Here is a 51727-nt window from a genome sequence, read left to right on the forward strand (position 1 = left end):
GACGAGAGCGAAAAACCGCTCCACCTGATTGATCCATGAGGCCCCGGTCGGCGTAAAATGAACGTGCCAGCGCGGGCGCCTGGCCAACCAGTCACGGATCAGCTTCGTCTTGTGGGTGGCATAGTTATCCATCACCAGATGGATATCGAGGTCAGTCGGCACATTGGTTTCGATCTGGTCAAGGAATTTGCGGAATTCCGTGGATCGGTGCTTCGGATAACACTTTCCAATGATGGTGCCGGTGGCAATGTCGAGAGCTGCGAACAGTGAGGTCGTACCGTGGCGGGTATAGTCATGTGTCCGCCGCTCGACCTGGCCGGGCCGCATCGGGAGCATGGGCTGGCTGCGATCCAGCGCCTGGATCTGGCTCTTCTCATCCACGCACAGTACCAGCGCACGCTCCGGCGGTGCCATATACAGACCAACGATGTCGCGGACCTTCTCCACGAAGAGGGGGTCGTTCGACAGTTTGAAGGTCTCTGTTCGATGCGGCTGTAACCCGAACGCTTTCCAGATGCGATGGATCGTTGACGGTGCATATCCCACGGCCTGTGCCATCGAGCGCAGCGACCAATGCGTAGCACCGCGCGGGGTTTCTTCCAGTGTCCGGCGGATCGTCTCCGCGATTTCCCCGTCGCCGATCGAGCGTGGTGTCCCCGGCCGGGGTTCATCGTAAAGCCCGTCCAGACGGTCCGTCGCAAAACGCCGGCGCCACTTGCCAACCGTGTTGATGTCCGCGCCCATCAGGTCACGGATCGCCTTGTTCTCATGCCCATCGGCTGCGGCAAGGACAATACGGGCTCGCCGCGCAAGCGCCTGGCCCGTCTTGCGCGCCCTTGCCAGAGATTCCAGTTCCTGACGCTCCAATGCCGTCAGTTCAATCGCAACCGCTACACGTCCCATTCGATTACCCCTGCCATCAGGATAATCATATAAACTTCTCGATCAGGACACTAGGAACGCCGCCTTTTTGGAAAAGGCGGCGCCCGAAAACTTTTATTATTTCCATCTATGACAGCGATGTGCCGGTCAGCCGTTCCGCCACCTGCCACAGCCGCCGTGCGATGGTCAGGTCACGCGCGGCGGGGGGAATGAAGGCTTCGGCCACATGACCCCGCCGTTCGCCCCGGCCGCCGGGTCCGTAATAGCCGCCATCACGGGCTTCCGGCGCCATGGCGGCGAATTCGATGGGCAGCGCACCATGGGCGGCGGACTGTCCCATCAGGCGGAAGGCCCAGATCGCGCCAAAACGGGTCAGGCGTTCCTGCAGGCCCTGCTTTGTATTCAGGCGGCTGGCCGCGATGTCGGTCATGGCCCAGCCGGGATGGGCTGCGATGGAATGCAGCGGCCAGCCATGCGTGCGGGCCTGCCGGTCCAGTTCCAGCGCCAGGATCAGGTCCGCCAGCTTGCTTTGCCTGTAGGCGCGGAACGGGGCATAGCGGCGACGGCCCTGCAGGTCGTCAAATATGATCTGGCCCGTCAGCGCGGCAAGGCTGGCTACCGTGACCACGCGCCCGCCCTGCGGGGCGGCGCACAGCAGGGGACGCAGGCGCGCCGTCAGGGCGAAGGGGCCAAGGAAATTGGTGCCGAACTGCAGTTCGAACCCGTCGCGGGTTTCCAGGCGACGCGGCGTGCCCATGACACCGGCATTGTTGACCAGAATGTCTAGCCTGTCGGTTTCCGCCGCCAGTTCACGGGCAAATGTCGCGATTGAATCAAGGCTTGCCACATCCAGCAGCCGGAAGGTGGCATCCGCCCCCGGCGCATCGTGCTGTAGCCGGGTCAGGGCGGCCAGTCCCTTGTCGGGGTTGCGCCCCGCAAGCATGACCCGCGCCCCGCGTGAAGCCAGGCCCAGCGCCGTCTGGTAGCCAAGGCCACCGGTCGCCCCGGTGACAAGGGCAAGGTGGCCATCCATGCGGGGGGCCTGTTTGATGGTCCAGTGTCTGGTCATGTGTCCGCCTGTTCTCTGGATTGGTACATTTCCTTCCGGGCTTCGGCTTCCACCTGTGCCGTCAGGCGTGCTTCGTGCCGCCGCAGGAAAATAATGGCGCATACCATCATGATTCCGCCCCCGGTTGCGACTGCAATTCCCACGGGCCCGGAAATGCGCATGATCCTGTGGCCCAGGTAATAGGCGGCATAGGCGTATCCACCAGCCCATAATATGCCGCCGATCGCATTATATATCAGAAACCGGGACCACGGCATGCGGCTTGCCCCCGCCAGCAGGGCCACGAATACGCGCAGGATGGCAATGAACCGTCCCGCGCAGACAATGATCCCCCCATACCGCCGGAACAGGAAACGCCCGGTCTGGAGGCGTCGTGGCGTAAGCCCCACCTTTGCCCCATGGCGTTCCAGCAGCGGATAACCAAGCCCGCGCCCGATCAGGTAGCCAAGATTGTCACCCGTGATGGCACCGATGATGGCGGCTGTCGCCACCCATGCAATATCCAGCCGGTGGGTGGTGGCGCAGTAGATCGCGGCCGAAATGACAAGGGTTTCAGCCGGAAGGGGAATGCCCATGCTTTCCAGCATGACAATAACGCCAATCACGCCATAGCCGTAATGCTGGAAAAGATGTTCAAGATGCTGAAGCAGCGGACTACCTGTCACAAATGAAAAGAGTATGTAGGTTACGGACGACAGAACGTAAAACGCGGTGTGTGCAATTCCGATACCATTGGCACGCACAAATGGCAGGAGCAAGAACATGACCCAGTCCGGCACCAGCGGCACGACGGATACCGGAACACGCCCCTATGGCACATGGCCCTCACCCGTCAGTGCGGCGCTTGTGGCGGGAAAGACGGTTGCCCTGTCGGATGTGCGGGTGGATGGGCGTGACATCTACTGGATCGAGGGACGTCCGGCCGAGGGCGGGCGCCGTGTGCTGGTCCGTGCCCGCGCGGGACAGGTGGCCGACGTGACCCCTGCCCCGTTTGATGTCGGCACGCGGGTGCATGAATATGGCGGCGGGGCCTATGCCGTATGCCAGGGGATCATTGCGTTCAGCAACCGCCGCGACGGCAGCCTGTGGCTGGTGGAAGGGGGGCAGTCGCGCTGCCTTTCGACCGGGGCGGGGCTGTGGTATGCCGACCTGACATTCAGCCCCGACGGCCGTTTCCTGTTCTGCGTGCGTGAAGACCACCGCGCGCAAGACGAGGAACCTGCCGCCGCCATCGTGGTGCTGGACTGCACCGCAACGGTGGACCCGGCCTTCAACGGTGGCACGCCGCTGGTCATGGGACCGGATTTCCTGTCATCTCCCCGTCCCTCGCCCGATGGACGGTATCTGGCGTGGATCGAATGGGACCATCCGGCCATGCCATGGGATGCCACCCGCCTGCGTGTCGCCACCCTGCTGCAGGAAGGTGATGACCCACCGCGCCTTGCCGCCCCGTGGAGTGCCGCGGGCGACGATGGGCAGGCGGAATCGGTCATTGAACCGTGCTGGGACACGGCGGGACGGCTTCTGGCGCTGTCCGATCGCAGCGGGTGGTGGAATCTCTACCGGTTCGATACGACGTCCTCCTCTCCCGTGGCGCTGGCCCCCATGGAAGCTGAAATCGGTCAGCCGCACTGGGTGTTCGGGCTGCGCAGTTACGTGCCGCTGCACGATGGCAGCATCCTTGCCATGGTCATCAACGACGGTGATACCCGCATGGTTTCCATCCGTGACGGGGTGGTGATGCCGCTCGACCTTGGTCATCCCTCCGGCTGTCCGGTCCCGGTGGAAGGGGACGGGTTCGCATGGCTGGATGCGCCGCCCGATAACGCGGCCGCCGTGGTCCGCGGCCAGCCGGGACAGGTGCCGCAGGTCCTGCGCCGGGCGACGGAACTGCCGCTGTCGACGGATGATATCGCCCGCCCTGCCCCGATCCATTTCCCCCTGCCCGATGGTGAGGGCACGGGACATGCCTTTTTCTATGCGCCCGCCAATGCCCGTTATCACGGGCCGGAGGGGGAAAAGCCGCCGCTGGTCGTTGTCGCCCATGGCGGGCCTACGGGCCGGGCCAATCCGGCCTTTTCATTCAAGGTGCAATGGTGGACCAGCCGGGGCTTTGCCGTGGTTGATGTCAATTATGGCGGTTCAACCGGGTTTGGCCGCGCCTACCGGCAGCGGCTGGAACGGCAGTGGGGCGTGGTGGATGTGGATGACTGCATCGCCGCATGTCATTACCTTGCCACGACCGGGCAGGTTGACCCGGCCCGCATTGTCATAAGGGGCAGTAGCGCAGGCGGCCTGACGGTGCTGCTGGCGCTGGCGCGTTCGGATCTGTTCGCGGCGGGCACCAGCCTGTATGGCGTGACCGACCTGCGCGCGCTGGCGCAGGATACGCACAAATTTGAGTCACGTTATCTGGACACGCTGGTTGGTCCCTACCCTGCGGATGAGGCGACCTATCTTGCCCGCTCCCCCATAACCCAGGTGGCTGACATCAGGGTGCCGGTCCTGTTCCTGCAGGGGCTGGATGACCGGGTGGTGCCGCCAGCGCAGGCGGAATCGATGGTCGCGGCGCTGCGTGGGCGCGGGGTGCCGTGTGCGTTGTATGAATTTGAAGGCGAGGGCCACGGCTTCCGGCAGGAAGCCACCATACGCAGGGCATGGGAACTCGAACTGGCGTTCTACCAGCAGGTGCTCAGGCTGCCTGTCTCCCCTGCCCTGCATGTGGATCTGACGGCCCGGCAATCCGCAAAAACTGTTTGAACGGAAAAGAAGTTCTTGGTGAAGCTTTTTTCAAAAAGCTTCAAGGAATGCCGTCTTTTTGGAAAAAAGACCGCACCCAAAAAACCTTTATCACTTCAGACCTGACGCAAAACGGGCGTCCCGATCAGGGGACGCCCGTTTTTTAGTGATGCCGACCGTATGCAGCGGCGTCGGATATTATTCTTCTTCCTCGACAATGGCGGTATTGCCGCGTGTCGGGCGGAAGCGGCCCTCGCGCAGGGCTTCCTCGATATCCTCCAGCGAGGCCCCGCGTGTTTCGGGCACCATGAAATAGACGAACAGGACCGACAGCAGGTTCACCCCGGCATAGAACCACATCGTGCCACCCAGCGTAATCTTGGTGACCAGCGTCAGCGCCGTGCTGGTCACCAGCAGGTCACTGCCCCACAGCATGGCGGAATGCAGGCTGGTGGCGTTGCCGCGCATGGAAAGCGGGAACATCTCCGCCCCCAGCAGCCAGCCCACGACCTGGATGCCACCGGCGTTGAACACCATGAACAGCAGCATGAAGACAATGATCAGCCAGCTACCCATGCTGCCCGGCTGCGGGTGCAGCAGGAACATGATGCCAAGCCCGATCAGGCTGACCACGCTGCCCGGTCCCATGACCAGCACCAGCCTGCGGCGGCCGATGCGGTCGACGATGTTCGACCCCAGCACGGTCATGACCAGGTAGATGATCGAAATGCCAATGCTGGCCATCAACGCGGATGAACTGCCAAACCCCGCATCCGACAGGAAGGTCGGGGCATAGTAGATCATCATTTCCAGACCACCCGCCTGCGTGAAGAAGGCGACGCCAAGGGCGGCCACCAGGGCCGGACGCACCCACGGCTGGCGCAGGCCGCGCCAGCCGATGTCGCGTGGATCGGTTTCCTCGTTCGCATTGGCGTGGATACGGCGCATTTCGCGGCGGATATCGCGTTCGGAAGTGCGGATGCGCTGCAGCTGTTCCAGCGCGGAATCCAGGCTTTCATGTTCCGCCGCCCAGCGCGGGCTTTTGGGCAGGAAGAACATGGAAACGAACACGACCGCGGCGGGAATGGCGGCAATGGCCACCATCGGCCGCCAGCCCCACGCGTCACGCGCGGCAAAACCGATGATGTTGGCGGCAAAGATGCCGATGCCGATGGCGATGTTGAACATCGTGACCATGTGCCCGCGCTTGTGCGCGGGCGCCAGTTCCGAGATGTACATGGGCACCACCTGCGTGGACCCGCCAACCGCCAGCCCCAGGAACACGCGCGATAGGATCAGCGTGTACACATCCGGCGAAAAGGCGCAGGCTAGCGCGCCCAGCACGAAAATGGCCGTGACGATCATGATGGATTTGCGGCGTCCGTAATGTTCGGACATCCACCCGGTCAGCAGCGAACCCATCACGGCGCCCGCCAGAATGGCGGAGGCCACCATTTCCTGGTAGAAGCTGCTGAGGTGGAAATCACGCGTGATCAGCAGCAGCGCGCCCGAGACGATCCCGGTATCGTAACCATAGAGGCGGCCACGATGGCTGCGAGCCATAAGGTCTTGCGCGCGTTGGGGGAAATATCGATCTGGGACATGTCAGGCAACGGTTCCGTTGCCTGTGGCGTGGGATGCTGTGCGGGTGGGGTCTGGTTATTCATGCGGGTGCCTGTTCCTTCCTTCTTCTTATAATTCGTCCGTAACGGCCGGGTTCCCCGGGGCGGCATCAACCGTTCCGGGTGCGGTGGACCTGCAGGGCGGCTTTCATGCTGGCAACCTGACGCATGGCATCATGCAGGCGGCACCAGTCATCTGTTGCCGCGATGGGTTGCCAGATGGCTTCCACCGTCTCGACAGACATCAGGCACGCGGCCCCATTGTGGAAATACGGCTGTGACAGGTCGACGCCCCGTGCCGGTTCATGTTGCATGATCCGGTCGTGCAGGGGACGGAAACTGTCCTGCGTATAAAAGTCTCCACGCGGTCCTGTTATGGCACGTTTCTGGCTCTGTTCGCCACCATACCAGTCAAAAAATGGAAATTCAAATCCAATCTGGCTTTCATCCATGAAAGAAAAAAGACATTCGCGCAGATCGGTGGAGGATTTTCTTGAAATCTCCTTCAGTCCAAGCCGATTAAGCACTGAAATATCAAGAAAACGTTCATATCGTTCCCAGAAGTCATCAAAAATACTTTGGATTTTCTCAAGCGTGGAAAGGGAAAGCAGGCATTCCCCCAGACGGGCCACGTTCCACGTCATCGCCTCGGGCTGGCGGCCATAGGCATACAGGCCGGAATGATCGAAATAGGCGGCGGTGAAGGTCGGGTTGAACGTGGGCACGAACCGCCAGGGGCCGTAATCGAAACTCTCGCCGGTAATATTGATGTTATCGGTGTTGAGCACGCCATGCACGAAGCCCGCGGTCATCCACTGCGCGGTCATTTCGGCAATGCGGGTCGTGGCGGCGTCATACAGGGCGGCGGCAGGATCCGCGGCGCCAGCCAGGTCGGGGTAATAGGTTTCGATCACGTATTCCACCAGCCTGGTCAGGCTTGCACGGTCTTCATTGGCGACAAGGCGCTGGAACGTGCCGATGCGGATGTGGGAATGGCTCAGGCGGGCCAGCACGCATGACCGCGTGGGGGACGGTTCGTCCCCGCGATGCAGGCTTTCACCCGTTTCCACCACGCTCAGCGTGCGGGAGGTACGCACGCCTGCCGCATCCAGCCGTTCACTGGCCAGGATTTCGCGTATGCCCCCCTTCAGCGTCAGGCGGCCATCGCCGCCGCGCGACCACGGCGTGGTGCCGCTGCCCTTGGTGCCAATGTCCAGCACGCGGCCGTCCACGCTGTCCTCAAGCTGCGCGAACAGGAAGCCCCGCCCATCGCCAAGGTCGGGGTTGTACGACCGGAACTGATGCCCGTGATAGCGCAGGGCCAGTGGCTGCGGCAGTGATCCGGGCAGGGGGTCGAAATATCCGAAATGGCGTAACCATTCGGCATCGGTCAGCGTGTCCAGACCGATGCGGGGCGACACGTCATCATTACGGTAGCGCAGGATATGGGCGGGGAAGGTGGCGGCCTGCACCACGTCATAGAATTCATCTCCCAGCCGGCTGTGGTGGGTCAGGGGTGTGTAATGGTCGGAAAATGGCATTTGCATATACTTTACGTGTGATAATGAATTATTGCCGATCCGGACTGGCGGTTACCAGACCCAGGGGCTGACAGGCATGGCCATGCAGGCAGGCCGCAATATCATGCGGGCGAACGGCATCGACGCGGTCGGGTATCCAGTGCGGGGCATTATCCTTGTCAATCAGGCGGGCGCGTACGCCCTCGGTAAAATCCGGGCGTTGCAGCAGGTGGCAGACCAGCTGGAATTCCTGCTCCAGCACATGGTCCAGATCCGGCAGGTCGCGGGCGGCATGCCAGGCGGCCAGGGTGAGGCATAGTGAAAACGGGCACGCCCGTCCCATGGCCGTCAGGTCATCGCGCGCCCATGCGGCCGGATGGGCCTGCAGTCTGCGCAGCAGCTCGGGCATGTCCGGTGCATTGTATACAGGGGCAATGGCCGCCGTATCCGGCCCTTTGTCCATGGGGGGGCACGGTGGCAGGCTGTCCATTACCTGTCCTGCGGGCAGGTGGGTCAGGGCATGCCTTATGGCGTCCAGCGTGCCGGAAGGGGCCATCCGGTCGGCAAAGCCCGCGTCGATGGCCTGTGTCGCGTTCATCCGTCCCCCCGTCAGCGCAAGGCGCAGGCCGCTCAGCCCCGGCGCGCGCGACAGCAGGTAGGACCCGCCTGCATCCGGCGTCAGGGCAATGGCGGTTTCCGGCATGGCCAGGATGGCGCGTTCGGTCACGATCCTGTAGCGGACATGCCCGCCCAGCCCGATACCGCCCCCCATGGCGATGCCATCCATGAACGAGACCACCGGCTTGGGATATCCTGCCAGCACGGAGGCAAGGCGGTAGCTGCGCCGGAATGGCATGGCCCCCTCTTCCAGCCCCCCTGTTTCCAGCCGGTCGCGGATGGCGCGGATATCGCCCCCCGCGCAGAAGGCGCGCGGGCTTGCGCTGTCGATCAGCACGGTTTCGATCGCGGGGTCATCGCGCCATGCGTGCAGGCAGGTATCAAGGCATGCCAGCATGTCCATGTTCAGCGCATTGAGTGCTGTCGGCCGGTTGAGCGTGATGCGTCCCAGCCGGCCGGTATGGTTAATATGGATCAGTCCGGTGTCCATGGTGCTTCCCTGTGCTGTTTGCTGTGTTCAACCGGTACAGAATGCGCTACCCCCGCTATCGTCCGGCGTCACGGCTGCGTGCGGACCACAGGCATGCAACAGCTACTGAGGCATAAGCACCATGGGGATTGACGCCCTCACCTTTCGCAACGCCATGGCGCGGCTTGGCGCGGCGGTAAACGTTGTCACGACCGGAACACTTGATGATCCGGCTGGTTTTACGGCATCCGCCGTCTGTTCGGTCACCGATACGCCACCAACTGTGCTGGTCTGCCTGAACCGCAATTCACGGGTGCGCGAGCGTTTTCGTGTCGATGCGGCCATGTGCATCAATGTGCTTGCCGCCGACCAGCAGGACATATCCGGCGTGTTCGCAAGCCCGCTGGAACAGGCGGAACGCTTCCGTTCCGGCCACTGGGACACACTGACCACCGGCGCGCCGGTGCTGGATGAGGCCGTGCTGTCATTGGACTGCCGGATCGAACGCATTGTGGAAGTCGGCACCCACAGCGTCATGTTCGGCGCGGTGGAAAGCCTGCGCAACAGCAGTCCGCGTGGCGGGCTGATCTATTTCAACCGTACCTACCACATGCTGCCCCATGATGACGATAAATAGGCCGCTGGTTCCGGGTTAAGGAAAAATCCAGCCTTTTGCGCCATGACGGACCGGATGGACCGACAGGCGCAAGGAGGCAACGGCATGGACGACACACCCGGCAGGGCAGGCATGCGCACGGACGGGGTTCCTGTCTTGACGCTGCGTGGACTGATCTGGATACATGCTGGCCTTGCCCTTTTCGTGGCGCTTATGGCCATGTGGGCGGATCACCTGCCGGACTGACCCTGCCCGGGCTGAGATCGGGCGCGGAGACCATGCCGGTAACCGGACACAGGAGCACCAGAAGTGGCCCGCACGATACAGACGGCCGTAACCGGTCTGCCCGCCGGGGTGGAAACCCTGCTTGATCAGGCGGCGGCTGTATGTCTGGCGCGCGCCGTCAGGCTGACGGAAATCCGCAGGCTGGTGCTGGGGCTGGTTCTGGCGGCGGACCGGCCACTGGGGGCCTATGACCTGCTGGAACAGATCCGTGCGACCCGTGGCAGGCCCGTGGCGCCGCCTACGGTATACCGGGCGCTGGACTTCCTTATGGAACAGGGGCTGATCCACAAGATCGAACGCCTGTCCGCCTTTGCCGGCTGCCGGCACATGCTGGAATCCGGGCATGCCTGTCACGGGCATGTCCATGCCGCGCAGTTCCTGATCTGTGGTAAATGCGGGCGTGTGACGGAACTGGATGATCCCCATATCCTCAAGGCGCTGCTGAAGGTCACGCGGGCGCGTGGTTTTTCAGTCCGCCAGACCACCATAGAGGCGGAGGGCCTGTGCGCCGCATGCGCATGAAGGACCGGATTGACCACAACAGGCCGTAACGGCCCGTCATGGATGGGGCACGGACATGGTGCAACGCCGAAAGGGCCGTATGGCCGAACTGCCCTTTGCCGCCCCCACCCGCAGCCGGAAGCCCGGCAGGGCGCCGCGACGCACGACCGATGCACCGACCGCCCCGTCGGCTACGGACCAGCCCGACCTGTTTGCCGTACCCATGCCCGGCATACGGCATGTGCTGACCTACCTTGATATCGCGGCGATTGGCCTGGCCAGAGTGGATGTCCGCCAGTTACGGGCGGGGGAGGGGGCGGATGCATATCTGTACCATGTAACGACGCAGGCGGATCTGGAAACGATCCAGGCCCGGGGCACCATCGTGTTTTCACCGCGCGCGCCACTGGTGCTGACGGAACGCCCCGGGGTGCCACTATGGCTTGCAAATATGATGGAAGTCATGGAACCGGACGATATGGCAGGGCATATAGCAGAAATTCCGGTCGTTTTTATGGTAAAACGATTTGTAATGGATGAATTGCTGGAACATGATCCTGACCGGACGCGAAAATATGGTGTATCGTTCTTTCTACTGACCGGCCTTAACCGGCAGGAATAATCTGATCACCGGCAACAAAAAAAAGATCAAAGGACCGGCCTTAATGGAAAAACAGCCTGCAGCTAACGGATTTGACACGGCGCGTCTGCGTAATCTCATCATTGGCTGCCTTGCGGCGCTTGCCGGCCTTATGGCCGGGCTGGATATCGGAGTCATATCCGGTGCGCTGGACCTGTTGGCCCAGACATTCCATGCCAGCACGATGCAGCAGGAATGGATTGTCAGCGCCATGATGGGCGGCGCGGCCGTAGGTTCCCTGTGCGGTGGCTGGATGTCACACCAGATCGGGCGCAAGCATGCGCTGCTGGTGGGGGCGGCGGTGTTTGTGGTCGGGTCGCTGGCCTGTGCGCTGGCCTGGTCGATCCCGTCCATGATCGTGGGGCGGCTGATCATGGGGCTGGCGATCGGGGTAGCGGCGTTCACCGCCCCCCTCTACCTGTCCGAAATCGCCAGCGAACAGGCTCGTGGCGCCATGATCTCGACGTATCAGCTCATGATTACGGCGGGGATTTTCATCGCGTTCCTCAGCAACACCATGTTCAGCTATTCCGGTAACTGGCGCGGCATGTTCGCCGTTGCCGCCGTGCCGGGCGTGCTGTTCCTGATCGGTGTGCTGTTCCTGCCCTACAGCCCGCGCTGGCTCATGATGCGTGGCCGACGCAAGGAAGCGCTGGAAGTGCTGGTGGATTTGCGTGACGACCGTAGCGCCGCCATGCAGGAAATCCAGAATATCAGCCGCCAGCTTCAGCAGAAGCAGCGCGGCTGGAGCCTGCTGCGCAACAACCGTAATTTCCGTCGCTCCATCTTCCTGGGCATGACGCTGCAGGTCATGCAGCAGCTCGCGGGTGTGAACGTGGTGATGTACTACGCCCCCAAGATCTTCGCGCTGGCCGGTTACGTCGGCCCCGCGCAGCTGTGGTGCACCGCCATGGTGGGGCTGGTGAACATGCTGGCCACCTTCATCGCCATTGGTCTGGTGGACCGGTGGGGGCGCAAGCCCATCCTGTATACCGGCTTCATCATCATGGCCGTGGGCATGGGCTGCCTTGGTTTCATGCTGAACCGGCCCAACCTGGGGCAGACGGAACAGATCATTTCGGTCTTCATGCTGCTGATCTATATTTCCGGCTTTGCCATGTCCGCCGGTCCCCTGATCTGGGTTCTGTGTTCGGAGGTTCAGCCGCTGCAGGGACGTGACCTTGGTATTTCCATCTCCACGCTGACCAACTGGATCGCCAACATGATCGTGGGGGCGAGCTTCCTGTCGATGCTGCAATGGATGGGTAACGGGCCGACCTTCTGGCTGTTTGCCGTGTTCAACCTGTTTTTCGTGCTGGTGACATGGCGGTTCATCCCGGAAACGCGCGACATGTCGCTGGAAAAGATCGAGCAGCGTCTCATGGCGGGCCTGCCGCTGCGCGAAATCGGGCAGGGCAGGCCGCTGCCTGACAGCAGGTAGGCAGCAGGCCGCATGGCATCCGCACCGTGGTCGGCATGGTGAACGGGTGCAGCCTTTACGGCTGCACCCGTTTTTTATTGTCTGTCTGTCCCGGCGCAGTGGCCTGTCGTGCTGCAAGGGTACAGACCATTGGAAATGATTTCAGAATAAAGGTTTTTTGGGTGCCGCCTTTTTCCAAAAAGGCGGCTTTCTTCGAAGTTTTTGAAAAAAGCGTCACCAGAAACTTCTTTATGTTTTGGTGAATCTTTTGTGGTCGGTCCGTCCGACATCAACCCGCAGGCAGATACCTTTTTCAACACGGTTTCTATTGCGGGACATCTGCGCCTGTGGGGCTTGTGCGTCAGTCAGGCTGCCAGCCATCAAGCTGCAGGGCGACACCGGCCAGATACAGGCTGCCACATATGATGACGCGGGCGGGTGGGGCATCCGGTTCCGCTGTGGCCGCCAGATGCGTCAGGGCGGCGTGCAGGGTGGGACCAGCCGTGGCCCGGCCACCAGCCGCCGCAATGATGTCCGCCACGGGCTGCGCCAGATGCTGGTCCTTTTCCGCTACGGCCTGGATGGAGGCCGCATGCGGCAGCAGGGGCGACAGGAAGCCGGTGGCGTCCTTGGTCTGCTTCATGCCGATGACCAGATGGGTGGGACGATCCGCCCATTCCGCCATCACCTGTGCCAGTACCTCGCCCGCACCGGGATTGTGACCGCCATCAAGCCATAATTCCCAGTCCAGGGGCATCAGGGCCGCCAGGTGGCCGGACAGGCGCTGCATCCGCGCGGGCCAGCGTGCCTGGGCAATCCCCGCCCATGCCTGTTGCGGCAGGGGCAGGCCACTGGCGCGCAGGGTGGCGATGGCAAGACCCGCATTGTCGACCTGGTGCGCGCCACGCAGGCCGGGCAGGGGCAGGTCCAGCGCACCATGACGGTCATGGTAGCGCAGGCTTGTGCCATCTGGCGCGGGGGTGATGGACCATTCATGGTCCCGCCGCCACAGGGGGCTGCCGTGCGCGTGTGCCGTGCGGACAAGGACGTCCATGACCTCGGCTTGCTGGCGGCCGGTGGTTACGGGAACGCCGGGTTTGATGATGCCTGCCTTCTCGGTCGCGATTGCCCCCGGCGTATCGCCAAGGAAGGCCTCATGATCCATCGAGATGGCCGTGATCGCGCATGCTGCCGGGCGTTCAAGCACATTGGTGGCGTCATGGCGGCCGCCCAGCCCGACCTCGACAATCGCAAGATCGGCAGGGTGGCGCGCACACAGCATGAAACCCGCCGCCGTCAGGACTTCGAACACCGTAATGGGTGCGCCGGCATTGACCTGTTCGATGTCTTCCAGAACGCCCGCCAGTTCGCGTTCCGTCACGATCTGGCCCGCGATGCGGAAACGTTCGGTCACGTGGACCAGATGCGGCGATGTCAGCACATGCACCCGCCACCCCGCCGCTTCAGCCACGGCGCGCATCAGGGCGCAGGTGCTGCCTTTCCCGTTCGTGCCCGCCACGTGCACGACGGGCGGCAGGTGGCGTTCGGGGTGGCCAAGGCGCGCCAGCAGCGTTTCCAGCCGGGCCAGTGACAGGTCGATCAGGGCCGGATACAGCCGGTTCAGCCGTTCAAGTATCTGCCCTGTCCGGCCAACGAATTCCGGCCCGAGCGTGGGGGTATTCATGGGGAGCGCCCTTGTTCGGGGTCAGGCCGCGGGCCGCGGCGCGATGTGGCGGTAGTTGAGCTGCCCGATCAGCTGCCCGAGGGTTACGGGCAGGTCGCCGCGTTTGACCACCATGTCCAGCATGCCGTGTTCCAGCAGGTATTCCGCGCGCTGGAAGCCTTCGGGCAGCTTTTCGCGCACCGTATCCTCGATCACGCGCTGTCCGGCAAAGCCGATCAGGGCATTGGGCTCGGCAATCTGCACGTCACCCAGCATGGCGAAGGATGCGGAAACCCCCCCCGTGGTCGGATTGGTCAGCACGACGAAATAGGGCAGCCCCGCTTCCTTGAGCATCTGCACCCCCACCGTGGTGCGGGGCATCTGCATGAGGCTGATCATGCCTTCCTGCATGCGCGCGCCACCGGATGCGGTAAAGACGATCAGCGGCGACTGCTGCAGGATGGCAAGGCGGGCGGCGGCAAGGAAGGCCTCACCCAATGCCGCACCCATCGTGCCCGCGATGAATTCGAACGCCATGACGGCGACAACCGCGTTATGCCCGCCGATCTGCCCATGGGCCACGGCCATGGATTCATCAAGCTGGGATTTGGCGCGTTCATCCTTCAGCCGGTCCGTGTAGCGCTTGCGGTCACGGAAGGAGAGGGGGTCAACCGGCACCCTGGGCAGTTCGATGCGGGTATATTCCCCGTTGTCAAACGTCCATTCCAGCCGTTCGGGCACGGTGGCGCGCATGTGGTAGCCGCAATGCGGGCACACATTCATCGCCTTGCGCAGGTCCTTGGTCAGGATCATCTGCTCGCACGATTCGCAGTTGGTCCACAGGTTGTCCGGCACTTCCCGCTTGAGCAGGCTGCGGATCTTGGGACGGACATATTCGGTCAGCCAGCTCATGTTGCCTCTCCCTTAAGCTTTCTGGAGGCCTGTTCCATACAGGCAGATGAACGATTGGGCCAGATTGTCATTGCGGGGGCCATTGCGGAAAATCGCCTGTGAAATGTCCCGCAAACCGTAAGAAAGTTTTTGGTGAAGCTTTTTTCAAAAAGCCTCAGAAGGCGCCGCCTTTTTGAAAAAAGGCGGCACCCAAAAACTTTTGTTTTTTATCAATGTATTATTTTGAGACAGTTTTGCTTACGGCATGCACGGCATCCGCCAGCCCGCGCAGCTGTTCCAGCACCGCGGGCACGGTGCGGGCCGTTGCCCGGCCATCCGCATTCAGCGTGCCCTCAAGCGTGTTGAGCAGGGCGGACGCCACGACGGCGGCATCGGCCGCGCGTACGGCGTTTGCCGCCAGTTCCGGCGTGCGGATGCCAAAGCCGATGGCGATGGGCAGGTCGGTGGCACGGCGCAGGCGGGGCAGGGCATGGGCCAGTTCATCGGTGCTGGCGGTGCGTGTGCCCGTCACCCCGGTGATGCTGACATAATAGACAAAGCCCGATGCGCCGTTGAACACGACCGGCAGCCGGTCGTCCGGCGTTGTGGGGGCGACAAGGCGGATGATGTCCAGCCCGGCGGCAGCAGCCGGGCCTGCCAGCAGGTCGGCTTCTTCCGGTGGCATGTCGACGACGATCAGGCCATCCACGCCCGCTGCTTTCGCATCCACGCAGAAGCGTTCGGGACCATAGGCCTCGATGGGGTTGGTGTAGCCCATCAGGATGATTGGTGTCTCGTCATCGCCGTCGCGGAAGGCCGTGACCATTTCCAGCACGCGCTTCATGGTCGAATCACCCTTCAGCCCGCGTAGCGCGGCCTTCTGGATGGTCGGGCCATCGGCCGACGGGTCGGAAAAGGGCACCCCCACCTCGATCAGGTCGGCGCCCGCACCGGGCATGCCGCGCAGGATGGCAAGCGACGTGTCGTAATCCGGGTCGCAGGCTTCGACATAGGGGATCAGGGCGCCACGGCCCTGCTGGCGCAGGGTGGCGAAGCGGCGGGCGATGCGGCTCACAGTTTCACTCCCAGATGTTCGGCGACGGTGAAGATATCCTTGTCCCCCCGGCCGGAAATGTTGATGACAATGATCTGGTCCTTGCCCATACCGGGCGCGATCTTCGCGGCATAGGCGATGGCGTGGGCGCTTTCCAGCGCGGGAATGATGCCCTCGGTGCGGGTGCATAGCTGGAAGGCGTCCAGCGCCTCCTGGTCGGTCGCCCCAACATATTCGGCGCGCCCGATGTCACTGAGCCATGAATGTTCGGGACCAACACCGGGATAGTCGAGGCCGGCGCTGATGGAATGGGCTTCGGTGATCTGTCCGTCCGCATCCTGCAGCAGGTAGGTGCGGTTGCCGTGCAGCACGCCGGGCTTGCCACGCTCGATGGAGGCGGCGGTACGTCCGCTGTCCAGCCCGCAGCCCGCGGCCTCGACGCCGATCAGCCTGACTTCGGGGTCATCAAGGAAGGGATGGAAGATGCCCATGGCATTCGACCCGCCACCGATCGCCGCCACGATCGCATCAGGCAGGCGGCCTTCGGCGGCCACGATCTGTTCCTTGGTTTCCACGCCGATTATGGACTGGAAATCACGCACCATCTGCGGATAGGGGTGCGGCCCCGCCACCGTGCCGACAAGGAAGTAGGTGTCATGCACGTTGGTCACCCAGTCGCGCATGGCTTCGTTCATCGCGTCCTTCAGCGTGCCCGCGCCTGCGGTAACGGGCACGACTTCGGCCCCCAGCAGGCGCATGCGGAACACGTTGGGCTTCTGGCGCTCGACATCGGTGGCGCCCATGTAGATCGCGCATTTCATGCCGAACAGCGCGCACACGGTCGCGGTGGCCACGCCGTGCTGGCCTGCGCCGGTTTCGGCCACGATGCGGGTGCGGCCCATGCGGCGGGCCAGCAGGATCTGCCCCATGACGTTGTTGAGCTTGTGGGAACCGGTATGGTTCAGTTCCTCGCGCTTCATGTAGATTTTCGCGCCGCCAAGCTGTTCGGTCATGCGGCGCGCAAACCACAGCGGACTGGGACGACCGACATAATCCTGGAGATAATAATCCAGTTCACGCCGGAATTCGGGGTCCGCCTGCGCCGCCCTGTAGGCGTCGTCCAGCTCCAGCAGGAGCGGCATCAGGGTTTCGGCGACAAAACGGCCACCAAAAATTCCAAAACGGCCGCGACCGTCCGGCCCGCTGCGCAGGCTGTTGGCGCCTGCCTGTGTATCTGTTGCGCTCAACTTCGCTACTCCGCAAGAAATAGGTGCGTGGCTCAATGGTATCATCATGCAGCCGTCCCGGGCCGCGTATCAGGCGGTTCTGGACCGGATGGCGGTAAAATACCAGCCCCCTGCCGTATCGTGGAGCGTGTCATGATTTGACATGTTTGCTGTCGCATGATGGATGAACAACGACCCGAACCACAGAAAGACCGCCCATGTTTCTAGCCCATCGTCCCGGTGCCCCGGCCCGGACCGTTACGACTGCGGAGGATGCGGCCGGTGCGGCATGGCTGGACCTGCTCAGTCCCACCGAGGAGGAAGAAGCCCTTGCCGCCGAGGTGACGGGCCTGCGTGTGCCCACCCGCGCCCAGCTGGATGAAATCGAAAGTTCATCACGTCTCTTCATGGAAGGGATCGGCGTCTATCTTTCCACGCCACTGGTGCGCAAAACGCCGGATGACTTTTTCGTCTCCCCCGTGGGCTTCGTACTCATGCCCGGCCGGCTCCTGACCATCCGTTATACCGGGTTCAGCGCGTTTGACGTGGTTGCGCGGGAAGTGGCGGGACAGGCGGAGCCCCTGGCCGCCAACGAGGCGGGGATCATGCTGCTGGAAGCCATCGTGGACCGGCTGGCCGATATCCTGGAACATCTGGGGCAGGCGCTTGATGGCATGTCCAAGGACGTATTCCAGTCCGAGGAACCAAGCCAGGCGCAGGCGGGCGCGCTGCTGCGCAACATGCTGCGCCGGGTTGGCCGGTCGGGCGACCTGAGTTCATCCGTGCGCGACAGCCTGCTAGGGCTGGAACGGATTTCCATCTTCCTGGGGGAAAACAAGCGCCACGACCTGTCTGAACGGCTGCAGTCACGGCTGGCCACGGTGGGGCGCGATATCCGTTCGCTGAACGACTTCGTATCCCAGACGGCCAACAAGGTGCAGTTCCTGCTGGATGCGACGCTGGGATTCATCAGCATCGAACAGAATAATGGCATGAAGATACTGACCGTGGTCAGCTTTATTGGCGTGGCTCCCACGCTGGTAGCGGGCATCTATGGCATGAACTTCCATGATATACCCGAACTGAACTGGAAATACGGCTACTGGTATTCCCTTGTCCTCATGGCGGCGACGGTGGTGCTGCCGCTGATCTGGTTCTGGCGGCGTGGATGGCTGGGAAAATAGTTGTCATTGCCTGACATATCGCCTTCATGATTATTATATTATCGAATCATTTCAATGATTTAGGTTTCAATAACAAGGGAAACGAAATAAAAGAAAATTCATGAATGCCGGAGCGCGCGCGGATAATCGGCGCCTGCCCGGGTCTGCCGATGCCGGGGAGGAATAAAGGCCGTCATGAAACCGAACCGTACGCTGGGATGTTGTCTGGTCCTTGCCGGCCTGCTGGGTGGACTGCCTACCGTGGCGCGTGCGCAGGTTCATGTCTTTTCCGGCCTGCGGCATGACAGCAGCACGGGCCTTGCCCGGTGGCTGGGTTACATTACCCTGAGCGCACAGATCGAAGGCGGGATCATGGCCAATCCCGCACGCCCCCAGCCCGGTTACAATTATGGCGACTTCCTGGCCGACCATGCCAACCAGGTTCAGCTGAACCAGGCTGAATTCACGCTGAACAAGGCGATCGACCCGCACCGGAACACCTACCAGGTCGGTTTTACGCTGGAGGGCATGTACGGGTCGGATGCACGCTATTATCAGGTCCTGGGCATCAGTGACCGGGAATGGAACGCACGCTACCAGCTGATCCCCGCGCAGGCGCATATGGATGTCCACCTGCCGTGGCTGACGCGTGGCGGGCTGGACATGCAGGCGGGTATCCTGCAGGCCCCGATGGGGGTGGAGGGGCTGGATCCGACATCCCGGCCCTTTTACACGCTGGCCTATACATCCGAATATTCCGTGCCGTTCGAACATGTGGGCGCGATGTTCAACTGGCATGTGACACCCATGGTGGACGTGACATTCGGCATTGATACCGGCAACCAGACATCATTCGGGCATGCGGACAATAACAGCGCGCCAGCCGGGTATTTCGGTTTCAACCTGAATAACCTCGCTCATGGCAAGCTGCGCATTGTGGAACTGAGCCGTGTCGGGCCGGAAAATTCGTGGCGCGCCATCGGCCATTACGAAGCCGATCATACCCAGCGGTTCTGGAATGATATCAGCGCCTACTACCAGGTGAATGACCGGTTGAGCCTGACGGCGGAATTCAATTACCTGCATGACGAGGGCACGCGCGGCATTGGCGCGCGCGGGCAGTTTGCAGGCGTGGATGCGGAAAGTTTCGTAAGTTTCCTCAGCTACCGCATCAACCGCGACCTGACCTTCAATTACCGTGGCGAAATATACCGCGACAACAACAACGCCATGGTCGCGACATTCCGCGGGAACAATTCCTACATGGAAGCGCTGGCCGGAACGGGTGGGGCGGTCGTGCCCGGGCCGTCGGCCTCCAGCCATGGCACGACATATGGCGAAATGACGCTGGGTGTCAGTTACCGTCCCCAGCTTGGCCATCATATCGGGGTTTTCATGCTGCGCCCCGAAATACGGTTTGACCGTGCGCTGAATGGCACCATGCCGTTCAATGGCGGACGCAATAACGGCATGTTCACCTTTGGCGGGGATGCGGTCATCGGGTTCTGAACATGCGCGCTTCAGGCTGCGTCGTGAACGCATGCATCCATCAGTGCAGACGCGGCCAGCGCCGGTAGGGCGCGCGCGAATATTTTGTCATCATGACGCGTTACACGGGCGACGACAGTATAATCATCGCGATGAGGCCAGGGGGGCATGGCATAGGGATGTGTGTATGCTTGACGCCACGCGATTAAAGGCATATGGTCCGCATATTCCAGCGCATGCCATTTCGTGGCGGACCTGGGATTCCCACCTCTCAGTTAAGCTGCATCAAACCGCTTCATCAGAATATGGTCAGAGGCCCCTTATCGGCGCGCCTTCTCAAACTGATTGCTGGCTTCTCTTTTCCTTTCGTGAACTGCCCACTTATAGGCATATCCTGCATGCAACTCGCCGAACTCAAGGCCAAATCCCCAGCAGACCTTCTGGCTTATGCTGAAAGTCTGAACATTGAAAACGCATCTTCTCTTCGCAAGCAGGAGTTGATGTTCACGATCCTCAAGACGCTGGCTGACAACGATCAGGCCATCTATGGGGACGGTACGCTTGAAATCCTGTCTGACGGGTTTGGCTTCCTCCGCTCACCGGAAGCCAATTACCTGCCGGGACCCGATGATATCTATATCTCCCCCAGTCAGGTCCGCCGCTTTGGCCTGCGTACCGGTGACACGGTCGAAGGCCAGATCCGCGCCCCGCGCGACGGGGAACGGTATTTTGCCCTGCTGAAGGTCAACGCGATCAATTTCGAACCGCCCGAGGCGGTGCGCCAGCGGATCAATTTCGATAACCTGACGCCGCTCTACCCTGAACGCCGCCTGAAGATGGAAGTCGAGAATTCGGCCGTGGGGGGTGCTGCGGATGCACCAGCCAATGGCAAGGGGAAGGGCAAGACCCCGAACCGTGATTTCACGTCCCGCGTGATCGACCTGGTCTCCCCCATCGGCATGGGGCAGCGCGCGCTGATCGTCGCCCCCCCGCGTACCGGCAAGACCGTGATGCTGCAGAGCATCGCCTCCTCCATTTCCGCGAACCATCCCGAAGTGTTCCTGATCGTGCTGCTGATCGACGAGCGGCCGGAAGAAGTGACGGACATGGCGCGTTCGGTGCGGGGTGAGGTCGTGTCCTCCACCTTTGACGAACCGGCGACCCGGCATGTGCAGGTCACCGAAATGGTACTGGAAAAGGCCAAGCGCCTGGTCGAGCACAAGCGTGATGTGGTGATCCTGCTGGATTCCATCACGCGTCTGGCCCGTGCCTACAACACCGTTGTCCCGTCATCGGGCAAGGTGCTGACCGGTGGTGTGGATGCCAACGCGCTGCAGCGTCCCAAGCGCTTCTTCGGTGCGGCCCGTAATATCGAGGAAGGCGGTTCGCTGACCATCATCGCGACCGCGCTGATCGATACCGGCAGCCGGATGGATGAAGTCATCTTTGAAGAGTTCAAGGGCACGGGTAACTCCGAACTGATCCTTGACCGCAAGCTGGCGGACAAGCGTACGTTCCCTGCCATCGACATCACCAAGAGCGGCACGCGTAAGGAAGAACTGCTGGTCGATCGGGCCGATCTGGCCAAGATGTGGGTTCTGCGTCGTATCCTTGCCCCGATGGGTACTATGGATGCGATGGACTTCCTGCTGGACAAGCTGAAATACAGCAAGACCAACCACGATTTCTTTGATGCGATGAATACCTGATCGGGTTGCTATGTCGTGCATGACTGAAAAAACCCCGGCTGGAAGGCCGGGGTTTTTTGTTTTGAAAGGAAGAAATTTTTTGGTGAAGCTTTTTTCAAGTGGCTTCAGGAGACAGTGCCTTTTTGAAAAAAGGCGACACCCAAAAACTTTTATTATTTCTGAAACGCTTTGCTTATCTGGTGTGGATCAGGGGAGCAGGATCGTGCTGCCCGTGGTCCTGCGCGATTCAAGGGCAATATGGGCCTGTGCGGCCTCGGTCAGGGGGAAGGACTGACCGATACGTGGCTTGATGATGCCCTGCCGCACCAGTTCGAACAGTTCGTTGGCGGCATGCAATAGTGCGGGGCGTTGCGCGATATAGGTCGTAAGGGCCGGACGCGTCAGGTACAGGCTGCCATGGGCCGCCAGCGTGCCGACATTCACGCCCGTCACCGCCCCCGATGCATTGCCATAGCTGACCATAAGACCGCGTGGGGCAAGGCAGGACAGGCTGGTTTCAAAGGTATCGTGGCCAATGCTGTCATAGACGACCGGCAGCATGCGCCCGTTGGTCAGGTCGCTGACCTGTTTCTTTATCCGGTCCATGCCGATGATGACATCCGCCGCCCCGTTGGCGCGGGCCAGTTCCGCTTTTTCTGTCGTTGAGACGACGCCAATGACGCGTGCGCCCAGATGACGCGCCCACTGGCACATCAGCAGCCCCACGCCACCGGCGGCGGCATAGACCAGAATATCCTCGCCGGGCTGGACGCGATGGACCTCGCGCAGCAGCATGTGCGTGCTCAGGCCACGCAACATGATGGCGGCAGCGGTCGTGGCGGAGATGTCATCGGGCAATACCACCAGCCTGTCGGCGGCAATGGTGCGGAACGTGGCATAGCCGCCCGGGGTTGTGACATAGGCCACCCGCATGCCGGGCTGAATGCCTTCCACATCGGGACCGATGGCGGTTACGGTTCCTGCCCCCTCCATGCCCGGCACGGCGGGCAGGGCAGGGAATTTGTACAGTCCGGTGCGGAAATAGGTATCAATGAAATTGACCCCGATTGCTTCCTGGCGCAGCACCACTTCGCCTGCCGCCGGGGTGGGAACCGGAAGCGTTTCGGTGCGGAGGACATCAGGCCCCCCATATTCATGGATGCGGATGACGGTATTCATGTCCTGTAATCCCTGTTGGTGGGTAAGGGGTTATGGCAGCGGTGTTGCGGAGAAGGTTTCCAGGTCACGCAGGAACTGCCGGTCGCGCGCGCCTTCATCCCCAGGGTAGGTTTCGGGATCGTACCGGGGGCAGTCAGTGAAATCGATGCGGTGGCAGGGGATCAGGATGGGAATGGGATTTTCCGAACAGGCGCTGATGATGGTGTCAGTTGAAACATTGGCCAGACGTGCCGCATCCTGCCATGAAACCTGCTGCCCTACGGGAATGGTCTGCATGAACTGCCATGCGCGTAGCTGCTCGGGTGTGCCATAAGGGGCAAGGGGCAGGCGGCACAGGGTGACTTCCCCATCAAAATAGGCGTCCAGCCAGGCGCGGGATTCCAGCAGCAGCGGCGTTTCCTCCTGATCGCGGCCCCAGCCCCAGTCCAGCGCCACGATCTTTCCATCTTCGACGGAGACGGTCAGGGGCGCGAGTGGCGAATGCATCGAAAGTTGTGGCATGAGTCACCTTGATCAGGACAAAGAGGTGAACGATAACGCCGTTCCCGGGACTGACAAAATGATGATGACCACCATGGAGATGTTTGTGCAGGAAAGTGATCGTCATCCCCCCGTCATTTTCGCACTGGCCAGCGGCCTGTCCCGCGCCGCCATTGCCGTCATGCGGTTGAGTGGCCCGGGTACCGGCAGGATTGTTGAAAGCCTGTGCGGTCGTCTGCCAGCACCGCGTCGTGCTTCGCTGCGGGGATTGTGGCGACGGGATGGGGATGTGCCGGTCCTGCTGGATCGTGCGCTGGTGCTGTGGTTTCCAGGGCCGGAAAGTTACACGGGCGAAGATAGCGCGGAACTGCACCTGCATGCGGGACCGGCGGTCATCAGTGCCGTGGCCGATACGCTGGTGGCGCTGGGCGCACGGCCTGCCGAACCGGGGGAGTTCAGTCGCCGCGCCTTTACGCACGGGCGTCTTGATCTCATGCAGGCGGAAGGCATTGCCGATCTGATCGATGCCGAGACCGAGGCCCAGCGGCGACAGGCGCTGGCGCAGGTCGATGGGGCACAGAGCCGCCTGTACCAGCAATGGGCCGACAGGCTGCGCGTGCTGCTGGCGCATCAGGAAGCATTGATCGACTTCCCTGACGAAGAACTGCCCCCGGAAGTGGAGCAGGAACTGGTGAACGGCCTGCGTGTATTGCATGCGACCATGCAGGATTACCTGGCTATGGGCGAGGGGGCGGAACGCCTGCGCCGGGGGCTGGTCTTCGCCATTGTGGGGGAACCGAATGTTGGCAAGTCCAGCCTGCTGAATGCACTGGCGGGACGGGATGCCGCCATTGTATCCACCCGGGCGGGTACAACGCGTGATGCGATTGAAATCCGGGTTGTGATGGGCGATGTGCCGGTCACGCTGGTTGATACCGCAGGCCTGCGTGAAACCGATGATGAAATTGAAGCCGAAGGCGTGCGGCGTTCACTGTTTCACGTGAAACAAGCGGATTGCGTGGTGCATGTGTTTGCAGGTAATCCTCCATCATCCCGGCTGGAAGGGGATGGTGTACTGGTATGTAACAAGACCGACCTGTCACCCGCGCCTGATGGCGTAATAGGGATCAGCGTGCTCACGGGGGCGGGCATGGATGTGCTAAGGGATGTTCTGGCCGACAGGGCGCGTGCCCTGACCGCCGATCGCGCCAGCGCGCCGTTTACCCGCGCCCGGCATCGTGCCGCGATAGAGGAAACGGTACACCATATCGGTCGGGCACAGGCGATGGCATGGCCGGAAATGCGCGGGGAGGAAATGCGCCTGGCCATGCGTGCCCTTGGGCGCCTGACGGGGACGGTGGATGTGGAAGCCTTGCTGGATACGGTGTTTGGCCAGTTCTGCATTGGCAAATAGGGGAAGTGCCGGAATGAGTCGCGTATATGATGTGATTGTCGTGGGTGGCGGTCATGCGGGGTGCGAAGCCGCATCTGCCGCCACGCGCATGGGCGCGCGGACGATGCTGCTGACACATCGCCTGGATACCGTCGGCATCATGTCCTGCAATCCGGCCATTGGCGGAATTGGCAAGGGACACCTTGTGCGTGAAATCGATGCGCTTGACGGCCTGATGGGGATTGCGGCCGATCGGGCTGGGATTCATTTCAAGCTGTTGAACCGCTCCAAGGGGCCAGCGGTGCATGGACCGCGCGCGCAGGCGGATCGTTCGCTCTATCGTCAGGCCATACAGGACCTGCTGGCGCAGACCGAAGGGCTGGATATCGTCGAAGGTGCGGCAGGCGACCTGCTGGTCAGTCAGCAGGGCCGGGTGGACGGTATTGCCTGCGAAGATGGCCGCACCTTTGCCTGCGGTGCCGTGGTGCTTGCCACGGGCACGTTTCTGCGCGGGACGATCCATGTCGGGCATGACAGCCAGCCAGCAGGAAGGGTAGGGGACCGACCCGCGAATGCGCTGGGTGAACGTCTGGCTGGACTGGGGCTGCGCATGGGGCGGCTGAAGACCGGCACACCGGCCCGCATCGCGCGCGACAGCATCAACTGGGACGTCCTGGCGGAAGACCGGGGCGACGCCGTGCCGGAACCGTTCAGCCGCATGACGGATGCCATTACAAACCCCATGGTATCGTGCCGTATCACGGCCACCACGCCGCGCACGCATGAGATCATACGCGAAAACCTTCAGCTCTCCGCCCTGTATGGCGGGGCGATATCGGGGCGGGGGCCGCGCTACTGCCCGTCGATCGAGGATAAGGTCGTGCGGTTCGCGCAGCGTGAGTCCCATCAGATATTCCTTGAACCCGAAGGTCTGCCCGGCACGCCCGATGGGGAACTGGTCTACCCCAATGGCATTTCCACCAGCCTGCCTGAAAACGTGCAGGTGGAAATGCTGCGCAGCATCCCCGGGCTGGAACAGTGTCGGATCGTCAGGCCGGGTTACGCGGTGGAATATGATTACGTGGATCCGCGCGAACTCGCGCCCACGCTGGAACTGAAAAACATGCCAGGTCTGTTTCTTGCCGGTCAGATCAACGGTACGACCGGGTACGAGGAAGCCGGGGCGCAGGGCCTGCTGGCTGGTGTCAACGCCGCCCGCTGTGCTGCGGGGCAGGAAGGTGTGACCCTTGACCGTGGGGATGCCTATATCGGTGTCATGATCGATGACCTGACCACGCAGGGCGTGTCCGAACCCTATCGCATGTTTACGTCCCGCGCCGAGTACCGTCTGACCCTGCGGGCGGATAATGCCGACCTGCGGCTGACCCAGCGTGGACTGGAATGGGGCTGCGTAGGGAGCGCGCGTGCACAAAAATACCGTATGGACCGCGCCGCGATCGAGGCCGCAACTGAACGTGCCCGCAACGAAACCTATAACCCGGATACCCTGCGCAGGGCCGGGGTGAATGTTTCGGCTGATGGGCGCGCGCGCTCGCTTTTGGATGTGCTGGCAACGGATGCATCGTCCGAAACACTCGCCCGGATCGCACCATGGTTTACTGACCTGCCACCCCGCGTGGCCCAGCATCTGGCGACCGAGGCCCGTTACAGTGGCTATATTTCCCGGCAGGATCGTGAAATCCGCCAGCTTGCCAGCGAGGGGCGCATGGCCCTGCCGGTGGATCTGGATTATGCCCGGGTTGGTGGCCTGAGCACGGAAATGCAGGAACGGCTGTCACGCGTCCGGCCCGTGACGTTTGGCGCGGCACAGCGTATTCCCGGCATGACGCCATCGGCGCTGGTCGCCCTGCTGGCGCATGTGCGGCAAAGGCAGGTCGCGGTATGACGGACATGCCCGATGTTTCACGTGAAACACATGACAGGCTGGAACGCTATGCCGATATCCTGCTGCGGTGGAACCAGCGGATCAATCTTGTCTCGCCCCATGATCTGCCACATTTATGGTCGCGTCATATTGCCGATAGCCTGCAACTGGCGCGGCTGATTCCATCTGGTTCCACAAGTCTGGTGGACATGGGATCCGGTGGCGGGTTTCCCGGCTTGGTTATTGCATGCGCCACGGATGCACGGGTGACATTGATCGAATCGGATCAGCGCAAGGCTGCCTTCCTGCGCGAAGCCGCACGGGTGGCGGGTGTGCAGGTCCGTGTCTGCGCGCAGCGACTGGAGGTTGCCGACGTGCCGCCCGCACAGGTCGTGACGGCGCGTGCGCTGGCGCCCCTGTCGCGCCTGCTGGAATGGGGTACGCGCTTCCTGCAGCCCGATGGCTTCTGCCTGTTTCTGAAAGGACGGAATGCGGAAGATGAACTGACAACAGCCAGCGCCGACTGGCACATGGCGACAACCCGGATTCCAAGCCGTACAAATACGGATGGTGTGATTCTAGAATTGAGCGATATCAGGCGTGTCAGAGACCACAACAATGAATGATACGGGAAGCGGGCTTGCATCTTCCCCCCGCATTATTGCGCTGGCCAACCAGAAGGGCGGTGTGGGCAAGACAACCACGGCCATCAATCTGGCGGCGGCTCTGGCGACATCGGGGCTGAAGGTCCTGCTTGTCGATATGGACCCGCAGGGCAATGCTTCGACCGGACTGGGCGTGGGTTATGATGCCCGCCGCAGCGGTACCTACGCCATGCTGGAAGATGGCGAACGGGCTGCCGCCGTGGTGCAGCCTAGCGCCGTGCCCGGCCTGTCGCTGATCGCGGCGGATACGGAACTGGCCGGGGCGGAACTGGAACTGGTCATGTCCGACCGGCGTGAATACCGACTGCATGAGGCACTGGCGCAGGTCGGGGCGGACTATGATGTCATCCTGATCGATTGCCCCCCCAGCCTCGGCCTGTTGACTCTCAACGCCCTTGTGGCGGCGCAATCCGTAATCGTGCCGTTGCAGTGTGAATTCTTCGCGCTGGAAGGCATCAGCCAGCTGGTGCGGACCGTCAACAGCGTGCGGCAGTCACTCAATCCGGCGCTGAAACTCGATGGCATCGTGCTGACCATGTACGATCGGCGTAACAACCTGTCGGAACTGGTGGCGGAGGATGCCCGCAGCTTTTTCGGGGACAGGGTGATGGAAACCCTCATTCCCCGCAATATCCGGATTTCCGAGGCGCAGAGCCATGGGCAGCCGGTAATGAATTACGACCAGCGTTCGTCCGGCAGCCTGGCCTATCAGGCCCTCGCCACCGAAGTCACGGACCGTCTGGGGCTGCATGCCGTAACGAAAGGGAAGGCGCGCTGATGAAAACCAAGAAGGATGCCGGTCGCCCCCGTCTCGGTCGCGGACTGGCTGCCCTGCTGGGTGAACAGGTCAACATGCTGCCTGCCGCACCGGCGGTGGAAGCACGCAAAACGCCCGAAACCATTTCCAGCCTGCCGGTTGATGTAATGGAGCCAGGTCCCTTCCAGCCACGCCAGCAGATGGAGCCCGGCGCACTGGATGAACTGGCCAGTTCCATTCGCGTGCGTGGCATCCTGCAGCCCATCCTTGTGCGGCCGCATCCGGGGCGTAAGGGGGTATACCAGATCATTGCGGGGGAACGCCGCTGGCGTGCCGCGCAGATTGCGGGCCTGCATGACGTGCCCGTTCATATCCGCCCGCTGGAGGATGGGGACGCCATGGCGGCGGCACTGGTGGAAAATCTCCAGCGTGCCGACCTCAATGCCATTGAGGAAGCCGAGGGCCTGCAACGCCTGCTGGATGATTATGACCTGACGCAGGATGAACTGGCCAGTGCAATTGGCAAGTCCCGTCCACACGTGGCCAACATGGTGCGCCTGTTGCAGTTGCCGCCGCCCGTGCGTGATGCCGTGCGTCATCAAAGCCTGTCGGCGGGACATGCCCGTGCCCTGCTGGCACATGACGATCCCGTTGCGGCGCTGAAGGTCGTGCTGGCGCAGGGCCTGAATGTCCGGCAGACGGAAGCCTTGGCCAGGCAGCAGGAGCGCAAGGCTGCTGCTGCGCGTGACAAGGCGGAAAAAACAGCCCGCAATCCCGAAATTGCTGCGCTGGAACGTGACCTTGCCACCAGGCTGGGGCTGAAGGTGCAGATTGCCTTTGACGGCAAGGGCGGCAGCATCCGGATTGATTACCGTTCGCTGGAACAGTTTGATGGCCTGCTGCGGCTGCTGCAGCAGTAGGAATTTCAAAAAAGTCAAAAATTCCCCTTGTCAGACAATCAGGTGACTGCTAGAAGCCCTCTCACCCGAGCGGGTAACCCTGTGGGCGCATAGCTCAGTTGGTAGAGCAGCTGACTCTTAATCAGCGGGTCCAAGGTTCGAGCCCTTGTGCGCCCACCATAGGGTTTAACAGGATTACAGAAATCCCCATCATGGCATCGCCGGTGGGGATTTTTTGTATTATGACCCCGGCGAGCCATCGGGCAATGGCACATAGTAACGTCGTCATTCCTTTTGACCGGAGATTTCTTTAAGGGCTGTTTCAAAATAACCCGTCGATAAAAAGTAATGAAAGTTTTCGGGTACGTTCCTTCTTCAGCAGGACGGCGTTCCCAGAAGCTTTTTGAAAACAGCTTCATCAAAAACTTTCTTGCTGACCTGCGGGATATTGCGTGAGCAGACTTTTGAAACAGTTTCCGGGGCAGGCGGCATGACATCCCATTTACCCCTGATCGGGGTCACGCTGGACAGCGAACCGCCCGCAACAGATGACAGGGCCGGGTATTCCCGCTTCCCATGGTACGCGATCCGCCAGAACTACATGGACATGATTGCGGCCTGTGGTGGTTTGCCGGTCGCGCTGGGCCATGACGCGCGGCAGGCGGCGGACATGGTCGCGCGGCTGGACGCCCTGGTGGTGACCGGTGGCGCGTTTGATGTGCCGCCCGATCTGTACGGCGCATCCGGCCAGCATGCCAGCGTGCAGACCAAGCCCCGGCGTACGGCGGCGGAAACGGCCCTGGTCCATGCCGCCATGATACGTGGCATTCCTGTTCTGGGCATATGTGGCGGCATGCAGCTTCTGGCTGTCGTGCTGGGGGGACGGCTGGTACAGCATATTCCCGATACCTATCCGGCAGCCCTTGCGCATGAGCAGCCCAATCCGCGTGATGAACCGGGGCATGAGGTGGACGTGGTGGCGGGCACGCATCTGGCGCGGCTGGTGGGCCGGAGCCGGCTGGCGGTGAATTCGTCCCATCATCAGGCGGTAGGGGATGCAGGACGGGCGGTAATCTGTGCTACAGCGCCTGATGGGGTTGTCGAGGCCATTGAACTGCCCGGCCATCCATTTTGCATCGGGGTGCAGTGGCATCCGGAATTTGGCATATCGGCAGGGGACCGTCTCCTGTTCGAAGGGTTGATCGACGCTGCGAGGCAGACACGAACATGACACAGGACCATTCCCCCCCGTCTACCCAGGAACGGGGTGACCGTATTGCCAAATGGCTGGCCCGGTCCGGCGTTGCCAGCAGGCGAGATGCGGAACGCATGATTGCCGAAGGCCGGGTCAGGCTGAATAGCGCGGTCGTCACTCATCCGGCCACGTTCGTTGATGCGGGCGATATCGTTCAGGTGGACAACACTGTGGTCAGCGCGCCAGACCGCACGCGGCTGTGGCGGTACCACAAGCCCGATGGTCTGGTGACAACCCACCGCGACCCCGAAGATCGTCCGACCGTGTTTGATTCCCTGCCACCGGGACTGCCGCGCGTCATCAGCGTGGGGCGGCTTGACCTGAACAGCGAGGGCCTGCTGCTGCTGACCAATGATGGCGAACTGGCCCGCAGGCTGGAACTGCCCAGCAATGGCTGGATACGCCGTTACCGCGTGCGTGTATTCGGGGTGGTGGACGAACGGATGCTGGCCTCCCTTGCCCATGGCAGTGAATTCGAGGGCGTGCGCTATGGCCCGATCGAGGCACAGCTGGACTCCGCCAAGGGGGACAATGCGTGGCTGACCGTCTCCCTGCGCGAAGGCAAGAACCGCGAGGTCCGCAAGGTCATGCGGGGGCTGAACCTGCACGTCAGCCGCCTGATTCGCACCTCATATGGTCCGTTCCAGCTTGGTACGCTCCAGCGTGGTGAACTTGAGGAAGTGACCGGCAAGGTCATTCGTGAACAGGTGCCCGGCCTTATGCCAGCCAAGTCACAGCGCAGGGCGTAATGCGTATCATCGCGGGTGAATGTCGCGGCCGCATCCTGCATGCGCCACCGGGACAGGCCACACGCCCCACGGCGGACCGTGTGCGGCAGGCGCTGTTTGACACGCTGGCCCATGCTCCATGGGCGGGGATGGACCTTCTGCGCGGCGCACGCGTTCTGGACGGATTCGCAGGGACCGGGGCGCTGGGGCTGGAAGCCCTGTCACGTGGCGCCGCCACTGCCGTGTTCGTGGAACAGAACCGCGCTGCCCTGCGGGTCCTGCGTGAAAATGTCACGGCCTGCGGCATGGATGGTCGCGCCATGATCCGTGCGATGGACATGCTGCGCCTGCCTGCGCGTGGCGCATCTGGTCCGGTGGATCTGATTTTTCTGGATCCACCCTATAACCAGGACCTGCCCGCCCGCGCGCTGGCGGTGCTGGAACGCGGCGGCTGGCTGCATCCCGCGACCCTGGTGGTGGTTGAGACGGCGGCGGCGGAACCGCCCCCGGTTGCCGCTGACCGGCTTCTGCTCGAACGCAGGCATGGGGCCGCGTGCCTGTACGCATGGCGACATGGCCCGGACGACGCGGCATAATTGATTGCCGTATTTTCGCCAGCGGCCTTCTGTCTATGGGGTGGACGGGGTTATAGTGGTGCCGTTTGACGGAAATGACGGATGTAAAGTGCGATGGTCATTTCCCTTGTGCGTTCGGTCCCTGCGGGCATGCCCATGCCGGGGCCTATGATCAGGATATGGATTTTTGGCGATTTTCAGCCGTTTTGTCCCTGACTCGCTGTCCTCTGGCCCGGTGCGGTCGCGCCTGCGCGACCGGTTGACCGAAGCGGGAGGACTGGGGTTGTGGAGTCTGGCGCTGTGTCTTGCCATCGCCTTATGGAGCTATGATCCCCGCGACCCGTCGGCCAATACATCCAGCGCACAGCCGCCGGACAACCTGCTTGGCCGGCCGGGCGCGTACATGGCTGATTTCATGCTCCAGAATTTCGGGATCGTGGATGTCCTGGCCATTTTCTGCCTGCTGGCATGGGGATGGCGGCTGATCCGGCACCATGGGCTGGCATCGGCCCTGCTGCGCATCATCGCACTGGTCTGCGCGCTGCCGGTCATCGCGGCGGACATCGCGGCCGTGCCCCTGCTGCTGCCCACGCTTCAGGCCCCGCTATGGCCAACGCAGGCCGGGCCGGGTGGGGCGGTCGGCCTGTCGGTGGCGCATATGTCCATTCAGGCCGCCACCGTTTTCGTCGGGCGGGGCGGGCCGCTTGTTGTCTGGCTGCTGGGGCTGGTGCTGGGGGGGCTGCTGCTGCTGCTGGCCCTTGCCCTGTCCCTGTCGGAATGGCGGGGCATTGGTCGCGGGATCAGGGTCCTGCTGCGCCAGCCCATGGCCCTGGCCATATGGCTGCGTCGGGTAACGGGGGAAAGGACGCAGGCCCGGACCGTGGCGGATACGGCCCCGTATTCCGGTGGGGGAAGGGTAGTGCGGGATCCGTCTCCCTTCCACGCGCCACTCATGGATACGGGCCATGAAACGGGGGCGGACCCGGTACCGGCCACGGGGCATGCGGCGTCCGGCACGGCCATGATGCCCGTGGCCGAGCCGCAGGCGGTCAGGCCGTCGGGACAGAAGAACATGCCCGCGCCCACCACAAAGCCGGAAACAAAGCGGCCAGCACTGGGTGGACGCAAGGCGGAGGGGGGCAAGCCCGCACAGGTTTCGCTGCAGACCAGCTGGATGCACCCGCCAGGCATGGATGAGGAAATTACCCAGCCCCTGCTCATGGATGGCCCCGCGCCGGTATCGGACCAGGTGCCGTGGCATGAGGATACCGACGCACACGATACCCGGCCCGTCATTGCCGTCCCCCATGATGACGGTCTGCCAGTAGCGGCAAAGGAACCCGCGCGCCCGACGCTGCTGTCGCGCTTTTTCTCCGGCGCGGGGCGGACGGGGACGGCAGAGGAACCGGTGGCCAGCACGTCGGATTATGTCCCCGCTGCGCCCGTCGCCCCCCCGGCAGATACCTATACGCCCCCGCCACAGCCGGAATGGCAGTTCCCGCCGCTGTCGCTGCTCAAGCCCCCGCCATCGAACGAGGCCACCAAGCCGACCGAGGAACTGCTGCATGCCAATGCCACGCAGCTTGTCACCGTGCTGTCGGAATACGGGGTGCAGGGGGAAATCGTCGCCTATCACGCGGGCCCGGTCGTAACCTTGTATGAACTCCAGCCCGCCCCCGGCATCCGGGCCGCCCGCGTGATTGGCCTGGCCGATGACGTGGCGCGGTCCCTGTCGGTGCTCAGCGTGCGTATCGCCACCGTGCCCGGTCGCAACGTGATCGGGATCGAGGTACCCAATACAAGGCGCGAGACGGTCTATTTTTCCGAACTGCTCATGGATCCGCAATGGGCGCATTCCCGTGCGCGCCTCAACCTTGCGCTGGGCAAGGATATTGCGGGCGAGTCGGTTTACAGTGACCTCGCCGCCATGCCGCACCTGCTGATCGCGGGCACCACCGGGTCGGGCAAGTCGGTGGGCGTGAATTCCATGATCCTGTCACTGCTCTATCGTCTTTCGCCCGAGCAGTGCCGCCTGATCCTGATTGACCCCAAGATCCTTGAACTCTCGATCTACGAAGGCATTCCCCACCTCATGACGCCCGTGGTGACGGAACCGGCCAAGGCGGTCGCGGCACTCAAATGGGCCGTGCGGGAAATGGATCGCCGTTATCGTGGCATGGCGCACCTGCAGGTGCGTAATATTGCCAGCTACAACGAACGCGTGGCCGAAGCGCGTGCGCGCGGGGAAATCGTGACCCGGCGTGTACAGACCGGCTATGACCCCGAAACCGGCAAGCCCACGTTCGAGGAACAGCAGCTTGCCCTCGATTCCCTGCCATATCTCGTCATCGTGGTGGACGAGATGGCCGACCTCATGATCGTGGCGGGCAAGGAAATTGAAGCCCTGCTGCAGCGTCTGGCGCAGAAGGCGCGTGCTGCGGGCATTCACCTGATCCTTGCGACCCAGCGCCCGTCGGTGGACGTGATTACCGGCACCATCAAGGCGAACTTTCCCACCCGTATCTCTTTTCAGGTCATCAGCAAGTTCGACAGCCGCACCATCCTGGGCGAGCAGGGGGCCGAACAGCTGCTGGGGCGCGGGGATATGCTGTTCATGCAGGCAGGCGGACGGATCACACGTGTCCATGGCCCGTTCGTGGATGATGGCGAGGTCGAGGCCGTCGTTGCCTTCCTGCGCACGCAGGGGGAACCGATCTATGATGACGACGTCATTTCCCCGCAGGAAGAAGACAGTTCCGGCAAACCCTTCGCCGCCCCCGCCGGCGGGGCGGAGGAAGACGGCCTGTTCGCGCAGGCGGTCGAGGTCGTGGCGCGTGAAGGCAAGGCATCAACGTCCTTCATCCAGCGCCATCTGTCGATCGGCTATAACCGTGCGGCCAAGATCATCGAGCAGATGGAAAAGGAGGGCCTGGTCAGCGAGGCCAACCATGTCGGCCGCCGTGAAGTCCTGATGCGCCGTAATACGGAAGACGAATGAAACCCCACGCCATGCAGCGCGGGGCAGGGCAGGCACCTGTTGCCCTGCCATTCACGGTCCTGTACCGCGATAACCGGCTTGTGGTGCTGGACAAGCCGCCGGGCCTGCCGGTCCATCCCGGTCGCGCCGGTGGCGTCAGTGTCGAGGACTGGTTTCCCGCCCTGTCGCGGCACCGGAACGGTCCATGGCTTGCGCACCGCCTGGATCAGGATACATCGGGCTGTCTGGTGATCGCCCTGCGCAAGCAGGCACTGGTGGCGGTACAGGCATGTTTCGCGGCGGGACAGGCGCGCAAGACCTACTGGGCCATCGTGCAGGGTACGCCCGGGACGGCGCAGGGCGTGATCGATACGCCGCTTGCGCGGGTGGAACAGGGCAGGCAGTGGCGGATGCAGCCGGTAAAGACCGGTGGTCAGCCCGCCCGGACGCGCTGGCGTGTGCGGGGGACGGGGCATGATGGCGCGGGCCAGCCCATAACCTGGCTGGAACTGGTTCTGGAAACCGGGCGTACCCATCAGGCCCGTGCGCATTGCGCTGCGATCGGGTGTCCCATACGTGGTGACACGCGCTATGGCGCACGCGACGCGGGGGCGCTACACCTTATGAGCCGGAGCATCCATCTGCCACTGGATGTGCCCGTGCACGCCACGGCCATGCCACCGGAGCATATGCGCCGTATCATGGATCAGGCTGGCTGGACCGTGCCACCTGACAGCGTGGAAAAGGAAGTGACACGGTGTTCGCCCACACATTGACGCAGGAACTGCTGCGTGTTCTGGAACGACCGGACCTGCGGGTGATTGCGGGCGAACGGCAGATCATGCTGGATCCCACGCTGGACCTGCCCTTTCGTGTCCAGCCCGGCGGGGCCATCGTGCTGGGGCTGCCCGCGCAGGGACAGCAGGAAGAAACGGCCTTTTTCCTGCGGCACGCGCTGGAACTGGCCCCGCTGCTGGAAATCGCGCCGCACAGGGCCCTGTGCGCAGCCTTCTGTGCCGCGCGTACGGCAGCCCTGTTCTGGTATCTTGATACCGGCCGCTCGGATGCCGATGCACCGGCGGCATGGGTACCGCAGATGGCAGCGGCGCAGGTGCCCTCCGCCACGATCCTGCAACAGATATGGTCTGCCCTCGCGCCCTTGCAGCCCGCCCTGTCGTTGCCGGACGGATCGGGGCCCTTTGGCGCGCTGCATGACGCCCTGTGTGCCCTGTGGCCCATCCTTGGCCCGACCGAAAGCCTGATGGCCACGGGCGGCGACGCCCGTCTGGCCGTGGACCCCGCGACGGGGCTGAACCATTACGGCTGTTCGCACCGGCCCCGGCCATGGGCCATCACCTTTGCTTCCTCCACCGCGTCATCGCTGTCCGAACGGGGCTTTGCCGGGGCGGAAACGGCGCGTCTGTCCCTGCTGGCCGGTGCATTGCACGGGCGGGGCGAGAACGCCGCGCGGACGCTGGATGGAGATATACAGGCCCGTATTGCCGCACATTTCGGCCTGGAAGCAGATGAAGGGGTCGTTCTGGCCCCATCGGGCACGGATTGTGAACTGTACGCGCTGGCGCTGGCCGCCCTTGCACCCGGTGGCCGACCCGTCAGCAATATCCTGCTTGCGCCGGAGGAAACCGGCAGCGGCGTGCCGCTGGCCGCCATGGGATGTCATTTCGCCAATGATACCGCCCTTGGCCATTCCGTGACACGGGGTGCGCCCATCGCCGGTTTTCCCACCGATACGCTGGTGGTAAACGTGCCGATGCGCGATGCGGCGGGCCATGTGCGCCCGGCGGCGGATGTCGATGCCGAGACCTGTCGCCTGACCCATGAAATGCGCGCGGCGGATCGGCATGTGCTGCTGCATCGGCTGGACCTGTCCAAGACGGGGCTGCTGGCGCCGGGACTGGCCGCACTGGAACAGGCCTGCGCACCGGTTGGTAGGTCAGAAGATTGCCCCGACGTGGTGGTGGATGCCTGTCAGGCCCGGCTGGACCCGCTGCGGGTGCGGGATTATCTGGATCGGGGCTGGATGGTCATGGTCACCGGGTCCAAATTCTTTACCGGCCCGCCTTTCTGCGGGGCGCTGCTGTTGCCCGCGGGGGTGCGGCGCAGGCTGGATGGCCCGCATCCCGTGCCCGTAGGGCTGGGGGGTTACAGCTACCGCCATGCATGGCCGCAGGGCAGGGCGGTGGCCAGGCTTCCTGCGGGGCATAATATCGGGCTGATCCTGCGCTGGTGCGCGGCACTGGCGGAAATGACCGCGATCAGCCGCATTCCCCGCGCGGTGATCCATGACCGGTTGCATGGTTTCCTGTCTGCCGTCACCAGCCGCATCATGACGGATCCTGTGCTGGAAATCCTGCCCCCGGTGCGTCCCGACCGTGCCCCCATGGATAATGCATGGGATACCCTGCCGACCATTATCTGTTTTTTCGTGCGGGCGCCGGGTCGTGACGCGGAGACCTTCCACCCGCTGGCCCTGCCGGACGCGCGGCGGCTGTATGCATGGCTCAATACCGACCTGTCCGGCCTGATCCCGCCCGATGATCCCGATGCGGCCCTTGCCAGCGTCCTGTGCCATGTGGGCCAGCCCGTGCCGCTGGCGCATCCCGGCCGCCCCGGTGTGATCGTGGGGGCGCTGCGTATTTCCGCGGGCGCCCGGCTGGTCGTGGGGGAGCCGTCACATGAGGGCATGGACCCGACCGAGCGCCTGCGGCGCGAAGTGCGTAACGTCGGGCGGATTCTCGACAAGATCAGCCTGATCCTGCGGCACTGGTCGCAGCTCAGCACGGCAGCGCCGGTACAGACCTACCTGCCGCATGGCTGGCAGGCGCGGGCCATTCTGCCTGCATGAATTTCATGACCTACCCGTTCAATGGATATCCAGCGTGAGCATACAGACCAACCACGGCAATTTCCTTGATACCCCCCAGTTGCAGAAAGGGGTGACCCGATTCTGGCTGATCCGTCACGCACTGGTGGAACAGAACGCCCGCATGCGGCTGTATGGCGCGATGGATGTGCCCCTGTGCCCGGACAGCCTCGTGGCCCAGCGCTGGATGTATGAAGCCCTGGCGCGTCGCCTGCCACGCCCGGCGTTGTGGTTCACATCCCCCCTGTCACGCACACAGCAGACGGCGCGCGCCATCCAGCAGGCGGGCTATGGCCCGCATGAATGGCAGGTGGAACCCGACCTGACCGAACAGTCCATGGGCGAATGGCACGGCATTACGCATGATACCCTGCCGGAGAGGCTGAGCCTGCCCGCGCACCCCTTCTGGTCCGTCAGTGCGACCGAACTGCCGCCGGATGGCGAAAGCATGGTGCAGGTCTGTGCCCGTGTTGGCGCGTGCCTTGACCGTCTGGCGGCCCGGCATGCAGGTCAGGACATGGTGGTGGTCAGCCACGGGGGCGCCATTCGTGCGGCACTGGCCCATGCATTGCGCATCCATGCGGAAACGGCCTTGCATTTTTCCATCCAGAACCTGGCGCTGAGTGTCATCGAACGCCTGCCGGAGGGATGGCGTATCGTGACTGTCAACGAACTGCCCATGCCTGTACCCGCTTCGTCCGACAGGGTGGGCAAGACCCCGGCATGGGCCGGGCAGGACGCGGAACAGCCTGCAATGGTGGCGCCTGATTTCAGGAATTGTTGAGATCGTGGTGCGCGAAGGTGGCACGACGACAGCCTTTACCCGGCATGATCTGTTGATCAGTCACGAAGCCTGGAAAACACGGCCTTTTTGAAAAAAAGCGGTACCCAGGGGCTTTTGTTATTTTCCATGCAGGGGGAAATCCATGCCGGACCGGTTTCCGGCATGGAAAAGCGGGTTGTCAGCGTGGGGCTGATCGCAGCAGGCAGGTCAGGACACAGGTCTCGTTGGCCTGCGGTGCGCGGCGCAGGTCGTCTGACGCGGCCATCCCCGCCACGATGGCGGCAGTGGCAAGAACAAGCGTGAGCGTATGCATCACCTTACTCCCAGTAAGGTCATCCACACCCGGATGGGCGTATGATCCGGGACGGGATCGGCCTGTTGCAATCTGCCATGGTGCCGGCAGGGTTTCATTCCCCACCATGCCTGTGTGAAACGATACTGTCAGGTTGTAGTTGTGCCAATCCATAAAAAAATGGCCGGTCATGGACAATTGTACGGTGCGGTCGGCTGGCCTTGCGGGTAAAGGGGGGGGGGGCTATCGTATGGGCATGACACGTCCCGCGCCTGCGTATTTCATGGATATCGCGATGGCGGAAGCCCGTGCGGCCGCCGGGCGTGGCGAGGTCCCGGTGGGCGCCGCCCTGTCGGGGCCGGACGGGATGCTGCTGGCGCGCGCGGGCAACCGGGTGGAGGAATGGGGCGATCCGTCCGCCCATGCGGAAATGCAGGTCATGCGCGCGGCAAGCGTGCAGCGTGGCGGACAGCGTCTGGCGGACTGCACGCTGTATGTCACGCTGGAACCGTGCCCGATGTGCGCGGCCGCGGCCACGCATTTCCGGGTAGGGAAGATCGTGTTCGGGGCCTATGACCAGAAGGGCGGTGGTGTTGAACATGGCCCGCGCCTGTTCGCGCAGCCACGCTGCCTGCATCGCCCCGAAACCGTGGGCGGCGTGCGCGAACGTGAGGCGGGTCGGCTGCTACGGGATTTTTTCCAGCGCCTGCGTGCCTAACCTATTTGTCATGCAACGGTATAACACGGGTCGGCTGTCTTGCGGCACAATGCAGGCAATGGGACTGTAAGCCCCGGCGGTCGGTCCCGTCCGTCGTTTCGAGATTTCAGCAGGACAACCATGTTCAGGGATGCCATGTCAGACGTATTGCGGTCGAACACCCTTTCCTCCCGCCGGTACCGTAGCCGGCTGCTGGCGGCGCTTGTGGCCAGTACTGTAGCGGGGGGCTGCCTGCTCTCGGCGCCTCTTGCGCGGGCGGAAGACAGCGGGGTGATCCACCCTGACACCCAGATCCAGCAGCTGCCGAATTTCGTCAACCTCGTCAAACAGGTCAAACCCGCCGTTGTGTCCATCACGGCGCGGATCAAGGACGCGGATACCGGCGAGGACGGCGGCCAGGGCGGCATGCCCGGCGGCTTCCCGTTTCCCTTTCCCTTCCAGATGATGCCGCAGCAGGCCCATCATACCGTTGAAGCCCGTGGGTCGGGCTTTGTCATCTCGCCCGACGGGTATGTCGTGACCAACAACCATGTGGTGAAGGGTGCGACCAAGGTTACCGTGACGCTGGATGACGGCACGGCGCTGCCCGCCAAGATCGTGGGTCGTGATTCCAAGACGGATATAGCCCTTCTCAAGGTCTCGCCATCGGGCAAGCTGCGTTTCATCGAACTGGGGGATTCGGACAAGGTCGAACCGGGTGAATGGGTCGTCGCCGTGGGCAATCCCTACGGTCTTGGCGGGACGGTGACGGCCGGCATCGTCTCGGCCCGTGGGCGTGACATCGGCGATGGTCCGTATGATTCCTTCATCCAGGTGGATGCCCCGATCAACCGCGGCAATTCCGGCGGCCCGCTGTTCACGCAGGATGGCAAGGTGGTGGGCGTGAATACCGCCATCCTGTCGCCCTCTGGCGGGTCGATCGGGATCGGATTCGCCATCCCGTCCGATACCGTGAAGAATATTGTCGACCAGCTTGAAAAGACCGGTCACGTCACCCGTGGTTATCTGGGTGTCACGGCGCAGGCGATCACGCCGTCCATGGCCAGTGCGCTGGGCATGAAGCCGTCGCCTTCCGGCGCACCGGCGACTGGCGCGCTGGTGGCCAGTGTCAGTTCTGGCAGCCAGGCGGAAAAGGCGGGGCTGAAGGCAGGGGATGTCGTGACCACCCTGAATGGCCAGCCCATCGACACGCCGCATACGCTTGCGGTCAAGGTGGCGAGCATCGTGCCCGGCACCAAGGCCACGATTGCCTACCTGCGCAACAACAAGCCGCAGACCGCCAGTGTCCAGATTTCCAGCCTGGGCAAGGGGGGCACGGCCGATGGCACGGTTGGCGACACCACCCATGATGCGGACAAGGGACCGAAGCTGGGTGTGACGCTGGCGCCCCTGACGCCTGACCTGCGCCAGCAGCTTGGGCTGGAGGAAAACGTGCGTGGCGTGGTGGTCAGTGACGTGCAGGCCGGTTCAGCCGCCGAGCAGGCCGGGATCCATGCGGGCGACGTCATCCAGTCCGTGGGCGAGGTGCCGGTGGAAAACCCGCGCGCCACGGTTTCCGCCATCCGTCAGGCCCTGCAGGCCAATCATTCCGTCCTGCTGCGGGTCGTGCGTAACGGGCAGAGCGTCTTTGTGGCGGTCAGCCCCAACAGCGATGATTCCGATACGACCAGCACCGACGAAGACGACCAGTAACATCATCCCCCATCATTCGATGGCGGCGCGGGCCGGGGCAGTAATGTCCCGGTCTTTTTCGTGCGCGAAAGGCGAAAAAGCCGGTTTTTTTACCGCATGAGCCAGAAAAACGGCGGGTGATGATTGTCGCGCCATGGTTTCTTGCCTTATCTGCTGCCATCGCCATGTTCGTTTCCGGAGGGATGATGACCGGTCCAGCAGTATCCGATACGCAGGAACCCCATGCCGCGCGCCTGATTGACGGCAAGGGCTTCGCGGCCCGCATGACGCAGGATATCGCGGCCGATGTCAGCGCCTTTTATGACCGGCATCACATTACCCCCGGCCTTGCGGTGGTGCTGGTAGGCAATGATCCCGCCAGCGAGGTGTACGTGCGCAACAAGGCGCTGCAGACCCATCGCGCGGGCATGCGGTCGTTCATGCACATGCTGCCCGCCACGACATCGCAGAAGGAACTGCTGGGCCTGATCGAACGGCTGAATGTCGATCCCGAAATCCATGGGATCCTGGTGCAGCTGCCGCTGCCCAACGGGCTGGACCCGGTGGCGGTCACCAACGCGATCATTCCCGAAAAGGACGTGGACGGCCTGGGCGTGGTCAATGCCGGACGGCTGGCGCTGGGGCTGCCGGGCATCGTGCCCTGCACACCGCTGGGCTGCCTGCTGCTGCTGCGTCATTATGTGGGCGACATGCGTGGCAAGGACGCGCTGGTGATCGGGGCGTCCAACCTTGTCGGCCGTCCCATGGCGGAACTGCTGCTGCGTGAGGGCTGTACCGTGACCGTGGCCCATATCGACACGCGTGATACCGCATCCCTTGCCCGGCAGGCCGATATCGTGGTGGTGGCGACGGGTGTGCGCGAACTGGTGCGTGGCGACTGGATCAAGCCGGGGGCCACGGTGATCGATGTCGGCATTTCCCGTGTCGCGCTGCCCAGTGGCAAGACGCGGCTGGTGGGGGATGTGAAGTTTGATGAAGCCGTAAAACGCGCGGGCCTGATTACGCCCGTGCCCGGCGGGGTCGGTCCCATGACGATTGCCTGCCTGCTGCGCAACACCCTTGATGCGGCCCGGACACTGGTGGAAGGACGGGCGGGCTGAACGCCCCGCCGCAGACAGGAGAAAACACATGACGCTGATTTCCGTTGAACTGATCCCGCGTGACCGGGAAACGCTGCTGCGCGATGCGGGGGATGTCAGCCGGCTGTTTCCTGATGCGCAGATGATCAATATTCCCGACCTGCTGCGCTTTCCCCTGCGCAGCTGGGAGGCGGCTGCCCTGATCCGCCCGGTTTTCCCCCGCGTTGTTCCCCATATCCGCGCCATCGACATTGCGCCGGACGCGCCACTGCCGGGTGTGAATGACCCGGACCTGCATGAGGTACTGGTGGTCAAGGGCGATCCGCCATCGGACCTGAAGCACCGCACCTATCCCAATACCAGCGAGAGTGTGATCGCCCGCTACCGGCGTGAGGCGCCGCATCTTACGGTCTATGCCGCGTTCGATCCGTACCGCCGTGCACCGTACAAGGAAATGGAGTCCATCGCGCGCAAGAAGGAAGCCGGCGCGGCGGGGTTCTTCACCCAGCCCATTTTTGATATGCGCATGCTGGACCTGTGCATGAACTGGCTGCATGGGGAAAACGTGTTCTGGGGTATTTCCCCCGTGATTGGCCCCAAGTCACGTTCATACTGGGAAACGACGAATCACGTCATTTTCCCCCATGATTTCGATCCGACACTGGACGCCAACATTGCCTTTGCACGCCAGATGATGGACACGGTGGCGCAGGCGGGGGGCAATACCTATCTCATGCCGCTGCGCGTCAATCTGGAACGTTATCTGGCGCCACTGCGCCGCGCCTGACGGGCGCGGCGGTGGCGTTGCGGCCGGTCAGATCCAGCCCTGCGCGCGGATCAGGCCGAATGCCGCGATCGTGACCATGCAGGTGATGCGCCCGTCCACGATCATGGCTTCCATTTCCTTCAGCGTGACGATGTGGGTGGTGATGTCCTCCTCCGTTTCCTCACGCTCGTGCGGGCCCTGCTGCAGGCCGGTGGCCAGGTAGGCCCGGCCTTTCTGGGTGGTGTAGCCCGCCCCCTGATACAGCAGGCCCGCATTGCGCATCCGTCCGGCGATCAGGCCGGTTTCCTCACGCAGTTCCCCCCGCGCCACTTCTTCAGGCGTCGCATCGGGACGGTGTTCCCACATGCCCATGGGCAGTTCCCACATCCGTTTGCCGATGGGATAGCGGTACTGGCGGATCAGTGTGACGCGGGGACCGCCCGGGTCGTCCCATAGCGGCAGGATCACGACAAAATCCCCCCGTTCCACCACGCCATACAGCCCCTGCCTGCCGCCGGGACGGATGATGATGTCCTCGCGCACGCGGGTCCATGGGTTTTCATAGGCGGTGCGGGTGGAAACGGTTGTATAGCCACCAGCATCCGGTTTGGGGGGCTGTGTCATGGGGTCCTGAATCCTTCCAGATCATGCCTGCATGCATCCCGCACAGGGCAGTCGTGCGGGAACGAATGGCCATGGGTTGGTTTTTTCAGGTTTTTCCATAAGCCCTATGGTGCATTTGCTCCACAATGATTTTGTGGGGCGGACGGTATTGCTGGTATCCGCGTTTGATCGGGGCGCTTGTTTTTCATTACGGAGTTTATGCGTATCATGACCGGGCCGCAGGCTGCATCGGGGTCTCCTACACGGCGGATACTGCCCGTCGTGCTGTTCAACCTTCTGTGTTACATTGATATTGGCCTGCCGATGGCGGTCATCCCGGTCTTTGTGCATCAGGTACTTGGATACAACACGGTGCTTGCAGGGCTTGCGGTGTCCGTGCAGTACCTTGCCACCTTTGCTTCCCGCGCGGGTGCCGGGCGGCAGGCGGATCGCCGTGGGGCGAAGCCCACGGTGGTGGTTGGCCTTGCGGTCTGCACCCTGTCCGGGGCGGCGCTCATGCTGTCAGGGCTTCTGCTGCATTTCGCGGTCCTGTCCGTGGTCCTGCTGATTGCCAGCCGTATCCTGCTGGGGGTCGGGGAAAGCTGGACGGCGACCGGCGCCATCATGTGGAACATCGGGCGCGTCGGGGCAGGGCGCACGGCGCAGGTCATATCGTGGAATGGTGTGACGTCGTACGGCGGCATAGCCCTTGGTGCGCCCATCGGGCAGATCCTGTCGGGGCTGCCGCTGCCATATGGGGGCCTTACGGTTGTGGGACTGCTGTCGGCGGGGCTGACCCTGTTCGGGTTCGTGCTGGCGCGGCAGTATGCCCCCGTGCCGCCCGTACCCAGCAAGGCGCCGCCCATGCCGTTCCATGCCGTCTTCAGGCGCGTGCTGCCCCATGGGATGGTGCTGGCCTGCGGGTCCGTGGGGTTCGGGACGATTTCAGCCTGTCTTGCGCTGTTCTATGCCCATAACAACTGGAGCGGGGCCGCAACTGCGCTGACCGGATTCGGCCTGACATTCGTGCTCATGCGGTTCCTGTTCGCTCGGCAGATCGACCGGCGGGGCGGGCTGGTTGTCACATTCGTGTCGCTGCTGGTGGAAACGCTGGGCTTGTGCGTATTGTGGCAGTGTTCCACGGTCGGGGGCGCGGCATTGGGTGCAGCATTGACGGGGGCGGGGTTCTCGCTCGTGTTTCCGGCCATGGGCGTGCTGGCGGTGGCCCGCGTGGGGCCGGAAAACCGGGGGGCAGCACTCGGGGCGTTTTCCGTGTTCCTGGATATTGCCGTGGGCCTGTCCGGTCCGCTGCTGGGGCTGGTGATCCAGACAATGGGGTATGGGGCACTGTTTCTGGTGTCCGCCCTGTTCACGCTGGCGGGTGTGGGTGTAACCATTGTGTTGAAATTCCTGCCGCGCTGAACGGCGTGGCGGGCCGATAGTCCTGTGGGGAGCTGAGCTGGATAGATGCAGATTTCATCTGTTGCCGTTTTTTGTGGATCACGTTTCGGCTCCCGGCCGGAATACGCGGCGCAGTCACGCGCGCTGGGTACGTCGCTGGGGCAGGCCGGAATCAGGCTGGTCTATGGCGGGGGGCATGTGGGCCTGATGGGCACCGTGGCGGATGCTGTTCTGGCCGCGGGCGGGGCGGTGACGGGAATCATTCCCGCCTTCCTGCATTCGCGTGAGATCATGCACGAAGGTGTGACCGACCTGACCGTGACCGACAGCATGCATGACCGCAAGGCGCGCATGTTCGCGCTGTCCGATGTCTTTGTGGTGATGCCCGGTGGCCTTGGCACCTTTGACGAGACGATCGAGATCATGACATGGCGGCAGCTGCGCCAGCATGACAAGCCGATCTATATCGTCAACGTGGCGGGCTGGGCCGATCCGCTGCTGGCCATGGTGGATGCCTGTATCGCGGATGGATTTGCCTCTCCCTCCGCGCGGAACCTGTTCGCGGTGGTACCCGATGTCGCGACATTGATGACGGCGCTGGCGGCCCTGCCGGTGCAGGCGGATGCACGCGACAGGGTGAGCACGCTGTAAATCTTTCACCTATCCCCTTGCCTTAAATGCAGCGGCCCTGTATAGCCGCCTGCAACGGAGTGTAGCTCAGCCTGGTAGAGCACTGTGTTCGGGACGCAGGGGCCGGAGGTTCGAATCCTCTCACTCCGACCAGATTTGGACAGGCCGGTTGTCAGATGGTAACCGGCCTGTTTCTGTTTGTACCATGCAGGGTGGCGATATTGCAGCGATAGACTAAATGTTCTATCCCATCATTCCACTTCGTGCCGCGGCCCGTCTGGCCGTATCTGAATCCCCCCATGAACTTCGGGATGCTTCATTGATTATGCCAGTGACTTCCAAGACCGTGTTGAAGCCTGTAAATGATACCGCCATGCTTCGACCTGGTCCCGTGCTGAGCATTATCATTCCCTGCTATAATGAACGCGACAATGTAGAACCATTGTACAAGGCGGTTGTCGCCGCGGTGACCCATTATGATTGGGAACTGATTTTTGTTGATGATAACTCGCCCGATGGCACCATAGACGTAGTATGGCAGCTTGCGCAGACTGACAGCCGGGTGCGGGGTATCCTGCGTGTCGGGCGGCGGGGACTGTCCTCGGCGGTAATCGAAGGTGTGCTTGCATCCTCTGCTACCGTAGTGGCCGTGATGGATGGCGACATGCAGCATGACGAGCGGCTGTTGGAACCGATGATGGATACCATAGTCCGCGAGGGATATGATGTGGCGGTCGGCAGCCGGCATGTTGAAGGGGGCGATAACAGTGGCCTTGCCAGCCGCTGGCGGCTGTTCCTGTCCAATGCCGGTATTCGGCTGGCGCAGTTCTGCCTGCCGGTGCGTGTCACCGACCCGATGAGCGGCTTTTTTGCTGTAAGGCGTGATCTGTTTGTCAGATCCGTAGGTGACCTGTCAGGGACGGGGTTCAAAATCCTGCTTGATATGCTGCTGGTCCAGCAGGCTACGCCACGTGTGGCTGAATTGCCTTTTGTCTTTCGTACGCGCCATGTCGGTGAAAGCAAGATGGATCGGAAGATCCTGTTTCAGTTCATGCATATGATTGTCCGCCATATGCTTAAGCGGAAGAAACGGGTTCTTTCACCTACTGTTTCTCCGTAAAAATGGGGCGCTGTCCGTCTTTATCTGCCTGCTACCCGTTTGCGACGTGGGATATGGAATCTGAAGTCCCGGCCGCCCAGAGGCCTTTTGTCAGGACAGGTTGCCGTCAGCGTAGATCAGGAAGGACCATGGCGCATGTCGCCTGATGCGTTGTGATGGGGGAATGTCTTTTTCTCATGCCGTTCCGGAGGGCATGAAAATGATGAAAACGGCCGCGCGCCCGTCATTTTTTGTACCGGCCGTTCTTGTCATCGCGTTTTTGTACCGGCTGGCCATCCCATATTTCTATCCTGCCGCCCTGCGGGCAGATGAAATCTTTCAGGCGCTCGAGCCTGCCCATCGCCTGCTGACGGGTCATGGTGTGACGACATGGGAGTGGCAGGTAGGTATCCGGAACTGGGCCTTTCCTGATCTGATTGCAGGCATATGGTCTGTAACCGATGTCCTTGGACTGGGCCACTCACCGTTATGGATACAGGGCCTGATCTGCGCCCTTTCCCTTGGGGTTGTCGTCGCCTTCATGGGGCTGGGTCGCATTGCGGCTGGACGGTTCGGCCTGGTTGCCTGTGCCTTGATGGGAGCGTTGTGGCCTGACCTGGTGCTGGGTGCATCCCGCACAACGACTGAAGTGCTGGGGGGCAACCTGTTGGCGCTGGCATGGATGACATGGTGGTGCAAGCGTACGCCAGGCAGGGTCGTATTCATGGCCCTGGGTTTTGCTCTGCCTGTCCTGGGTTATGGCTTGGTTGACCTCAGGACCTCCGGTATGTTGTTCAGGTCGGTTTTGCGGAACGTGCATGCCAATATAGGACAGAATATTGCCGCTACTTATGGGACGGCGCCATTCTATTTCTATATTGTTGACCTTATGCTCCGCTGGCAGGTCGGCTTTCTGGTTGTTGCGGCCTTTTTCGTATATGGGTGCAGACAGTTCCCTATGCCGAGCATGGTAGCGGTTACGGTCATCCTGTCTCATTCCCTGATCGGGCATAAGGAACCGTCCTTCATTTACGGTGCCATTCCGTTGGTAATGGTGGTGGCGACGGTTGCGTTCAGCAGGTGGGTCAATCAGGACCCGCTTCCCTGGCCTGGGCGCAGGATGATGCTTGGGGCTGTGATGATACCGCTGCTGGGCTTTGTGCAGGTCCAGTCCCTTACCCATATGCGTACCAGCAATGCCCTGATCCATCTGCAGCAGATTGCGGCAGGGCAGGCTGATATCTGCGGGCTGGCATTACCTATCCGGGGGGAATGGTCCCACACGGGGGGGTATTCATATTTCAGCCGTCATGATGTGCCCCTTTATTTTGCCAATGACGTGGCTTCCCTGGCGGCGCTGGATGGTCGGTACAACTATCTTGTCACATATGGCAAAACATGGTCCGCGCCACCCGAGGATACGGCTATCACCTGCCGACGGGAGTTCTGCCTGTTTCGTATAAGGCCCCAATGCAGCATGCCACCGGATTATGCGCAGTTCGCACAGGCTGTGAACCGGTATGAAGCACGTACCCATGCGGCCCATGATTAGAGGCTGGCATGCCGTTACGGCGGTTCCCGTTGTTGAGGAACGGGATGTCCGGAAAGAAGGTCTTAAAATATTTCGTTTATTCGATAATGTTAAAAGCATTTCAAAACAGGCACGATAAATATGCGCATGGGCGGAAAATATATTTCTCTTGTACTGATATTCTTTTTGTCGTTGTTGGGCAGCGTCCTGTGTTATCATTTTGGTCTGCGATTTTTGCCGGACTCGGATCAGGCCAATGCCCTGTTTGAAGCGCAGGATATGGTCCGGGGAAACATCCTTCTCAAAGGATGGGTTAATTCTCCCGATAACTTCTGGCTGATCGACCTGCTGGGCATGGCGGTCCTGCTCACGGTCATACCTGCTCCCGTGACGGTGCTGCATGTTCTGCCAGCCTTGTGGTGGGGTGGCATTGTGGCTGTCGCATGTTGCCTGGCAAAGGGAGGAACGCGCAGCCAGTCTTGGTTATGCCTGCTGCCGGTCATGGCCTTTATTGCCGTCGTGCCGCTATATGAACAGGCAGCGCTCGCGTTTATTACCTATACGCCCTATCACATTGGCACGATGTTCGTAGCGCTTCTGGGCATTATGGCAGCAGGGCGGGTACTGGACGGGACAGGCGGAAAAGGCGCGCAATCCTGCCTGTTTGGGCTTGCTGGCATAATTTTTATCAGTGATCCGTTCGCTGTATGCTGTTTTGTCATGCCCGCGTGTCTTGTCAGCCTATGGCGGGTCTGGACAGGGAGTAATCCCGCAGGTGGAGTGCGCTGTTTCGTGCTGCTGGTGCTGGCCGGTGTGGTCGCCATGGCGATCAAGGCAGGTATCCGCATGGAAGGGGGGTTTCATTCCCTTCATGCCCTGGCGCATTTCCAGCCGTTACCGGACTTGCCCCAGCACCTGCTGTTTTCCCTCATGTCCGTTCTTGATCTGTTTGGCGTCAATTTCTGGGGCAGAACGATTGCGGGACACGCCAATCATAACGCCCTGACGGATATGGTACGTCTACTGCCGTTTGCGTTCATCACCGTCTATGTTTGGCGCTATGCCCGCACCCGACTGGGTGAAATACGGCAGAGCAGGTCTTTTTCCGGGGATGATCCGGTTTCGGATATTCTGGTTCTTGGGTTGATCATGGACGCCGTCGCGGCGTCCACACTGAATTTCTATATCCCTGGTGAAGACATTATCCGCTATTTCCTGCCGGTCCTGTTGTTCATGCCCATCGTCTACGCCCGTTCGGGAAAGGTGAAGGGGACAAGCGGTGTTTTTCTGGGTGCGATCGTATGTTCATTACTGGCCTGTCTACTGACATGGTATCCCCGGCCGGATCAGGAGGATATTGATCCGTACCAGGTCGGCCATCAGCTTGATGTCCGGCCACTGGTGGCGATCCTGCGCCAGCAGCACCTTACACAGGGGTACACGGATTACTGGCATGGCTTGCTCACGACTTTCGTCAGTGGCGGGGCGGTAAGGCTGCGTGCCATCACGGTCAATACGGATGTGTCTTCCCTGCCGCCGGGAACCTGTGCCCTGGAGGTCCGTCCCTGGCTGAGCCAGCGGGATTGGTACCTTCCCCGGAGCCTGCAGGGCAGCGAACGGATATTCTTTCTGGCTTATCTTCAATCTCCCCAGAATGACGAGCATCTCAGTCAGGCCAGCGTCATAAAAAACCTGGGAACGCCCGATCAGGTCGTGCCGGTAGATGAGGAATTATCGCTTCTTGTATATAACCGGCAAAGAGTTCTGCCGTGTAATGCCCTGTTTGAATGGGAAAAGAAGAAATAAAAAGCTTTTGTCCCTGAAACCCGGGCATTGATACGTAATTCCGGTTGCCTGTTTATGGCGGCCTTTCCCTTCCGTTATTTTGGCATGGCGGACGATTTAACCGAGATATAGATGAAAATCAGGTTATGGGCATTTCTTCTCTTCGTGCATGTTGCTGTCCTGGGCTGCATGGCCTGGCTTGCACGTTCTTATGGCGGGATAGCTGTTGCCTCATGCCGGTGGGATTGTGCTGATGCTTATATGCGTATTGTGGCCCATGGGTATGATTCTGTCCCGTCTCTTGCCCCGTGGTGGCTGGGGCAGGCAAACTGGGCTTTCTTTCCGGTTTTTCCCCTCGCCCTGCTTGCCTTGCGGGATCTGACAGGGTTTTCCGCACCCGATGTCGGCATTGCGTTGAACGCCGTCCTGCTGCCGGTTCTGGCATGGCTGTGCTACCTGTACCAGAACAGAAAATGGGGACCGGTCAGTTACAGACTATATTTTCTGTTTTTCTTTACGTTTCCGGCTACGCTGTGGTTCAGGATACAATACACCGAATGTATATTCGGCCTTTTCCTTGTGGGTATGGCATGGGCGATTCTAAATAACCGTTTTTACACGGCATCCTTATGCGCGCTACTTTTGTGCCTGACCCGACCGACCGGCATATTATGCGTTCTGATATGTGCTGTATTCTATTTGTTCACATCCTGGCAACGATTGGCGGGTCGCGGGACGAGGGCGCGCCTGCAGGGATTGGTTGCTCCGGCCATGAACGGCGCTTTGCTGGTCATGGCCGGGGGAAGCGGCATATCGCTGTTTATGATTTATCTGTATCACCTGATAGGGGATGGCCTGGCATTTTCCCACATACAGATAGCCTGGCACCGGGCGTTTCATATTCCGGGTTACTGGATATGGTACAGTTTGGAACACAGGAAACATGTCAATCTGGTTGTGGCGACAGTCTTTGACATGATCGTGATTTACGAAGGATTTAAAAGAAAGTTCTATCTTGAAGCAACGGTTCTGCTGACCACGTTCATGGTGGCCTTTTCTTCAAGCATTTTGTCCATCCATCGTATCATCATGGCCAATCCCTTTTTTTTCATGATTGTATATGCATGTATGATGGATATGCGGCCAATGGCGCGCAATGCGTTGATTGCATTTTTTGCCGTTGTCCTGCTGGCGATGACCATTCTATGGTTTCGCGACAGCAACCTGCTTTTTTAGGCTGAAATGAATTATGCCCTGCATACGATACGGCAGAACTGGTTACGTCTGCTGCTGATTGCGCTGTTGGGTGGGGTGAACCTGTTTGCGTTCAATCTGTGCCTACATCCGCATGTAAGCGAAAATTATCGTAATTTTTACATTCGACATAGCATAACCCTTGGGGAATACGAGGCTAACGAGATCCGTGGCATCTATATCAGCCATGAGGATCGATGGAGTCGATAGGAACCAGGTGATGTCGTGGCATGGATCCGATGATTGTTTGCCATGAGCGGATTGCGTATCTGGCATTAAATTAAAAGCAGATCTGATACATTTTGGAATAAATGGAACGTTTTTTTTGTAATGACAGTATGTTAGAATGCTAACTGTACTAAGTTGTTTTCCTTCCTTAGAGCCTGATCCGAAAGTTTTTGAACAATACCAGCCTGTTGTGATTCATCCGTCTTTACGAAGAGATGGAGTGAATGGTGACATGGACTGGTATTGCCCGACGTGAACATAGCCGGGAAGGACTGCGATATCCATCGGATATGATGGACGGGGAATGGGCTTTGATCATGCCATTTGTGCCCCCTGCGAAACGGGGCGGTCGCCCTCGCACGACGGATATGCGCGAGGTGGTCAATGCGATGCTCTACATAGCCTCGGCCGGGTGCGCGTGGCGCCTGCTGCCGAAATGCTTTCCGCCGGTCTCGACTGTCAGGCGCTATTTCTACGCCTGGCGTGATACTGGGCTGTTCGAGGTCATGAATACGGTGCTGGTCATGAGCCTGCGCGAGATCGAGGGGCGTGAAGCCTCCCCGAGCGCGGGCGTGATTGACAGCCAGTCGGTGAAAACTACGGAAAGCGGCGGGCTTTCGGGCTATGACGCGGG

General features: G+C 61.7%; 45 protein-coding genes, 2 tRNA genes and 2 pseudogenes. 34 read left to right on the forward strand and 15 right to left on the reverse strand.

Features of this window, described 5'->3' with window-relative positions:
• The 3 genes from GEU01_RS07680 to GEU01_RS07690 all read right to left on the reverse strand — a co-directional run.
• Positions 1-903 (reverse strand): IS630 family transposase (locus GEU01_RS07680; RefSeq protein ID WP_019085604.1); only part of this gene is annotated, 903 nt, incomplete at its 3' end.
• 106 nt (positions 904-1009) lie between these two features.
• Positions 1010-1951: an SDR family oxidoreductase gene (locus tag GEU01_RS07685; RefSeq protein ID WP_019085605.1), complete on the reverse strand. Its 942-nt coding sequence runs from the start codon at positions 1949-1951 to the stop codon at positions 1010-1012.
• On the reverse strand, positions 1948-2715 hold the full coding sequence (locus GEU01_RS07690; protein WP_019085606.1) for a DedA family protein: 768 nt from the start codon (positions 2713-2715) through the stop codon (positions 1948-1950). The genes GEU01_RS07685 and GEU01_RS07690 overlap by 4 nt, the downstream gene beginning before the upstream one ends.
• On the opposite strand from GEU01_RS07690, the gene GEU01_RS07695 reads away from it, so the two are divergent.
• Positions 2714-4711 carry a S9 family peptidase gene (locus GEU01_RS07695; RefSeq protein WP_019085607.1) on the forward strand — a complete coding sequence of 666 codons (1998 nt, stop codon included), beginning with the start codon at positions 2714-2716 and terminating at the stop codon, positions 4709-4711. The genes GEU01_RS07690 and GEU01_RS07695 overlap by 2 nt on opposite strands.
• 177 nt (positions 4712-4888) lie before the next feature.
• Here GEU01_RS07695 and GEU01_RS22470 read toward each other — a convergent pair.
• The 3 genes and pseudogenes from GEU01_RS22470 to GEU01_RS07710 form a co-directional block, all read right to left on the reverse strand.
• A pseudogene (locus GEU01_RS22470) lies at positions 4889-6357 on the reverse strand (sugar porter family MFS transporter).
• 65 nt (positions 6358-6422) lie between these two features.
• Positions 6423-7853 carry a protein adenylyltransferase SelO family protein gene (locus GEU01_RS07705; RefSeq protein ID WP_026018581.1) on the reverse strand — a complete coding sequence of 477 codons (1431 nt, stop codon included), beginning with the start codon at positions 7851-7853 and terminating at the stop codon, positions 6423-6425.
• A gap of 28 nt (positions 7854-7881) precedes the next feature.
• Positions 7882-8940, reverse strand: a complete 1059-nt coding sequence (locus GEU01_RS07710) for an enoyl-CoA hydratase/isomerase family protein (RefSeq protein ID WP_019085610.1) — start codon at positions 8938-8940, stop codon at positions 7882-7884.
• Between the two features lie 121 nt (positions 8941-9061).
• On the opposite strand from GEU01_RS07710, the gene GEU01_RS07715 reads away from it, so the two are divergent.
• The 5 genes from GEU01_RS07715 to GEU01_RS07735 all read left to right on the forward strand — a co-directional run bounded on the left by GEU01_RS07715 (position 9062) and on the right by GEU01_RS07735 (position 12402).
• Positions 9062-9556, forward strand: a complete 495-nt coding sequence (locus tag GEU01_RS07715; RefSeq protein WP_019085611.1) for a flavin reductase — start codon at positions 9062-9064, stop codon at positions 9554-9556.
• 84 nt (positions 9557-9640) lie between these two features.
• Positions 9641-9781: a hypothetical protein gene (locus GEU01_RS07720; RefSeq protein ID WP_231289899.1), complete on the forward strand. Its 141-nt coding sequence runs from the start codon at positions 9641-9643 to the stop codon at positions 9779-9781.
• 63 nt (positions 9782-9844) lie between these two features.
• On the forward strand, positions 9845-10342 hold the full coding sequence (locus GEU01_RS07725) for a transcriptional repressor (RefSeq protein WP_019085612.1): 498 nt from the start codon (positions 9845-9847) through the stop codon (positions 10340-10342).
• Positions 10343-10421: 79 nt separating this feature from the next.
• On the forward strand, positions 10422-10943 hold the full coding sequence (locus GEU01_RS07730; protein WP_019085613.1) for a hypothetical protein: 522 nt from the start codon (positions 10422-10424) through the stop codon (positions 10941-10943).
• Positions 10944-10986: 43 nt separating this feature from the next.
• Positions 10987-12402 (forward strand): sugar porter family MFS transporter, encoded by a 1416-nt coding sequence (locus GEU01_RS07735; protein ID WP_010508590.1) that lies wholly within the window; start codon positions 10987-10989, stop codon positions 12400-12402.
• A gap of 55 nt (positions 12403-12457) precedes the next feature.
• Here the strand turns inward: GEU01_RS07735 and GEU01_RS26735 are convergent, their stop codons facing one another.
• The 5 genes from GEU01_RS26735 to trpB all read right to left on the reverse strand — a co-directional run bounded on the left by GEU01_RS26735 (position 12458) and on the right by trpB (position 17236).
• Positions 12458-12619: a hypothetical protein gene (locus tag GEU01_RS26735; protein WP_232272451.1), complete on the reverse strand. Its 162-nt coding sequence runs from the start codon at positions 12617-12619 to the stop codon at positions 12458-12460.
• Between the two features lie 123 nt (positions 12620-12742).
• A complete protein-coding gene (locus GEU01_RS07740; RefSeq protein ID WP_019085614.1) occupies positions 12743-14065 on the reverse strand; it encodes a bifunctional folylpolyglutamate synthase/dihydrofolate synthase in 1323 nt (440 codons plus the stop codon).
• Between the two features lie 21 nt (positions 14066-14086).
• Entirely contained in the window at positions 14087-14956 is an 870-nt protein-coding gene (accD, locus tag GEU01_RS07745) for an acetyl-CoA carboxylase, carboxyltransferase subunit beta (RefSeq protein ID WP_019085615.1), read from the reverse strand.
• Positions 14957-15173: 217 nt separating this feature from the next.
• The gene (gene trpA / locus GEU01_RS07750) at positions 15174-16010 is read right to left on the reverse strand and encodes a tryptophan synthase subunit alpha (RefSeq protein ID WP_019085616.1); all 837 of its coding nucleotides are present in this window, start codon (positions 16008-16010) and stop codon (positions 15174-15176) included.
• Positions 16007-17236, reverse strand: coding sequence for a tryptophan synthase subunit beta (gene trpB / locus GEU01_RS07755; RefSeq protein ID WP_019085617.1), 1230 nt, complete (start codon positions 17234-17236; stop codon positions 16007-16009). Before trpB ends, trpA begins: the two co-directional genes overlap by 4 nt.
• A gap of 197 nt (positions 17237-17433) precedes the next feature.
• Here trpB and GEU01_RS07760 point away from each other — a divergent pair, with 197 nt between their 5' ends.
• From GEU01_RS07760 to rho, 3 genes are all read left to right on the forward strand, one after another.
• Complete coding sequence (locus GEU01_RS07760; protein WP_019085618.1) at positions 17434-18399, forward strand: magnesium transporter CorA family protein; 966 nt, start codon at positions 17434-17436, stop codon at positions 18397-18399.
• Positions 18400-18573: 174 nt separating this feature from the next.
• On the forward strand, positions 18574-19887 hold the full coding sequence (locus GEU01_RS07765) for an outer membrane beta-barrel protein (RefSeq protein ID WP_019085619.1): 1314 nt from the start codon (positions 18574-18576) through the stop codon (positions 19885-19887).
• Between the two features lie 377 nt (positions 19888-20264).
• Positions 20265-21575, forward strand: a complete 1311-nt coding sequence (rho, locus tag GEU01_RS07770; RefSeq protein ID WP_026018583.1) for a transcription termination factor Rho — start codon at positions 20265-20267, stop codon at positions 21573-21575.
• A 186-nt stretch (positions 21576-21761) separates the two neighbouring features.
• Here rho and GEU01_RS07775 read toward each other — a convergent pair whose 3' ends face one another.
• Positions 21762-22733: a quinone oxidoreductase family protein gene (locus GEU01_RS07775; RefSeq protein ID WP_019085621.1), complete on the reverse strand. Its 972-nt coding sequence runs from the start codon at positions 22731-22733 to the stop codon at positions 21762-21764.
• Positions 22734-22763: 30 nt separating this feature from the next.
• Positions 22764-23219 carry a methylated-DNA--[protein]-cysteine S-methyltransferase gene (locus GEU01_RS07780; protein WP_019085622.1) on the reverse strand — a complete coding sequence of 152 codons (456 nt, stop codon included), beginning with the start codon at positions 23217-23219 and terminating at the stop codon, positions 22764-22766.
• A gap of 73 nt (positions 23220-23292) precedes the next feature.
• On the opposite strand from GEU01_RS07780, the gene mnmE reads away from it, so the two are divergent.
• From mnmE to GEU01_RS07845, 13 genes are all read left to right on the forward strand, one after another.
• Positions 23293-24627 (forward strand): tRNA uridine-5-carboxymethylaminomethyl(34) synthesis GTPase MnmE, encoded by a 1335-nt coding sequence (mnmE, locus tag GEU01_RS07785; protein ID WP_042710808.1) that lies wholly within the window; start codon positions 23293-23295, stop codon positions 24625-24627.
• A 13-nt stretch (positions 24628-24640) separates the two neighbouring features.
• On the forward strand, positions 24641-26512 hold the full coding sequence (mnmG, locus tag GEU01_RS07790; RefSeq protein WP_019085624.1) for a tRNA uridine-5-carboxymethylaminomethyl(34) synthesis enzyme MnmG: 1872 nt from the start codon (positions 24641-24643) through the stop codon (positions 26510-26512).
• Positions 26509-27117, forward strand: coding sequence for a 16S rRNA (guanine(527)-N(7))-methyltransferase RsmG (gene rsmG, locus GEU01_RS07795; protein ID WP_019085625.1), 609 nt, complete (start codon positions 26509-26511; stop codon positions 27115-27117). The genes mnmG and rsmG overlap by 4 nt, the downstream gene beginning before the upstream one ends.
• Positions 27110-27934, forward strand: coding sequence for a ParA family protein (locus GEU01_RS07800; RefSeq protein WP_019085626.1), 825 nt, complete (start codon positions 27110-27112; stop codon positions 27932-27934). The genes rsmG and GEU01_RS07800 overlap by 8 nt, the downstream gene beginning before the upstream one ends.
• On the forward strand, positions 27934-28833 hold the full coding sequence (locus tag GEU01_RS07805; RefSeq protein ID WP_010508575.1) for a ParB/RepB/Spo0J family partition protein: 900 nt from the start codon (positions 27934-27936) through the stop codon (positions 28831-28833). Before GEU01_RS07800 ends, GEU01_RS07805 begins: the two co-directional genes overlap by 1 nt.
• A gap of 83 nt (positions 28834-28916) precedes the next feature.
• Positions 28917-28992: transfer RNA gene (locus tag GEU01_RS07810), tRNA-Lys, on the forward strand.
• A 310-nt stretch (positions 28993-29302) separates the two neighbouring features.
• Positions 29303-30043: a gamma-glutamyl-gamma-aminobutyrate hydrolase family protein gene (locus GEU01_RS07815; protein ID WP_019085627.1), complete on the forward strand. Its 741-nt coding sequence runs from the start codon at positions 29303-29305 to the stop codon at positions 30041-30043.
• Complete coding sequence (locus GEU01_RS07820) at positions 30040-30816, forward strand: pseudouridine synthase (protein WP_010508573.1); 777 nt, start codon at positions 30040-30042, stop codon at positions 30814-30816. Before GEU01_RS07815 ends, GEU01_RS07820 begins: the two co-directional genes overlap by 4 nt.
• On the forward strand, positions 30816-31391 hold the full coding sequence (rsmD, locus tag GEU01_RS07825; protein ID WP_019085628.1) for a 16S rRNA (guanine(966)-N(2))-methyltransferase RsmD: 576 nt from the start codon (positions 30816-30818) through the stop codon (positions 31389-31391). Before GEU01_RS07820 ends, rsmD begins: the two co-directional genes overlap by 1 nt.
• A gap of 166 nt (positions 31392-31557) precedes the next feature.
• Positions 31558-34368 carry a DNA translocase FtsK gene (locus GEU01_RS07830; RefSeq protein WP_019085629.1) on the forward strand — a complete coding sequence of 937 codons (2811 nt, stop codon included), beginning with the start codon at positions 31558-31560 and terminating at the stop codon, positions 34366-34368.
• Complete coding sequence (locus GEU01_RS07835; RefSeq protein ID WP_010508569.1) at positions 34365-35123, forward strand: RluA family pseudouridine synthase; 759 nt, start codon at positions 34365-34367, stop codon at positions 35121-35123. Before GEU01_RS07830 ends, GEU01_RS07835 begins: the two co-directional genes overlap by 4 nt.
• Positions 35105-37213, forward strand: coding sequence for a hypothetical protein (locus tag GEU01_RS07840; protein WP_026018586.1), 2109 nt, complete (start codon positions 35105-35107; stop codon positions 37211-37213). Before GEU01_RS07835 ends, GEU01_RS07840 begins: the two co-directional genes overlap by 19 nt.
• Entirely contained in the window at positions 37206-38015 is an 810-nt protein-coding gene (locus tag GEU01_RS07845) for a histidine phosphatase family protein (RefSeq protein ID WP_373321403.1), read from the forward strand. Before GEU01_RS07840 ends, GEU01_RS07845 begins: the two co-directional genes overlap by 8 nt.
• A gap of 178 nt (positions 38016-38193) precedes the next feature.
• Here GEU01_RS07845 and GEU01_RS27295 read toward each other — a convergent pair whose 3' ends face one another.
• On the reverse strand, positions 38194-38328 hold the full coding sequence (locus tag GEU01_RS27295; protein ID WP_259369020.1) for a hypothetical protein: 135 nt from the start codon (positions 38326-38328) through the stop codon (positions 38194-38196).
• Between the two features lie 229 nt (positions 38329-38557).
• On the opposite strand from GEU01_RS27295, the gene GEU01_RS07860 reads away from it, so the two are divergent.
• The 4 genes from GEU01_RS07860 to GEU01_RS07875 all read left to right on the forward strand — a co-directional run bounded on the left by GEU01_RS07860 (position 38558) and on the right by GEU01_RS07875 (position 42583).
• On the forward strand, positions 38558-39025 hold the full coding sequence (locus GEU01_RS07860) for a nucleoside deaminase (protein ID WP_019085633.1): 468 nt from the start codon (positions 38558-38560) through the stop codon (positions 39023-39025).
• A gap of 120 nt (positions 39026-39145) precedes the next feature.
• The gene (locus GEU01_RS07865; protein WP_019085634.1) at positions 39146-40717 is read left to right on the forward strand and encodes a trypsin-like peptidase domain-containing protein; all 1572 of its coding nucleotides are present in this window, start codon (positions 39146-39148) and stop codon (positions 40715-40717) included.
• A 185-nt stretch (positions 40718-40902) separates the two neighbouring features.
• Complete coding sequence (folD, locus tag GEU01_RS07870) at positions 40903-41817, forward strand: bifunctional methylenetetrahydrofolate dehydrogenase/methenyltetrahydrofolate cyclohydrolase FolD (protein WP_026018587.1); 915 nt, start codon at positions 40903-40905, stop codon at positions 41815-41817.
• Between the two features lie 28 nt (positions 41818-41845).
• On the forward strand, positions 41846-42583 hold the full coding sequence (locus GEU01_RS07875) for a methylenetetrahydrofolate reductase (protein WP_019085636.1): 738 nt from the start codon (positions 41846-41848) through the stop codon (positions 42581-42583).
• 27 nt (positions 42584-42610) lie between these two features.
• On the opposite strand, the gene GEU01_RS07880 is transcribed toward GEU01_RS07875, so the two are convergent.
• Positions 42611-43186: an NUDIX domain-containing protein gene (locus GEU01_RS07880; RefSeq protein WP_019085637.1), complete on the reverse strand. Its 576-nt coding sequence runs from the start codon at positions 43184-43186 to the stop codon at positions 42611-42613.
• Positions 43187-43384: 198 nt separating this feature from the next.
• Between GEU01_RS07880 and GEU01_RS07885 the strand changes: the two genes are divergently transcribed.
• The 8 genes and pseudogenes from GEU01_RS07885 to GEU01_RS07925 form a co-directional block, all read left to right on the forward strand.
• Positions 43385-44587: an MFS transporter gene (locus tag GEU01_RS07885; protein WP_010508559.1), complete on the forward strand. Its 1203-nt coding sequence runs from the start codon at positions 43385-43387 to the stop codon at positions 44585-44587.
• A 45-nt stretch (positions 44588-44632) separates the two neighbouring features.
• Positions 44633-45217, forward strand: a complete 585-nt coding sequence (locus GEU01_RS07890; RefSeq protein ID WP_019085638.1) for an LOG family protein — start codon at positions 44633-44635, stop codon at positions 45215-45217.
• 55 nt (positions 45218-45272) lie between these two features.
• Positions 45273-45349 (forward strand) — tRNA-Pro (locus GEU01_RS07895).
• A gap of 85 nt (positions 45350-45434) precedes the next feature.
• Complete coding sequence (locus tag GEU01_RS07900; protein WP_019085639.1) at positions 45435-46316, forward strand: polyprenol monophosphomannose synthase; 882 nt, start codon at positions 45435-45437, stop codon at positions 46314-46316.
• A 199-nt stretch (positions 46317-46515) separates the two neighbouring features.
• Positions 46516-47847 (forward strand): glycosyltransferase family protein, encoded by a 1332-nt coding sequence (locus GEU01_RS07905; RefSeq protein ID WP_232272452.1) that lies wholly within the window; start codon positions 46516-46518, stop codon positions 47845-47847.
• A gap of 213 nt (positions 47848-48060) precedes the next feature.
• On the forward strand, positions 48061-49632 hold the full coding sequence (locus tag GEU01_RS07910; protein WP_232272453.1) for a hypothetical protein: 1572 nt from the start codon (positions 48061-48063) through the stop codon (positions 49630-49632).
• Between the two features lie 111 nt (positions 49633-49743).
• Positions 49744-50847 (forward strand): hypothetical protein, encoded by a 1104-nt coding sequence (locus GEU01_RS07915; protein ID WP_026018588.1) that lies wholly within the window; start codon positions 49744-49746, stop codon positions 50845-50847.
• Positions 50848-51317: 470 nt separating this feature from the next.
• Positions 51318-51727 (forward strand): annotated as a pseudogene (locus GEU01_RS07925) (IS5-like element IS1031A family transposase); the annotation flags it as partial.

This window comes from Komagataeibacter europaeus LMG 18890, from assembly GCF_000285295.1.
Lineage (GTDB): Bacteria > Pseudomonadota > Alphaproteobacteria > Acetobacterales > Acetobacteraceae > Komagataeibacter > Komagataeibacter europaeus.

Coding starts and splice junctions, on each gene's coding strand:
- GEU01_RS07710 (WP_019085610.1), bottom strand. CDS start 8,940: ATGGACACCGGACTGATCCATATTAACCATACCGGCCGGCTGGGACGC.
- rho (WP_026018583.1), top strand. CDS start 20,265: ATGCAACTCGCCGAACTCAAGGCCAAATCCCCAGCAGACCTTCTGGCT.
- GEU01_RS07705 (WP_026018581.1), bottom strand. CDS start 7,853: ATGCCATTTTCCGACCATTACACACCCCTGACCCACCACAGCCGGCTG.
- GEU01_RS07880 (WP_019085637.1), bottom strand. CDS start 43,186: ATGACACAGCCCCCCAAACCGGATGCTGGTGGCTATACAACCGTTTCC.
- mnmG (WP_019085624.1), top strand. CDS start 24,641: ATGAGTCGCGTATATGATGTGATTGTCGTGGGTGGCGGTCATGCGGGG.
- GEU01_RS07780 (WP_019085622.1), bottom strand. CDS start 23,219: ATGCATTCGCCACTCGCGCCCCTGACCGTCTCCGTCGAAGATGGAAAG.
- GEU01_RS07695 (WP_019085607.1), top strand. CDS start 2,714: ATGACCCAGTCCGGCACCAGCGGCACGACGGATACCGGAACACGCCCC.
- GEU01_RS07730 (WP_019085613.1), top strand. CDS start 10,422: ATGGCCGAACTGCCCTTTGCCGCCCCCACCCGCAGCCGGAAGCCCGGC.
- GEU01_RS07885 (WP_010508559.1), top strand. CDS start 43,385: ATGCGTATCATGACCGGGCCGCAGGCTGCATCGGGGTCTCCTACACGG.
- folD (WP_026018587.1), top strand. CDS start 40,903: ATGACCGGTCCAGCAGTATCCGATACGCAGGAACCCCATGCCGCGCGC.
- GEU01_RS07735 (WP_010508590.1), top strand. CDS start 10,987: ATGGAAAAACAGCCTGCAGCTAACGGATTTGACACGGCGCGTCTGCGT.
- GEU01_RS07820 (WP_010508573.1), top strand. CDS start 30,040: ATGACACAGGACCATTCCCCCCCGTCTACCCAGGAACGGGGTGACCGT.
- GEU01_RS07865 (WP_019085634.1), top strand. CDS start 39,146: ATGTTCAGGGATGCCATGTCAGACGTATTGCGGTCGAACACCCTTTCC.
- GEU01_RS07760 (WP_019085618.1), top strand. CDS start 17,434: ATGTTTCTAGCCCATCGTCCCGGTGCCCCGGCCCGGACCGTTACGACT.
- mnmE (WP_042710808.1), top strand. CDS start 23,293: ATGATGATGACCACCATGGAGATGTTTGTGCAGGAAAGTGATCGTCAT.
- GEU01_RS07805 (WP_010508575.1), top strand. CDS start 27,934: ATGAAAACCAAGAAGGATGCCGGTCGCCCCCGTCTCGGTCGCGGACTG.
- GEU01_RS07890 (WP_019085638.1), top strand. CDS start 44,633: ATGCAGATTTCATCTGTTGCCGTTTTTTGTGGATCACGTTTCGGCTCC.
- GEU01_RS07740 (WP_019085614.1), bottom strand. CDS start 14,065: ATGAATACCCCCACGCTCGGGCCGGAATTCGTTGGCCGGACAGGGCAG.
- GEU01_RS07775 (WP_019085621.1), bottom strand. CDS start 22,733: ATGAATACCGTCATCCGCATCCATGAATATGGGGGGCCTGATGTCCTC.
- GEU01_RS07815 (WP_019085627.1), top strand. CDS start 29,303: ATGACATCCCATTTACCCCTGATCGGGGTCACGCTGGACAGCGAACCG.
- rsmG (WP_019085625.1), top strand. CDS start 26,509: ATGACGGACATGCCCGATGTTTCACGTGAAACACATGACAGGCTGGAA.
- GEU01_RS07765 (WP_019085619.1), top strand. CDS start 18,574: ATGAAACCGAACCGTACGCTGGGATGTTGTCTGGTCCTTGCCGGCCTG.
- GEU01_RS07690 (WP_019085606.1), bottom strand. CDS start 2,715: ATGTTCTTGCTCCTGCCATTTGTGCGTGCCAATGGTATCGGAATTGCA.
- GEU01_RS07915 (WP_026018588.1), top strand. CDS start 49,744: ATGAAAATCAGGTTATGGGCATTTCTTCTCTTCGTGCATGTTGCTGTC.
- GEU01_RS07800 (WP_019085626.1), top strand. CDS start 27,110: ATGAATGATACGGGAAGCGGGCTTGCATCTTCCCCCCGCATTATTGCG.
- GEU01_RS07835 (WP_010508569.1), top strand. CDS start 34,365: ATGAAACCCCACGCCATGCAGCGCGGGGCAGGGCAGGCACCTGTTGCC.
- accD (WP_019085615.1), bottom strand. CDS start 14,956: ATGAGCTGGCTGACCGAATATGTCCGTCCCAAGATCCGCAGCCTGCTC.
- GEU01_RS07875 (WP_019085636.1), top strand. CDS start 41,846: ATGACGCTGATTTCCGTTGAACTGATCCCGCGTGACCGGGAAACGCTG.
- GEU01_RS07685 (WP_019085605.1), bottom strand. CDS start 1,951: ATGACCAGACACTGGACCATCAAACAGGCCCCCCGCATGGATGGCCAC.
- GEU01_RS27295 (WP_259369020.1), bottom strand. CDS start 38,328: ATGCATACGCTCACGCTTGTTCTTGCCACTGCCGCCATCGTGGCGGGG.
- rsmD (WP_019085628.1), top strand. CDS start 30,816: ATGCGTATCATCGCGGGTGAATGTCGCGGCCGCATCCTGCATGCGCCA.
- GEU01_RS07720 (WP_231289899.1), top strand. CDS start 9,641: ATGGACGACACACCCGGCAGGGCAGGCATGCGCACGGACGGGGTTCCT.
- GEU01_RS07860 (WP_019085633.1), top strand. CDS start 38,558: ATGGGCATGACACGTCCCGCGCCTGCGTATTTCATGGATATCGCGATG.
- GEU01_RS07715 (WP_019085611.1), top strand. CDS start 9,062: ATGGGGATTGACGCCCTCACCTTTCGCAACGCCATGGCGCGGCTTGGC.
- GEU01_RS07905 (WP_232272452.1), top strand. CDS start 46,516: ATGATGAAAACGGCCGCGCGCCCGTCATTTTTTGTACCGGCCGTTCTT.
- GEU01_RS07900 (WP_019085639.1), top strand. CDS start 45,435: ATGTTCTATCCCATCATTCCACTTCGTGCCGCGGCCCGTCTGGCCGTA.